The organism is Longitalea arenae (genome assembly GCF_016924755.1).
GTDB lineage: Bacteria > Bacteroidota > Bacteroidia > Chitinophagales > Chitinophagaceae > Niastella > Niastella arenae.
Window position 1 is genome coordinate 980,413 of record NZ_JAFFJX010000002.1, and the last position, 57,671, is coordinate 1,038,083.

The window sequence follows — 57,671 nt, forward strand, 5'->3', positions numbered from 1 at the left end:
ATCAAAGATTGATTAAAGATGCTTCCGATAATGGAGGTATCGGAACATCCACACCGCAATCAAAGCTGGCTGTAAATGGAGAAATATTTGCAAAAAAAGTAAAAGCTACCCAAACAGGCTGGGCCGATGATGTTATTTGAGCCGGCCTATTCTAAACAAAACACGCCCTGCGCAAAAACAGGGCGTGTTGACAGAAGCATAAATATAATTTCAGCCTGTACCTCACACTCGAATACAGTCCATTTATGCTTCTCTGTGCGTGCCGACTTATTGATTTATCCTATATAACAATAATGTTGTTTCTTCATGACCTAACGCAGCGCATATGCATTCAGCCTAAAACATGTTATTCAAACACATTTAACCACCATCGATTTTTGTAAAGGTTGTATTCTACAATCAGAAGCTTTAGCCTTATGCTGGTTGGAGAGCTTGGCTACCGGTCTATCGCCTATCAGGAACCGAAGATAAAATTCCGAAACGAATATAACAAAAAAATAATAGCAAAAAAAATCCCGACTTATAGTCGGGACAATCTCTTTGGATGGTTTCCAAAAGGATCATTGATTCTGGTCTTTCATAAAATTGGATCTCGCTTCAAACCGGGTTACTAGGTACGGAATACGGATTATGGACAACGTGCATCAAAGGGTACAAATGAGCCCCACGGCCTTGGGTTTTTCTACGGATGATCGGATTTCGGATCGTTTCAAAGGGTCGGGTTTTTGTTTCAAAGGGTCTGGTGATCATTTTCAGGATACGGTTGTACTTAGGGTTCACAGGATACGGCTTTTCATCAAGGTACGGGTTCGGGATTTAGGGATTGCTACAAATCAGTTCTCAAAAGGTACAGGTTCGGGATTTAGGGATTGCTGCAAATCAGTCCTCAAAGGGTACGGTTCAATTCAAATCTTTTAAGTCTACCAGTGCCGGTCAGGCTCGTTTTCAAGGGTCAGGGTTTAGGGATCGCTACAGATCAGTCCTCAACAGGCTCGGGTTCGGGATTCAGGGATTGCTACAAATCAGTTCTCAAAAGGTACAGGTTCGGGATTTAGGGATTGCTGCAAATCAGTCCTCAAAGGGTACGGTTCAATTCGAATTATGTCAGGTCTACTGGTGTCAGTTCAGGATCGGTTTCAGTTCATAGGGTTCGGTCGGTTTTGCTCAGGATTTCATTGGATTTTGCTGCTTGATCGCTGTTCGGGTTTAGGGATTGCTACAAATCAGCCCTCAAAGGGTACGGATCGTTCAGGTTATATTCAGGGTTTAGTGGCTACTGTTCAGGTCAGGATTCAGTTTCATAGGCCAGGTTTCGGTTTTTGTTCAAGATCATCGGATCTTGCTGCTAAGTCAGGTTCAGGATACGGTTCAGATCATTCGGGGTTTTGTTTCTTTAGGGTTCGGATCAGGCTTCGGTTTCATTTGCATTGGATTGTTATAACGATGTAAAAATACAGTCCCCGGCACCCCCTTTGCAAATTTTGAACATACTGCTTCGGCAGTTTGATGATTAATGCCCGGAACGCATAAAGGCATTTACTTAGCCCTATGGGTTAGGTCGGCGTTTATTGTAAGGGAAATAAGCGCGCTTTGCTAACCGGCATAAGGGTTCGAAGGGCATAAAAAAGCATGGCACGGCTCCTTTTGAGAAACCGTGCCATGCTTATGCTTACTATCTGTTCAGGTAATAGCTTAAAACTTGAACGCTATGCTGGCGGCGAAATTCCTGAGCTTTTGGGGATTAACAGTGGTATAACCCACCCAGTATCTCTTATTGGTAAGATTGTCCATTTTCACCGAGATCCTGAACTTCGGTTGGTCATAGAACACAGATGCATTCAACACTGTATACTCGGGGAGGATGAAAGTGCCCAGGTCTTTGCTATTGATAATCTTATTCTCACTGGCGTAATTACCGCCAAAACCGGCTCCTAATCCTTTTAACCGGGGGCTTTGCAGGCGATAGCTGATCCACCAGTTGGCCAACCAGGGTGAACCGGCTGTACCCGGGCGCATTCCTTCCAGATTTTTATCGTCTGCCTTTTCAAGTTCTGATTCGTTGTACGACATTCCCGCCACCAGGCTCAATCCTTCTATCGGACTTGCAACCACTTCGGCATCGATACCTTTGCTGATCTGTGTACCATCCTGGATGGAGATATTGGCGTTATTGGGGTCGGGACGGATCACGTCTGTCACCCTGATCTGATAAACACTTACCGATGCACTTACTTTACCATCCAGCACATCCAGTTTTACGCCGCCTTCCAACTGGTTCGCCTGCTCGGGTTTGAAGTCATTTGTTTTAATATCAGGGTCTCTGTTAGGATCCCTGGCGCCGTATTTATTGGTGAACGAATTCTGATAATTCGCAAAAAGCGAGACCTGGTCTTTCACGGGCTGGTATACGATACCGAATTTGGGCGACAGGAATGTTTGGCTAAACGGTACGCGGTTAACAGCTGTTCCCGTTACATTATCAGCCGGACCGCGATTATTGAAATGATCCAGGCGTAATGCTGCCAGCACCATCAGGTTGTCGGTGATGTTGAACATATCGCTAACATAGGCACTATACGAATTGGCAATAAAATTCATGGGGTAGGTAAAGTCATCGCCTTCTTCCTGGTATAACTTATCCATATTGGTGCGGTTAAAGCTGCGGTATTTGCTTTGATAGGCTGCTTCCGCTAGATTCTCCTGGTTCAGGGCAGAAATGGTATCGTATGTATTGCCGCCAAAGAACTGGTCAGTAAAATGGTGGGTAAAATCCAGACCGCCCACAAAGCGGTTCCGGAAACGGCCGATCGCAAATTCACCAATAAAATTCTGCTGCAGTTCTATCACCTGGTCCTTACTGTTATCGGTATATTGATCATTCCGGGAAATATAACCATTACCCGCTTCACCGGTGCCGGTTACAGCGCCGGTCGACAAGAGGTAAAAATAAGGCGACGGGCCATCAGAATAACCATTGGTAACAGAGAGAGAAGTTTGTGATTTCCAACTTTCTGAAATGGCATAGTTCATCTGGCCGAAGAAATTCATGTTCCTCGACGTCTGGTACAGGTCTTCGCTTGCGTAAGAACGTTTGTAATCGATATTCAACTGATCGGCTTTGTTAACGCCCAACGCTGAAACGGGTTGCTTGTAAGGGAAAAAGAATACGTTTAAACCGGTGTTCTGTCCGCTGTAAAACTCTGCATCCAGTAAAAAGTTCAATTTGTCATTGACTTTATAGGCTAGGCTGGGAGCTAGCACAAATCCCCTGTTAAAGCCATTATCCATGAAGCTGCCTTCTGTTCTGTAGGCCGCATTTACCCGTAATAATACATTTTTAGCGGAATCAAGGGGCGTATTGATATCAACGCTCAGGCGGTTGTACTGAAAACTGCCGGTGGAATAATTCACCTCACCACCAAAATGATCATATGGCTTTTTGGTGACCCGGTTCATGATACCGCCATAAGAGGTAACTACATTGCCGAATAAAGTGGCTGATGGTCCTTTGATCACTTCCAGTTTCTCCAGGTTGGCAGCGTCGGTAAGCCCTGAAACATTACCGGCAATACCATTTCGTACGGTGCTTTGTACAATAAAACCACGCATATTATAAAAACCGCCGCCGTCACCGCTGCGGCCGGTAGCATCCCACATTTTCTGAACGCCGGGGGCATTTCGCAAGGCATCGTCCACCGAAAATACCAGTTGCTCGTTCAGCAGGTTTTTCGAAATGCTGGTATATACCTGTGGATTTTCTATGTTCTTCAAAGGCATTTTTGAAACATAGTCACTGCTGGTTATCCCAAAGCGGTTACGGCCACTGGTTACCACCACTTCACGCAATTCCCTGGAAGAGATCTTTAATTGAATGGAAACCGCGGTTACTCCATTGCCATCTACCTGTACTGCCTGTACGATCGTCTCATAACCTACCTGTGAGATCTCCAGCTCATAATTACCTGCTTTTACATGATGCAGGGAAAATGTACCGTTCTCTTCGGTAACGGCTGCTTTTTTGGTGCCCTTGAGCACTACTGTAACAGCAGCTGCCGGTTTGCCATCGGCTGTTGTAACACGTCCTTTAATAATGCCAAAGCCGTCTTCAGGATCATTGGCCAAAGCCGGGAAGGCGGCAAATAATAATAAAGCCAGAACAAAAGATAACCTATTCATTGGGAACTTATTTTTCAGATTGGAACGCAAAACTGTTTTATTGTATCTATTCTCCGCTCAGTAAACTCATTAACTGCTGTGATTGTAACTCCGTTTCAGCGAGGTCAAGCATATGATGCAGCTGTTGCAATTCCCGTATACTAAGTAGCATACGAACACCGTCGCAGGGAACAGGAATGGCCAGGGTCTTTCTGTTGATGCCGCTTGCATCCACCGGTGTTTCGTTGAACATGCGCTTTATAAAGCGGAAAAAATCGTAGAAGTCGGCACGGTTCCAGGTTAACAACAAATTGCCGAATGCCACCTGAATGGAATCGCATCCCCGGCATAGGATCACATAACCGCTTTCATCGTCATGAAACAAGGTCTGGTATGAACACATAAGGTATTAATGATTTTAAATATCAGTGTAATTCCCAGGTATCGGTGTTGGGAAAGCAAAAGTAGCCCGGCAGTACCGGCGCGGGTTTCAAATAAGGGAAATCCATTTACGCGATCAGGAAAAAGGGAGGATGACAGGTAGGGATTGCAGGAGGAGCGCAGCATGAAAGGGTGAAAGTGATCACATTTGAGGATCTCTAATATCTCTTTCGATGTAAGACATATGTAAACCGAAGAGTTATTGTTCATCCCTGCATGCGCCGATCACCTTCAACCCTTTTACCTTGCTTTTTTATTGAACCATAAACGAAAAACTTGCTAAACGGTAGCTGCAGCCTCAAGTACTTTATACTGTCCCGGCTTTGGTCCGAATGAACGGACCAGCCGGGTTCAGGAATTGATCTGAATTACAGCCAGAGTAAGGTCGGCGATCTCGTCTTTGCTGAAGTGTTTTTTCAATTCATCATGTATGGCATCGCTGTTCTCTTCTGCGGGCATATGGGTGAGTAATTCTGCAAAAGCCAGCGCTGCCTGTTCTTTAGGTGAGTAGTAATCAGTTTCACGCCAGGCTGAGACCGAGATCAGGCGCAGGGGTGATTCGCCGGCATGGATCGCTTCTTTATAATGCATATCCAGGCAATAGGCACAGCTGTTGATCTGGGACACCCGCAGGTAGATCAACTCAACCATTTTATGATCCAGTCCGCAATTGTCTACATAATTTTGTCCCTGCTTTAGTGCATTGTAAACGCCGGAAGCCTCTTTAAAGGTAATTCTTTCCATGATAGATATAGTTTGGTGGCGTACATGACAAAGAAGGGAAGCTCCGTGTGACAGCTTTTAAATTTTTTAGATCGCTTTATTTCTTTGTTCTGCCAGTGCCGCCAGCTTATCCGGATTTCGCATCTGATAAACCCGGTGGATCAGTCCATCCCGGAACTCAAAGATCTGGCAGTTCACCAATTGTTCATTTTCAAAGTAGAAAATAGCAGGATGGTGGTTCACTTGTCCATACTCAAAATGCCGGTCGTGGTAGAATTTGTTGAAGATACCGGCCAGGAACAACGAAGCGCTTTCCACCCCGATCAGCGGGTTGAGGGCAGCTGCGGCTTTACCACCACCGTCAGAAACCAATACGATATCCCTGCTCAGCAGCTGTTCCAGCTTTTTGATATCGCGGCTGCGGATAACGTCCATGTATCTATCCAGGTATTCGGTAGGCGTTTTCACGTTTTCGTTAACGGTCACATTCTGAAGCTCTTTCCGGGCTCGACTGAGTATTTTTCTTGAATTTTCAATGCTGATGTCCAGCACTTCGGCAATTTCTTCGTGTTCGTACGAGAATGCTTCTTTCAGGATGAAAACGGCCCTTTGTTTGGCATCCAGCTTTTCCAGCAACACCATGAGGGAGTAGGAGAGAATGTCTTGCTGATTCAACCCGGCATCAGCCGTTTCGGTGGCGACGGGTTCTGGTAACCAGTTACCCGGGTAAGCGGCTTGCATCTTCTGTAACCTGTTGCGGGCATTGATGGCGCGATTGATCACCGACCTTGTAAGGTAGGCTTTTTGATTTTGAATGTCGGCGCCAGTGCGGTTGATCATCTCAAGCATAACATCCTGCACTACATCTTTAGCTTCCTCGTAAGAGCCGAGGATATTATAAGCGTAGGAAGTAAGCAAAGGTCGAAGGGAATCCATATGCAAATGTAGGAAGGAATAAGGAATAGGTTTATTTGTCCCCGGTTGACTAAGTTTAAGGTTCTGCCAATTAAATTCTATCCTGCCCCGATCAAATAATTGGCGCCATTTGTCAGTTGAGGGCTGCTGTTCATCAATTTACAAGGCCAACCCCGCATATTGTACCTGCCATCAATGTATTTTCTACTATCTGCTCACAGGAATCCCCGGTTCCCTGACAGGAATTGCGAATTCCCATCCCGTTTTTAGGTTCCCTAATGAGTTTTGAGAATTCCCGTCGGGAAACCTTACAGGCCATCCGGTTTTCTGATTTCCTACCCGGTTTTATGATTTCCAGAGAGGTTTTACGATTTCCTGCTGAAGATCCACCTTTCCTGGCTGGAAAAAAGTTTTTCCGCCAGGAATTGCCGTTTGCTGGCTGGAGCGGCGATTTGCTACATTAAAAAAATGCTTCCTGCTCAACGGGTAAGTTTCAAATAATTCTTATTTTTAATCTGTCAGGTCAATTATCGGCAAAGCCCACCTGACCACCCACTACGGTTAAGCCTCTCTTCTAAAACGACATTCATTTACAGGGGATTCTAACAGGTAAGCCAATGCTTATCAGTTATGCGCATGTATGGTTTTTGACCAAAATGTAAAAACACCCCGTATATGAAAAGAAAACTCGCCCTGAATTTTAAAGAGACGAAGGATAGTGATCTTTATTTGATTGCAAATTATGTTGTAGAAAGCATGACTGACAACGAATATTTTCCCGACCCGGGAATGATGATCATCGAGTTGCGTGAGATAAGTACCCAGTTTAGCCAGGCTATGTCGGAAGCCGGTAACAAAGACCGGGTAAAGATCGCCATCAAGAACGATCTGAAAGTTTTGCTGATCAAAAAACTGAAAGAGGTGGGAGCATTCGTTAGAAATGAATCAAAAGGTGCAGAAACACCCATGTTTAGCAGCGGCTTTCCCATTTTCACCCCACGGGAAGAAATAATCCTGAAAGCGCCCACCCATTTCAAGGTCTTGCCAGGTGCCAATCCCGGAGAGATCTTAATGAAGGTTCGACGCGTACATGGCGCAAAATCTTACCAGTATCGATGGACGCCCGATCCCATAACCCCGGCCAGTGTTTGGCAAAGTGAAATTGATACCCGTTGTAAAAGAGTGATCAGGGGATTGCCACTAGGCATAAACTACTGGTTCGAAATGATAGCGATAGGTTCCAATAGCCAGATGGTATATACCCAAAGACTTAGCCGCTACATTTCCTGAAAACCAACTGCAAAAACACATTCACATTCTCTCTGTAATGCCACTAAAATCAGTTACTTTTGCGGGTATTTAAAGGACAATCGACTGAATGAAGAATATCCGCAATTTTTGCATCATAGCACATATCGACCATGGTAAAAGCACCCTGGCAGACAGACTGTTACAATCTACCAATACCATCAGTGAACGGGAAATGATGGACCAGGTCCTGGACGATATGGACCTGGAGCGGGAAAAAGGGATCACCATCAAGAGCCACGCCATTCAAATCAACTATAAACATACTGACGGACAGGAATATATCCTGAACCTGATCGATACTCCCGGCCACGTGGATTTCAGCTACGAAGTGAGCCGCGCGCTGGCTGCCTGTGAGGGCGCCCTCCTGCTGGTGGATGCTACCCAGGGTATTCAGGCACAAACTATCAGTAACCTGTACCTTGCCATCGACAACGACCTCGAGATCATTCCCGTGATCAATAAAATTGATATGGACGGCGCCATGATCGAGGAAGTAAAGGACCAGATCATTGAGCTGATCGGGTGCAAGCCGGAAGATATCCTGCTGGCCAGTGGCCGTACAGGCATTGGTGTAGACGGGATCCTGCAAGCGATCGTGGAACGCATTCCGGCTCCCAAAGGTAACCCGGAGGAGCCCCTGCAAGCCCTGATCTTCGACAGTGTATTTAACAGCTTCCGGGGCATTATCGTATACTTTAGGGTTCTGAACGGCACCATTCGCAAAGGTGATATCGTAAAATTTGTGTCTACCGACATGGATTATGAAGCCGCAGAAGTAGGGATCCTTAAACTGAAGATGACAGAGAAAAAAGAAGTAGGCGCTGGTGATGTAGGTTACCTGATCACAGGTATCAAGAATGCAAAAGAAGTAAAAGTGGGTGATACCATTACCCTTAAAAATAATCCTACCCAGGAAATGATCAAAGGTTTCCAGGAAGTGAAACCAATGGTGTTTGCGGGCATCTTCCCGGTGAATACAGATGAGTTTGAGGAGCTTCGTGACTGTATGGACAAACTGCAGCTGAACGACGCTTCGCTTACCTATGAGCTGGAAACATCGCAGGCCCTGGGTTTTGGTTTCCGATGCGGATTCCTGGGGATGCTGCATATGGAGATCATCCAGGAAAGGCTGGAAAGGGAGTTTAACCAGACGGTGATCACCACCGTTCCCAACGTGAGTTTTATCGCCTATACAACCAAGGGCGAAAAGATCATTGTGAACAACCCGACCGAGTTCCCTGACCCGGTAAAAACAGACCGGATAGAAGAACCATACATCAAGGCGCAGATCATTACGAAACCCGAGTATATCGGTAATATCATGACGCTTTGTTTGGGCAAACGCGGTATCCTGCTGAACCAAAGCTACCTGACCACCACCCGTGTGGAGCTGCAGTTCGAGATGCCCCTGACTGAGATCGTGTTCGACTTCTACGATAAATTGAAAAGCCAGACCCGTGGCTATGCATCTTTCGATTACCATCCGATCGGCTACCGCGAAAGCGATATTGTAAAAATGGATATTCTGTTGAACGGCGACAAGGTAGATGCTCTCAGCGCGCTTATTCACCGGAGCAGATCCCAGGATTTTGGCCGCAAACTTTGCGAAAAGCTGAAAGAACTGCTGCCCCGCCAACAATTCCAGATAGCCATTCAGGCTGCGGTTGGCGCCAAAGTACTGGCCCGCGAAAATATCAGCGCCATGCGGAAAGACGTTACCGCCAAATGTTACGGAGGTGATATCAGCCGTAAACGCAAACTGTTGGAGAAACAGAAAGAAGGTAAAAAGCGTATGCGCCAGATAGGTAATGTGGAAGTACCGCAGGAAGCATTTCTCGCCGTATTGAAACTCGACGATTAACTTTATTTACGAAGTGCAAGGGGGATTCCAATAATTGAATGATTATTGGAACTATGCTAACAAAAAATACCAGTAAGGATCAGCGGATGTTGAATTCTTATATATTTGCCATTGCTTCTTTATTCAGGTGCAGGTAGTTTTAGCGCAACAAAGCCCTGTAATGGAACCTCAGACCTGTATCAGTGACAAAACGAAAAACCCCAATTTACATTGGGGTCAATTCTTTATCGCTGGTTATATCTATCCTTTTTTCTTCGGTGGTGCACTTTTTTTGGGAGGTGTTGTTGTTGCCGGTGGTATTCCTAATTCTCTTTCCATAGTTTTCCGGGAAGCTTCCTCAAGCCGCTGCTCATTGGCATTGCCCGCATCATCCAGGATGGTTGATTCTGTCGGGAACTGACCGTCTTTCAATTTCATGTCAAATTCCAGGCGTGGTACATGCACCCACTGGCCATTCTGCCATTTGAACGCTTCAAAATCGCCATCCGGTATATACGTAGATTTCCGTTCCGGTTCATTCGTTTCAGAGATAAGATGATCGAATACAATGAGATCTTTTTCAGGATCGTAATTGAAGAAGGTTTTAGCTTCTTTTTTATATTCAATATTAAAGCGGGCCTGTACCGGCTTCTTTACGGAATCTTCTTTAAAGGAAACCATAGCGCCGCCGAATACCGGTTCTCCGCGTTCGTTGAAATGTAATACTTCCAGCCATTTGCGGTTACTGCTTACACTGAAATCATCAAATCCCAGCAGGGTATAATACTTCTTACCATTATGTTCTTTGGCAATGATGCGGTAATAAATAGCGCCTATCCAGTTGTTGCGGCCGCGCACCGAATCAAGCGGTTTGGGCGTGAACATCGAATAGTCGAACAAAGGGAACAGCTTTAGTGAGCCGTCGGGCATATTCATTTGTATGGCGCCTTTTTGCAGATACACATATTCATCTTTTTTCAATTGCCAGGTGAATATGCGGAAGGTACTATCGGGCGCATACAATTTTGAAATATTCAGAGAATCGAAAGGATAGTAAAATGCGTTTTTTACCTTCAGCGCCCGCACAAGCGTGCGGGTGAATAAACTGTCTGACCTGAAACGGTCAGCGGCACTTTCACTGAATACCATATTGGCTGAAAGCTTCTTTAATGTATCTTCCTTGCGTTCCAGGGCCTTACTATCTGCCGGGGATAGCCGTTGTGCCGATGCGGGCAGCACAAAGAAGAAACCGATGATCAAAAACCAACTGGTAAAACAGTATTTGAAATAGTGGTGATTCATAGTTAAAATATTGTGAACGCTTAACGAGGCAAAGTTAGTAAGATGCCCTGCCGATTTGGGTATTGGAACGTGAAAGGGTTGATAAAATTTCATGCATTTTGCAAAGCTTTTGCAAAATCGGCTAAAGAATTAAATGCCAGGTCAATAGCAGGGTGGGGAAGCTCCTGTTCAGGGTTGGTTGTTTTAACAAAAACGGTATGAATGCCGGCATTGCGGCCAAACTCCATATCACTCATATTGTTGCCTACGATCAACGATCGTTGCAGGTCAATTTCAGGGTAATCTTTCTTCGCCTCATAGATCATCCCGGGATTGGGCTTGCGGTTGGGATGGCTGGCGTCATTCGCAACACAATAATAGATGCGGTCGATGCGCCCTCCGGCTTTTAGAATGTCGGCTGTCATGCAGCTATGAATATTCAGCAAATCAGCTTCCGTCATCAGTCCACGCCCCACACCGCGCTGGTTAGTGGTGATGATTACCAATCCGAACTTGTCGGTCAGCGTTTTTAAGGCATCCAGCACCCCGTCATAAAAAACAAATTCGTCGTAATTATATACGTAATCCTGGTATTTTTCGTGATTGAGAACACCGTCCCGGTCAAGAAATAAAGTCCAGCTCTTATCAATCTGTGTAAGGTCTAACATCTGATAATAATTTCAGTTTCTCAATTCCCGGTTTGCTCTTTCAAAATCTTCGGGTATGCCAATATCAATAAAATAGGCATCCTGCACGATGCCGTACATGGGCCGGCTTGTATACAGTTGCTCCAGGTAATCTTTTTCAAAGGAGAACTTTTCCGGTAAACCTTCGCTGAGAAATGCAGCTACCTGTAATGCATATATGCCGCCGTTGATGAGGCCGCTTTCGTAGAACTGCTTTTCCTTAAAACTTTTGATAGCGCCATTGCCGGCAATTTCTACCACGCCATACCGGTCAAAATGCTGCATCGGTTTTAAGGCCAGCGTACAATGTGCCTGTTGCTGCGAATGAAATGCAGCCAGTGCCGGTACCTGAATAGAGAACATCGTATCACCGTTCAGGATCAGTACCTGTTCTTCAGTAGCCTGCTTACAGGCAAGCTGAACGGCGCCACCGGTTCCCAGCGGTTCCTTTTCAATAACATATTGTTTAGGAAGGTTCGCATAGGACTGATCCAGAAACTCCTGGATCATGGCATGTTTATACCCCAGTGAGAAGATGAACTTTTCAATACCCTGTTCCCTGAAATAGTTCATAACGTGGGCCAGAAACGGTTTTCCTGCCACCGGCGCCATACATTTCGGCAGATCGGGTACGGCACTGCGTAACCTGGTTCCCAATCCACCGGCCAGAATAATGCACTCTTTAATAGCCATGCTTTAGAATAATAAAAAAACTTATTGATCACGATCTATAGTGCAGGTCTCAAGTTTCAGGTTACAGGGCCTCAATAGATGTTCCCTGTAACCTGCAACCTGTAACTCCTGATTATTTATTAAAGTATTGTTCTTCCACAAGCTGGCAAACAATATGCCCCAGCATGATATGACTTTCCTGAATGCGGGGTGTATCTTTCGAGGGAACATTCACCAGGTGATCGCTTAACAATTTCATTTTACCACCACTGTCGCCGGTGAAGCCTACGGTTATAATGCCTTTTTCACGGGCTGTTTCAAATGCTTTTACAATATTGGCGGAATTGCCGGAAGTGGATAATCCGATCAGCACATCTCCTTTTACCCCGATGCCTTTAATTAATCGTGCATACACCACATCATAACTGTAATCGTTGGCCACAGCGGTCAAATAGGAGGTATTGCAATGCAATGCTTCGGCAGGCAATGCGTCGCGGTCGGTATAAAAACGGCCGGAAAATTCAGCGGCCAGGTGCTGGGCATCAGCAGCGCTGCCGCCATTTCCGCAGAAATACACGCGGTTGCCATTCCGTAATGCCGCGGTTATGATAGTAGCCAATTGATCAATAGTACCTAATAACACCGGGTCTTTCAAAATGCTTTCTTTGGTACTGATCGACGCTTTGATAATGTCTGTAATCTTATTTGTCATAGATATTTATTAAATATGGGATATGGTGATAATTCGATGTTGTGATAATCAGTTTGAAGCTTTATCACATTAGCTAATTAACTATATCGTCCACGTAGTGAGTCCATGATCAACAAACTGGTAGTTCTTCACAAAGCCGCCAAATTTCGATAAACATTCAATCACCGCATACTTGGCATTGCCGGGACAATAGAAGGTCATAAATCCGCCACCGCCGGCGCCTGAGATCTTTCCGCCTGTGGCGCCTGCTTTCCTGGCTCCTTCATAGATCTCATCCATCAGTGTATTGGAGATACCTTCGGCCATCTGTTTCTTTTGCTGGAAACCATAATCCAGGATCTCTCCAATTTCATGCAACCGGCCTTTCAGCAACGCTTCTTTCATCAACTGCGCCTGGCGTTTTAACTGGTGCATGGCATCGATCGGCTTTTCCTTTTTCGATACCACATTCTGGCTTTGCTTTTCAATGATCCTGGCCGACTCGCGGCTGGTAGCTGTATAATATAATACCAGGTTATTCTCCAGCTCAAACAGGTATTGTTGTTTTATGCGCAGTGGGTTTACCACTACATTTTCGCCATAGAATTCCATATAATTCACGCCACCAAACGTTGCCGCATACTGGTCTTGTTTACCACCCGCCATTTTCAGGTCGTTCCGTTCAATATCATAGGCCAGATGGGCAATATCATATTCGCCCAGGGGTAACCGCAACATTTCCGCAAAGGCGCCTACAATGGCCACTACCAGGGTAGAAGAAGTACCTAAACCGGAGCCGGCAGGTGCGTCAACAAAAGTTGACAACCGGAAGCCCGCTTCAGGCATGCCGTATTGTTTCTGGATACGGTTATAAACACCTTTCAGCAGGTCGAGTTGCCCGTCGATGGGCAATTCGGCAGCCCAGGGAAATTGCTGCGTCTCGTGCCTGTCAAGGGCCTGTAATTGAATGGTCTTTTCGGCAAGTGGTTCTATGTTCGCATAGGCATACAGCGACACCGTAGCATTCAGGATAGCTCCGCCGTAGAGGTCACTATACGGACTTACATCGGTACCACCACCGGCCAAACCGATACGTAAGGGTGCTTTGCTTCTGTAGATCATTTATTTAGTATAATAGGTTTTGTAGTGTCAGTAAACAGTCCGGGAAGCATTTAGCTGATTGTCAAAATCGTATTGACCAGGTTATGCCAGGAATATTTTTCTTTTTCGATGCGAAGATGTGGTATAAAATGCTGTTCTCCAAGTTCAAAATAGCGGGTAATGGCTGCGGCCAGTGAAGCCGGCTCCGGTTCGCATACCAATCCTACCTTTTCATGCGGCACCAGGGTAGGCAAACTGCCAACATTGGTTACCACCATTGGCTTTTCAAAATGATAGGCCAGGGGCGTAACACCGCTTTGGGTAGCGCTGCGATAAGGCTGTATGACCATATCTGCGGCGCAGAGATAATATTTCACTTCACTGTCGGGAATAAAATCCGTTCTTTGTATCAGGTTTTCTTCAATTCCCAATCGTTGTATTTGTTCCTGAAATGGTTTTACATCTTCGTAAAATTCCCCCGCCACCAAAAGTTTTGGAACTGGGCTATCCGGCTTCGCCTGCTGTTTCAATACGCTCATGGCGTCATATAAAATATCAAGCCCTTTATATTTTCGAATAAAGCCGAAGAAAAGGATGATCTTTTCATCAACCGGCAAGCCAAGCTTTTTGCGGGCATCCTCTTTTGATACCGGCTCACCAAAATTGTCGTACAGGGGATGTAAAACCTGTTGCGCCGGTTTGTTCTTTTCAAATTGACGCAGGTCGTTCATTACCTTTTCACTCATGGTAATGAACGCATCACAACTATTGAGAAAATAACGGGTGAAGGCTACATCCCCCGGTCTTTTTTCGTGCGGAATTATATTATCCGTGATCGCAATGATACGGGTATGGCGGTTTTTTCGCGCCCTGCGCAAAATGGTGCCCAGGGCCGGTCCCATAAAGGGCAACCAGTACCGCACTACAATTATATCGGGTTGAATACGCTTCAATGCATTACCTACCTGTAACCAGTTTAACGGATGCACCGAATTAATAACGGAATAGATCTCCAGATCTGCAGGCGCCGGTTCCGTTGAATACTGTGTGGTGCCGGGAAACAAAAAAGAAGGGTATTGCAGGGAAAAAGAATAAATGCTACAGGTATGGCCTTCATCAATAAACTGTTTGCACAGCCGCTGGTTGAAGGTGGCTAAGCCACCCCGCAACGGATGCCCGGGTCCTATGATGACGATTTTTTTCGAAGCCATTAATCAATTCCTGTTTTCTGCTCAATTAAATAGTGATTACGGCCAGGTGAGTTCCGGGAGATCAGTTCGCCGAGGAATCCGGCAATGAACATCAGGGTACCCATGACCATCAGCGTTAAGGAAATATAAAATACAGGCCGGTTGGTAATTGCGTATTCCGGCTCAATGATCTTGGAAACGATCAGGTACAGTACCATCAGCAAGCCCAGTACCAGTACTCCGGAACCCCAAAGCCCAAAAAAGTGCATGGGCCGTTTACCGTATTTGCCAACGAAAGTAATGGACGCCAGATCTAGAAAGCCGTTCACAAAACGCTCCCAGCCAAATTTAGTAGTACCGTATTTGCGCTTGCGGTGCTCCACCACTTTTTCACCGATCTTTTTAAAACCCGCCCATTTTGCCAGCACGGGGATATAGCGATGCATTTCCCCGTACACTTCAATGCTTTTAACTACTTTCAGCCGGTAAGCTTTGAGCCCGCAATTGAAATCGTGTAATTGGATCTTCGAGATCCGCCGGGTAGCCCAGTTAAAGAATTTACTGGGGATATTTTTCGTGAGGGTGTTATCGAAACGCTTCTTTTTCCAGCCGCTTACCAGGTCATATCCGTCTTCAATGATCATTCTGCGCAATTCAGGTATTTCATCCGGACTGTCCTGCATATCGGCATCCATTGTGATCACCACTTTGCCCAATGCGGCTTTGAACCCCTCGTTCAATGCAGCAGACTTGCCATAATTGCGCTGGAACCTGATCCCTTTGATATTGTTATTCTTTGCACGTAATTGTTCTATTACCTGCCAGGAGTTATCGGTGCTGCCGTCATCGATCATAATGATCTCATAAGTGAGACCATTGGCAGTGACCACCCGCTCGATCCAGGCACACAATTCGGGCAGGGATTCATCTTCATTCAACAAAGGCACTACAATGGATACATCCATAGTTATTGGTTAAAAGTATTTTCGAACGCAGGCCGTTTTCTTTTTATGATCGCCGATACGATCAGGGCAACAATGAACCACCCGATACAGCCAAAAACAAAACCCAGGAGTAATCTTCCAATGGTGTAGTTATTCTTGTTCAGCGTCTCTTCTACCGCTTCGTCGATCTTTTCCTCCGGCGCACCCAACTTACGCATCAGTTTTTCCGCCTGCTCGGCTGTTACCTGCGCCAACGCCTCCCGGAAGGACACATCAATATAATTAAACAAAATATACTGAAAAAGGGTTGCGATCAATGAGCCGATCACCAGGATGGTGAAGGTGGCTTTCAAAGCTTCTGAAAACTCAAGGTATCCTCCCTGCAGTTTTCTGATCTGCAGGCCGCCAATCACACTGATTGCGATCGGTAAAACGGTTCCTACCCAGGCAATAGGGCTCACAAACAATTTTGCGCCGCCAAGATAGAGTATTACAGTAAATACAATTGATACGCCTCCATTAATAAGTCCGTAAAGAACGCCCAGGTTCCTGGGAGAGGATGATGCAAGAGTCATGCAATAAGATATTAATTTAGAATTAAGGTTTCTTTGTTGATGATCCCTTTTACCGCACCGTTGAGGGTTTTACCGGTAAAGGCCGAGTTCTTGGATTTCGACCGGAAAGAAGCCGTTGTAAATGTTACCGGCACACCAGGCTCAAACAGGGTAAAACAGGCCTGCGCCTCCTTATTGATCACGGGGCATTCCAAACCAAATATTTTCCGGGGATTAATGCTTACCAGCTCCACCCAGCGGCTTTCGGTAAGTGCAGGCAGAATGGTCTTTATTGCACTATAAGAAGTTTCGAGTCCCGTCATGCCGTATTTGGCGTATTCAAATTCCAGCACCTTGCTGTCGTATTCATGCGGCAGGTGGTGTGATGCTATACAATCGATGGTTCCGTCGAGCACGGCCTGTCTGAGTATTTCTACATCGCTTTTTGTGCGCAGGGGAGGATATACTTTCAGGTTGGTATCATACTCCATCAGATCTTCATCGGTGAAGAAAAGGTGGTAGGGAGTCACTGAGCAGGTGACCGCCAGTCCGGCGTCTTTTGCGCGGCGGATATATTCCAGCGATTTCGGTGCGCTTACACCAGTGAAATGCAGTTTCGAGTCGGAATACCGCACCAGTTTAATATCGCGGGCTACCTGCAGTTCTTCGGCCATCATGGGTTTGCCGGGCAATCCCAGCCTGGTGCTCACAATTCCTTCATGCATGAGGCCATTGGCGCCAACACTTTTATCGTCGGGAATTTGAATAATGGTTCCTTCAAAGGCCTTTACATATTGCAGCGCTTTCAGCAACAGGCCGGCAGATTGGATCGGGTTCAAACCATCGCTAAAGGCAACGGCCCCGCTCGTACGCATATCGTACATTTCAGCCAGGTCCTTTCCTTCGGCGCCTTTTGAAATAGCCCCGATGGGATGCACATTCACCGGCAGCGACCGCGACTTCTGACTGATGTATTCTGCCTGGGTTTTGCTATCGACCACCGGTTTTGTATTGGGGATCACGAATACATCGGTATAACCACCGGCAGCGGCAGCGCGGGCGCCTGTTTCCAGGGTTTCCTTGAATTCGTAACCGGGATCGGCAAAATGAGCAAACACATCCACCCAGCCGGGCGAAAGGTGCAACTGGCTGCCTGTAATGATCTTGTCTGCTTCTGCTGAAATAGCAGGTTGAATATCCTTGATTATACCTGATTCTATAAGGACATCCTGCTTCGTTCCGTTAAATGGGGATGATGGGTCAGTTATTGTAACCTGTTGAATTAGAATCTTCATTCTCAAAAAGTTGAGCGAAGATAAGGTTTTCTGTTTTAAGTTGTTCGTTCTCAGTTCTTAGTTCTTGATTGTAAGGTGAATCCATAAAAGGGGGTTGTGTTGCCAGGCACCGGTTGCGGGCGTAACATTCTGAGATCCCGCCTAAAGGCAGCGTGATTGACATTACGAGCCCTGGAAACCGGTAACCGGTAACCGGTAACTGGTAACCGGTAACTGGTAACTGGTAACCGGTAACTGGTAACCGGTAACTGGTAACCGGTAACTGGTAACTCTTCTGTTAGTTGACCTTATTCATGGGCTTGTTATTCAAAAACGCTTCAATATTGGCGACCGTCACGGCCATCACCCGTTTGCGGGCTTCCCTGCTCACCCAGGCATTATGCGGGGTAATGATGCAGTTTTTGGCGTTCAGTAGCGGATTTAACGCATTTGGCGGTTCGGTCGACAATACATCCAGCCCGGCACCGGCAATGCGGCCATTATTCAATGCATTGGCAAGATCCTGTTCATTGATGAGCTGGCCGCGGGCCGTATTAATGATAAAGGCGGATGCTTTCATGCGACTGATCAGTTCTGCATTTACAAAACCGGTATTTTCAGGCGTCAGTGGACAATGCAGCGACACTACATCACTTTTTGCAAATAATTCCGGCAAAGGCAGCCAGGGCGCAAATGCTTTTTCTTTTTTTGCGGGATTGTAGTAACAAAGCTCCATACCCAATGCCTGGGATATACGGGCGGTCTGTTGGCCGATGTTTCCCCAGCCAACAATACCCATCGTTTTTCCGGCCAGTTCTGTAATAGGCGCTTTCTGATAACTGAAATCGGGGCAGTTTGTCCACTCACCGGCCGCTACGGAAGCGGCATGTTTTCCTACCTGGTTGGTCAATTCGAGCAACAAAGCAATGGTATGCTGCGCAACGGAAGCAATACCATATGCCGGCACATTGCATACGGCAATATTGCTTTTTGTTGCCGCCTGCACGTCGATGATATTATAACCGGTTGCCGTAACGCCGATCATCTTCAGCTGCGGCAATCGGGCCAGTGTAGCTGCGTTAAAAGGCACTTTATTAGTAAGCACGATATGGGCATCCTTACACTTGTCCACGATCTCATGCGGCTGCATTCTGTCGTACACGAACAGCTCGCCAAATTGTTCCACCGGTTGCCAGCTCAGATCGCCCGGGTTCAATGTATAGCCGTCGGTTATTACTATTTTGATCATTGCTAATTATTAGTAAATGGCAAAATAACAGGAAAATCGGTACTTCCAATTCTTTTCTATCTTCGTGACAAACGATCAATATGGCGGATTATATAATAAATGTTGCCGAAATAGAAGAATACCAGATGCTGAACGACCGGCAATCGCTGGATGGTATCTTCCGGCGGGCCCAAAGCGCAGTGGTGGGTGGGGAAGTAGTGGCGCTGGTACGGAATAACCCAAACGGTCAGTCGTACCGCTTTAATGAGATCTCCACCCTGGAAGACCTGAACGAATACAAAAAGAATGTATATAAATACGTAAAAGAAGATTAACAACTTTTAAGCGAAACATATGAAAGTGCTGGTTACGGGCAGTGCCGGCCATTTGGGCGAAGCCCTGGTACGCACACTGCGCAAGGATCATCAGGTAGTGGGCCTCGATATAAAGGCATCACCATTTACCACGTCTACGGGATCGATCACCGATCGCGATTTTGTAAAAGAAAACATGCAGGGGATCAATGTTGTTTTACATACCGCCACCTTGCACAAACCACATGTGGCTACGCATACGCCCCAGCAATTTGTTGACACCAATATAACCGGCACGCTTAATTTGTTACAGGAAGCTGTTGCGGCGGGCGTGGAAGCATTTGTATTTACCAGCACCACCAGCGTATTTGGCGATGCCCTGGTACCACCTGCAGGCGCAGCCGCCGCCTGGATAACAGAAACGGTTACCCCGGTTCCGAAAAACATTTACGGCGTTACCAAAGCAGCAGCAGAGGATCTTTGCCAACTCTATTACCGCAATTCCGGTCTGCCCTGCCTGGTACTGCGTACTTCCCGTTTTTTTCCGGAAGAAGATGATAACCGGAAAATGCGGGAGATCTATCCCGATTCGAATCTCAAAGCCAACGAATTCCTCTACCGCCGTGTGGAAATTGAAGACGTCGTAAGCGCTCACCTGGCAGCCATGGAAAGGGCAAGGTCTATTGGATTTGGCACCTACATTATAAGCGCCACCACGCCATTTCAGCAGGCTGATCTTTGGGATCTGCGTACAAAGGCCCATGAAGTGGTCAAACGGCTTTATCCTGAATACCTGGCCATATATGAGCAACGAGGCTGGAAAATGTTCCCTGCTATTGACAGGGTATATGTGAATGAACTGGCCCGCAGGGAATTGGGCTGGGAACCAAAGTACAACTTCAGGTATTTGCTTGAACAGCTGAAAAATACCAACGAGCTGCGCAGCCAGCTGGCCAGAGAAATTGGCGCCAAGGGTTATCATGCAGAAAAATTTACTGAAGGGCCTTATCCCGTCGACTGACGGCAACGCTGAACGGGTTTCAGATCGTGCATGTAGCCGGTCGCAGCGGTTTCACGACTTTAGATAGTTCGCCCGGCCGCTATAAATGAGGCTGTCAGGCTCAAAAATTCCACGAAGGTCTCCAGTGAAAATGTTATGTACATTTACTGAAAAGACCAGATATGGAAAATAACTATCCTTACGACACAAGGCTTGATATTAAATATGATCATCTTGAGCTCATTGATGTGCCAGCGATCGTCAAAGCCAATCAGCACAAGTGGTTTAACCAAACGCTTACCAAAGTAAACAGCAGCGTGGTGCGGGTAGCCATCATAGAAGGGGAGTACCACTGGCATAAACACGATAATGATGATGAGTTTTTCTTTGTGCTCGATGGTCAGCTGCTCATCGATCTTGAAGACAAGACGATCACTTTAAATCCCTGGGAAGGGTTTACCATTACCAAAGGAATTGTACACAGAACAAGAGCGCTTAAAAAAACGGTCATGCTGATGGTAGAGACCAGTGATATTGTGCCTACCGGTGATTAGATGTGAGATTTCGGGATTTTGAGATTTTGAGATTTCGGGATTTGCCGGCCAAGAGCCGACAAATCCCGAAATTTCTATTTTAAGTTGGTAATAGCACCTGGTTTTACTCCACCAGTTTCGTTACAGCGGGATGTTGTTCTAAAGTATCAATCGTTGCAGTGGTCTGAAACAATTCCACGATCACCTGTTTACGTGCGGTAGTCCATCTGCCAAGGCTAATATTATATACACCACCCATCATACTGAACAGGCCGGCATCGGAAGGATCGGGGCCAGGAGGGTGCAGTTCATTAAACGGATAAGCCATATTGGCGGTGTTGCCATTGGAACGGTAATGGAGGTAAGGCACTACCTTTGGCTTGTAAGTAACCGGATCTATACTTACCGAATACATAGAGTACCAGTCGTTATTACAGATCCTGTAACCTAATATGGGCTTTTTATTCGGGTCATAAATAGCGGCTGCTCCGCCCGAGGCTACAAACAACACATCTACCGGCACGGATGTTTCTGTAACAGTGGTGCCTTTGAATATGGCTACTCCACAGGTGTTTCCACTGTTGGCAAAGGGGCCCGAGGTGCCAAACGTACTTGCGCGAACAAGGCCTCCGTCGCCCCTGTTTGGGTTGGTGCCGGTGGTAGCAAAGGTTTTCTGGTACCAGTTGGCGGTTGCGGGAAAGGAATGGGTGCCTAAGGAACCATTGATCTTTTTACCCTGGAAACCAAAATAAAAGAACTTCCCTTTTTGTACGCTGCCCGAGTTAATATTCCATTTTATGGTACGCTGCCCGCCTGTGGCCCAGCCGGCATCGAGCGGAGTTGCAGAACTGGCGCCGCCTGAATTCACGCAAAATACAATGCTGTAAGGCGTGACTGTAAAATCTATATCTTTAGTAGCAAGCATTTGTACATATTCATAGCCCCCGTCTCCGCCCTTGGGATCGCTCTGGAAGCCGGTTATAAGGAGATCCTGTGCCATAGATCCCATATTCACTATATCATCTGCATTTCTTGTTCTGAACTGTACAGGTCCGTCGGAAGTACTAAAAGGGATGCCCACATAGGCGGCCAGCGCATAAGGCGCATTTTGCGCATAACTTACACCCGGATCGGTATAAAGAGCGAGGTCTCCAAAACCATCATTGATCGTTTTAAAACCACTGATCACAGCTCCCGGTGCCAGCGCGGGATTAAAACTCGCTTTATTAATAAGGCAAAGCGAACTTTCGTACTTCTCAGGATTAGCATGCAGCTGCGCTACGGTTATGGCGTTTATCCCAACCACACCTTTACCCTTAACCGTAACATTCGATTCTGTCAGGCCGGTTATGGTTAAAACGCCGTTTTTCCGGGTTAACAATCCGCCTGTAATATCTATCCATAACGAGTCGCCCGGACGATAGTTGGCCGCAGCGGCGCCGAGCTCTATGGAAATGCCCCGCAGCGTTTGGAGGCGGCGGCTATCCTGCACCACCAGCAAACCTTCCGGAAGATTTTTTTCTGTATGGTCCGATATAACTACCGCAGCCAGTTTGGAAGCACCATACATGATATCTTTTGAAAGAACTACATCCTGCCCTTTATAAAGCGGACGCAGATCCAGAATAGAACCGATGTCGTTAGGCTCACCTCCCGGATAATACTTGTATGTTTTAGTGCAACTGTTTATAGTCACAGCTATACCTATTATTACAAAAAGATTTACTAAATATTTCATCTTTAGATTTTTTATAGTTGATACACTTAAGGCCGTTGCCACCATACATTGGTTGATATTTCATCGGGGCCCTGTGCAGCTACAGCAGCTTTGTAGTTTGAGGGGTTGGCAGCCTGAACATACACAGGGTATACCAGGCGTGCAGGCATTACGCCTCCGTTTTCCAGTCCCGGCCCTTTAGGCAAAACCGGATGTCCGGTGCGCCGGTATTCAAACCACTGCTGCAGATCCGTCATGAACAGTGCATAATATTTCTGTAAGTGGATCTTTTCCATTTTATCTTCTTGTGGGAGGTTATCATCCCAGACTTCGCCTGCAGCGTCGAGATTGTTAAGATGGTCGGTAAAGTTGGTAGCACTGGTACTTTCCGGAAAGTTAGGCACCCAATAGTTGATAGCGGATGCAATGCCCTGGTAATAGTAGTTCTTTGTATCAGCTTGCACACCAATCCATCCCTTCAAGGCCGCTTCTGCCAGTATGAACTGTACTTCGGCATATTGCATGATGATACCGGTCAATGGATTTTGCTGAAGCGACCAAACGCCACCGGTACTCGTATTATCAAAGCTTTGAAAATAACAACCCTTTGTATCACCGGTTCCTGGCAGGTAGCCGCTTTGAACGCCAAACCATCCGCCGCCGCTGGCCTGTGCAATACCGAAACGGCCTATACTGCCTGATCCATAGGGAGTAGAAGATACATAACGCGGATCAGACCACGCGATCAAATGATCTAAAAAGAAACTGCAAATAGCCGGAGCCCGAAAATCCTGCGCTCTCACCCCGTTCAAATAAGGTGATGTGTATGGATCTGTAGTACTGGTGCCACCGCTCCAAAGGATCCTGGCGCAGTCTGCATTGCTTTCAAAGATCGGATACTGGCCAGGGTTTTCTACGATCTGTTTTATTTTTGCAATACATTGCTCTTGTACTTCTGCTTTGCCCGATACCCGCAACAAAAGGCGCAGGTATAAAGAATTGGCGAATTTTCTCCATTTAGCTACATCGCCTTTGTAGAGGGGATCGCTGGATACCACGATCGCAGCACCGGCCGAAAGCAGGTTATTGGCTTCTTCCAACTGGATAAACATATCGAGATAAATATCTTTCTGCCTGTCAAAAGCCGGTATTACATTTTGTTGATCGCCCTGCAGCGCCTGGGAATAAGGAATATCGCCATAAGTATCTGTCAGATTCGAGAACAGCCATACTTTGCATATCTTTCCAATAGCCTGGTAAGAAGAATTGGAGACCTTTTCGGTACGCGCCAGGCTGTCTACCTGTTTGAAGTTGGTCAGTTGCACATACCATGCGTTCCATAAATAATCTGACATACTGCTTCTGAAAGCATACCTGAACACGGTATTATCACCATCGCTTTGCGATACGGTTACCTGCATCAGTTCATTGTTAAAGCTTCTGTTCCTGCTCATGCCGGGCCAGATAGCGTTGATCATGGCAGGAGCCAGCAGCTTGTCGGGAGTAGTGTTGATAATGTTGATAGGATCTGTGTTCAGCTCTTCAAACCCCTTTTTGCATGAATAGAGTGCTGGCATAGCCATCAGAACCATACATGCTATAATTAATTGCTTTCTCATCCGTTTATTCTTTTTTGATTGATCAGATCTTTTACCCAATAATTAGAACCCTACTGTTAATGTGAAGCCCATGGTACGGGTCGATGGGAACTGTCCTGTTTCAAAACCTGTAACGATATCCGACCCGGCCAATGTTCCAAACTCAGGATCAAATATTGGCCAGGGTGACCAGATGAACAGGTCGCGCCCGTAAAGACCAACGCTTGCGGTATTCAAACCGATCTTTTTAAGCAGTTTTGGCTTAAAGGCATAGGACAAGGAAGCTTCCCGGAATTTTACAAAGTCGGTGCTAAAAGTGCTTCCTTCTGCATTGAAGCTACCGATGCTGTATTGATAATACTGATCGATATCGGTAGCTACCACATCATTCTTCTGGAAAGACCCATCAGGATTTTGTACCACGCCGTTACCGATGATACCATTGTACCTGCCCGGTAATGTACTTTTAAGCTTTCCCTGCTCTGCCAGTTTGTAATGGGTAAGTGAATAAGCCACGGCGCCTACCTGCGCATCGAACAGCACATTTAAGCTGAAGTTCTTGTATCGAAAATTATTGCCAAGACTGAACTTGTGTTTTGGTATGGTGTTGCCGAGGTAAATAATATTGTCTGTGATCTTCGGGAAGCCTGTTGTGGCGTCAAAGATCACTTGTCCGTCGGGACTGCGTTGGTAACCGAGGCCATACAGATCGCCCATGCTGCCACCTATCGAAGCAACTATCTGGCCGCTGGCAATATTGCCGGCGCGCAGCAATACCGCACTGTCCGGCATCGACACGATCTTATTCCGGTTGAAAGCAAAGGTTCCATAAAGGCTCCAGTTAAAACCTGTAGCACTTGCAATGGGTTTGGCATTAAGCTGAATTTCCAGCCCATTATTCCTTACTTTCCCGGCATTGATCGTTGCCGTGTTGTAACCGGAAGAGGCATCTACCGTTCTTGTGAAGATCTGGTTCCTGGTATTTCCAAAATACACGGCAAGGTCTACGCTGAGCCTGCCTTTAAAGAACTGCACTTCGGTACCAAACTCGAATGTGGAAGTGGTAAGTGGTTTTAAATTCACGTTAGGCAGCTTGGTGGGGCTTACAAGGGCACTGTCCGGATATATACCACCACTTGCCAGCGAGTATGTATACGCTGTTAAGTAAGGGGTGGTGCCGCCGCTACCCACCTGGGCGTATGAAGCACGGAACTTGGTATAGTTAATAAAACCTGGCAGTTTTGCCACTTCCGACAAAATGAAACTGGTGTTGATCGAAGGATAGGTAAACCCTACATTGTCGGTTCTTTTCGGAGTGGCCAATACGCTGTTCCAGTCCTGCCGGCCGGTAAGCTCAGCATACAGGTAATTTTTGTAACTGAAATTCACAATACCGTAAACACTATTGATCTGGTAACCGCTTTTATCGGGATAATAGGTCAATCCATACAAACTGTTGTCAAGGTTATAGATCTGCGGGTAGGGGGAGCCGCCTTTTAAAGAGTCAGGATATCTCAACCCGTCGGCCCTCACATCTGATTTGTCATATTCGTTTTTCAACTGGCTGCCACCAAGGGTTATACCTAATTTTATGTTCTTGTTGAGATTCTTATTATACCGGGCCATGAAATCGTAGCTTTTTTCGTGGCTATAGATGTTCTGTTTTCTAACGGAACCATAGATCAGGCGGGTGCCGGCATCGTAAGGCCGGTCCTGCTCACGTTTATCGTTCATCCAGTCAAGGTTACCGCGCAACATGAAGCTCAGCTCATCGGTAAGCTGGTAATTCAGTGTAACGTTCCCTGTTACGTTGTTCCTTCTTGTTTTGTTCAAAAATTCATTTACGATCGCAAATGGATTCTCGGGAAATGAAGAGAACGGATACCTGATCTGTTTATACATGCTGTCATATATGCTGCCTTCACCGCCTGCCCAGTAGTTTCTCAGCCAGTTATAATCGGCGCTTGGTTGCCAGAAAATATACCAGTACATCAAAGACTGGTTTCCATAACCTGCGGCCGGCAGGTTATCGCTGAGCCGGAAACCGTAGTTCACTTTGGTGGAAAGTTTTAATTTACTGGTAATGTCGCTATTGGTGGTTAATCCCACGTTCCTGCGCACGAAACCTGTATTGGGCACGATCCATTTGTTTTTTTCTGTACCAGCGTTGATACGTACGCCTGTGGCGCCTACTTTGGTATCTATGCTGATGCTGTGCCTCAGGTCAGTTCCCTGATCCCAGAAATCGTTGATATTATCGTAAGCCCGCCAGGGAGTGCGCTCTGTACCTACTGTCTGGCGCACGGGGTCGTATTGATAGAACATTTGTCCGTCAAACTTAGGCCCGTAAGCAGAGCTGGTACCGCTGGTGCTGGCGCCATCCTCCGTAGCGCCAAAAGAGTAATGCAGCGCCCCACCCAAACCCTGGCCATATTCATATTGCAGTTCAGGATACCTGTTTACCTCTTCGATGTTTCCGTTAACTGTGTAACGGACGTTTAACTTACCTTTCTTTTTCTGGGTGGCAGATTTGGTGGTGATGATGATTGCGCCGTTCGCCGCCCGCTGGCCATACAATGCAGCCGCAGCAGGCCCTTTCAGTACAGATACGCTTTCAATATCCTGCGGGTTGATATCATTCAACGAACTGCCATAGTCGGCCGGCAGGTTGTCGGAGTTGGTGGCATATACCGCATCGCCCCTGTTGGCAGAGCGTTTACCGCTGCCATTGCTGATCACCACGCCATCCACTACTATAAGGGCTTCATTGTCGCCGGTAAGGTTGTTTTCGCCCCGGAGAATGATCTTACTCGAAGCAGCTGGACCCGAACCGGAACGAACCAGGTTGAGCCCGGCTACTTTACCCGAGAGGGCATCTGTCCAGTTTAAACTGGTTGCCTGGGTAAGCTGCGTGCTGTCTACTTTTGTAAGCGCATACCCCAGCGACCTTTCAGATTTTTTTATACCTAATGCAGTTACTACCACGTTCTGCATTTGCTGATCGTCTTTCTGCAGCGCAATGCTCAATGACTGTTGCGCCTCGGCGGTGAATTTTTTTCTCATCGGCAGATAGCCAACAGCCGTTATTTCTACAGTGCCTTCAGATAAAGCCGGAAGGGTTTTGCTAAACCGGCCATTGTCATCGGCAATGGCCATCACATTCTTCTGTCCGTCCTGCTTAATGATCACGGTAGCGCCTGAAACCGGGTTTCCGCCTTCAGTGACAATACCTTTCAAGACCATCGTAGGCGCTTTTTTGGGAGCATCACTTTTTTTGATCACCCAGCTGTTACCGCTGGCCGATGCCATAAAACCACCTGGCGCCAATACCTTATTCAATAACTCACCTACACTGCCTGCTTCATAAGAGGCTGCAGGTACCTGTACAGCAGCCAGCTCATCATTCGCATAAGCCAGCTTCACTTTAAATACACGGCCAAAATCCTCGGAAATAGCAGCGAGGTTACCAGCCGCATGCCGGTAATGAACCGGGCCCGATTGTGCATACAGGTTCATGATACCTGTAATGAGCAGCACCAAAAGCGCAGTGAATGTTTTAGTTAGTTTTGCGTATTCCATATATTCATTTACATTATAAACAATACAATGCCGGTCCGCTTTTTCAGCAGATCAAAGAATAGGTTGGCGATAAGGATTTGTTAGTGAATATTAAAACCAGTCAATGTGTTCAGCACCGTTAAATTATCCTGCAATGAAATCGTCAGATCCCAGGTAAGCGTTACTTTTTTATTCTTATCAATAGTGCCGTACGTTAGCTTAACCTGATAATATGTTTCCAGGCGATTCAGCAATTCTTCAATCGTAATATTTTGCAACCGTATCTGTTGTTGCAGCCACCAGTCGGCAGCAGCGGGGTTAACGGTTTGCACCCTGCCTGTCAAGGCTTTTGCAGTGACCACCTGTTGGCCCGCGGCGAGCAACTGGTCACCACTGGTGTTCTTCAGCGATACCCTGCCTTCTTTAACGGTCAGTTGCAGATCAACCGAATCCAGCTTATGAATGGTGAAAGCAGTTCCTACAACAGTAACCAGCTGCCGGTTAACACCAATGGTAAAAGGGTGTTGCGCATCTTTGGCTACACTGAAAAAAGCAGTTCCTTTTAAAAGAACCGTCTTTCGCTGCTTTAAGAAATCAGCATACACCTTCACGGTTGTATGAGGCGTGAGCCATACTTCAGAGCCGTCTTGCAGCCTGATCATTTTTGAACTGTCGGCGCTGGCCAGTTCCTGCCACACATTCACAGCCGCTGGTGCATGATTGTGTGGCATCTTAATAAATATGCTTACCAGGATGGCTGCTGCTGCGCTTAATCCAATAAAAAAGAGCTTTTTTTTCCGGCGGCCTTTGTTGTCAATGCGATCGTTGATGCTGTTCAATAAAGATTGCTTCTTTTGTGCACCAATAGCACCGGGTGATTGCCATGCCTGCAGCCATTGCTCATCTGAGTGTTTACTATTACTACTATTATTTCGCTTTGACTTACGGGGCATGCCTGAACAGCTTTGGGTTAATAGACGTTGGTGAAATGGATCTGGTACTAGAATGATGTTAGAAAAAAAGGCGAGGTAACAATTTGGTAATAGAGAAGAATATAGCAGTCATTTGAATTGAAATTTAAGGGATGTTCCGCCTTTGCGGTCTTCAGGTTGCCAGCCCGAACCCGCACAGCCGGCATTCCTCTTTTACGTTAAAAGAATAGCTGCACCTGCCGTAACATTTTTACAATGCGCTGGCCGGCAGTATGTAATTGATTTTTTACGGTTTGTTCGCTCAATTGCAATTCGGAGGCGATCTCTTTAACCGAAAGCTGGTCTTCGTTCTTCATGGCATAGATCCTGCGCATTTGCCCCGGTAATTTACTGGTGGCATTTTTCCAGATGTGATATGCCTGTTTGTATTGGTATTGTTCATCGGGGAGGGGCCGGCCTTCGGTATGCTCGGGCATTTCGGCTGGTAAAGTGTACCTTTTTCTTTTGGAAGCCCGCAGGTGATCGCTGATGCAATGCTGAACAATGGTATATAGATAATTGCGGAATGAGGTATGGATGACGATCGACTGACGTTTTTTCCACAGGCGTATAAATACTTCCTGCAGCACGTCATCGGCTTCTTCCGAACCATTCAGCCGTAAACGGATATACGTATGAATGGGATCGGCAAAGCGGTTAAAAATCTCATCAAAAGCAATTCTGTCCCCCTGTTTCAGTTGCAGCAATAATTCGCCGTCGTCGGGAACAATTGGCTGAAAATTCATATGGCGCAAACTTAGCAACCAAATGTACTACCATAAAAGAAGTTGTTTTACTAAATGTTTAAGTTTTTTTAAGAAACTTAAAGCTCACCAGCTTGCGCAAACGTTTGCATTAAAGTTTTCAACAGTATGTAACCCGCAAAAACCTGCAAACCGAAAGATTTGGAGCCAGATCGAAACAAAAAGAGACTGCCATCGTAACAAGATGACAGTCTCTTTATAGATCCTGATCGGTTATTTTGCGTTTATTGCTTTATTAATTTATACTCAGCAACTGTTTCTTTCTTATTCACCTTTAAGATATATACGCCTTTCGGTAAAAATTGCAGGTCATTGTAATATTGCGCATTGTTACCCGCAGTAACAAAACCGGTCTTACGCCAAACGAGTGTGCCATCGCTGTTGTATAGCCTGAATTGAACCGGTTCCTCGCTATTGCTTTGCAGCGCAATTACCACATGATCGGTAAAGGGGTTCGGTGAAACGGTTATCTCGAAGGCCTTCACATTCGTACGGATGGTGATGATAGCGCTATAAGTAAACTGACCGTCTTTGTCTACCATTTTCAGGCGGTAATAATTAATACCGCTGGCAGGTTGGGCATCAGTATATGCGTACTGCTGAACCAGGGCATTGGAAACGGAAGCCATTACCTGGCCCAGTGAGGAAAAATGCCTTCCATCAGTACTGCGTTCAACAACATAATGCGAAAAGTTGAACCCTGCATCGGTTTGCCAGTTAAGATAGGTTTTGTCGTTATTGAATACGCCTTTCCAGGAATACAGGGTCACAGGCAACACACCACAATGAGAACCATTGACCGAAGGACCAAAGAACCCAACAGGGCCTGTAAGGATCGTTTTTTTGCCCACGGACCCGGATGCTGCGTTGTAAACGTTATTAAGGGTGCCGTTTTGTGAACCAGTGCGGGTAAGCCCATTTGCGCCGCCATTTACAAATATGCTGGCATTCGCAATTACATTGCTTACTACAAAACCGCCGCCGCCGCCACCACCAGGGCCATGCGCAAACCAGGTTTCCATATTACCGCCCTTACCACCATTTGCCTGGGCGCTGATGGTACCTGCAATGGTACCGCCCGCCTCGTTGGTTACTACTATGATAGTTCCACCGGCGCCACCGCCCCCGGCAGCATCGGTTACCCCGCTTTGCTGAATATCAGTGGCTGCAGCACCATTGGCCAATACCGAGCCGCTACCACTATACGATTTGGCCCGAATGATAACGATACCACCGCCACTTGCGCCGCTGGATAAATGCTCGTAGAGGTTTTGGCCATTATTTAATAAACTGTTATTGCTGGTGCCGGCACCGCCGCCGCCACCCAAGACCAATCGCTGCAGGGAAGCTTCCGCAAAAGCAGCACCGCCGAAACCTCCGGTATTGTACGTATTTGGATTTGCGCTACCGCCATCCCAGCCACTGCCGCCTTTTCCGCCAGCACCGCCATTACCGCCGCCGCCGCCACCGGGATTATATTGGTTTGAACCGGGATCACCATCGGTTCCGCCTCCACCGGCATTTCCGGGCGCCGCTCTTCCCATAGCCCCTCCTATATAACCTTCCAGGGTGCCGTTGGTCGTAGTGACCGTGGCGCCATTTGCCCGATAGTAAATGGGCGTTCCGGCAATACCTTCGCCTTTTGCGCCGCCTGTTTGATTAGCGGCAGTTGTAACAGCAGAATTCCAGCGAAGATCATTATTTGTAATTGTTCCGCTGCCATTGGTATTTCCCAGGTCAGCGCCGTCAAAATACTTACCGCCGCCACCGCGGAAACCCAATCCGCTTGCATCTATTGTACCATTCAGGGTGATTTGATTGGCAGCTTCCAGTACAATCACTCCGCCTGTACTTCCATTCCAGGCGGGAGCAGTGATAGACCTGCCGGCATCAATGGTCAAATTGTAATACCGGCGCACCCTGACCACCTGAAAACTTTGGGTACCGGTAGCAGCAGAAAAAGTGCGGGCGTAATAGCTATTCGCCAGTGGATATTGTACTGTAATTGTACCACTGTTGAAACCGGTTACAATATTATACTCGTACTGGCCGGCTACCAGGTTACTGCTGAGGTACCCGCTGGCATTACCCCCGGCTACGCCGTCGCCATATGAATCGTTATTCGATGTGTTGATATCGGCCCCCTGCATCTGTATGATGAATATCATATCGCCATTGCTCAATGCAGTTGCATTGCCCCTTGCATCCCGTGTGCCCACAGTAAGGGTGGTTGTACCGCTGGCTGCATTAGCAGTCCCGGGATAATAGGAGTTCACAATATTGGTTCCTGTTCCAATAGTAATGGTTCCGGTGGTGGGTGCGGTACCGCATTGACTGAAGGAATGATAGCATAAAAAAAAGAGCGAGGAGAGAAATAGGGACGATCGCGTAAAAAATAATTTCATCACTTTCTTTGTTTGGTTGAGATGGTAATTCGGATCAAATCTTAAAAATTCGCAAATATAACATCAACCGACCGCCTTATCTAATGGTTTTCCTGTATAATTTACATTTAATATGAGTATACCCAAACGCCCTGTAGAAAAAACACTACAGGTGTACAATAAAAAAACGGAGTACGCCCAGCGAAAGGGAACATACTCCGGCCTTTATGAATTATTTAAAACTGTATTTAAAAAGCAAACTCCTTCACCGACTCTACGGCTTTTGGAAAAGCCGCATCTTTTAAATGAGGTAACCCTGTTCCTTCAACCCGGAATGTGGTAACATCATTCAAACCGATGAAATTAAGTATGTACCGTAAAAATGGCTCTGCGAAATCATAGGGCTTCATGGGACCATCTGAATAAACCCCGCCTGTAGCCATCGCCAGGTACACCTTTTTGCCGGTGACTAAACCCACTGGTGCACCGTTCACATAATTGAAGGTTATTCCCGCCCTTACAATATGGTCGATCCAGGCTTTTAATGAAGAGGGAATGCTGAAATTATACAGAGGCACGCCGATCACAATGATATCGGCTTCCCTCACATCGTTGATAGCCTGGTCAGAAAAGCTGACAAGTTCTTTATGGTCCGGGCTACGTTTTTCTTCAGGTGTAAAAAAAGCGGTTATTTGCTCAGGATGTAAATGCGGCAAGGGGTTCTTTGTAAGATCATGTGTTTTTACATGACTCCCGGGGTAAACTGTTAACAATTTGTCAATGATGGCGTTTGACAGTTTATTGCTGTAAGAATGTTCACCTTTTGCACTTGAAACTATATTCAGTATCTTTTTCATTGTAATTGATTTTTGAATGATTCTGTGAGCTTGTAATGGTGTGTTTTTGTTTTCAGAACAAAGCTACTTACCTTTGCTATACATTAGTAAGTACTATACAGTTGTATAGCTCTATACAAATGGATAGTACTATAACCCAGTATAGCACTTCAAAAAATAAATAACATGGTAAAAAAGGAAGAGCGGGAACATCACAAATGCCTGGGCATCATACTACCGGTATCGGATGCCATACATATCCTGAGCGGAAAATGGAAACTGCCCATTATTATTTCATTACAATTTGGTAACAAAAGGTTCAGTGAAATAGCGAAGGACATTCCCAAAATAACCGATCGCATGCTTTCCAAAGAGCTGCGCGACCTGGAAATGAACAAATTGATAAAAAGAACGGTGTATGATGCCGTTCCGGTGGTGGTGGAATATTCACTTACTGAATATGGCGAATCGCTCGACGATCTTATTCAGGAGTTGTACAAATGGGGCACCAAACACCGTAAAAAGATCATGGCCAAGGATTAACCAATCAAAATCACTTTTTGCCGCATGGCCAAACATCAGGAACTGACCAGGATCACGAGATCGGGTTTCGACTTCTTACTCGCATTGAAAAAAAATAATCACCGCGAATGGTTCAATGCGCATAAAGAACAATATCAGCAGGAACAGGAACAGCTGGAGCTATTTGCCCAAGCTTTGCTGCGGGAGTTGAATAAACACGATGTGATTGAAACCCCATCGGGAAAGAAAAGCCTGCACCGCATATACCGTGACATCAGGTTCTCGAAGGATAAAACACCTTATAAAACAAACTGGAGCGGCCATTTTAAACGGGCCACCAAATACCGCCGGGGCGGCTATTATTTTCATTTGGAGCCGGGCAAAAGCTATCTTGCCGGTGGGTTCTGGGCGCCCAATGCCCAGGATCTTAAACGCATCAGGGATGAAATAGCGTTCGATGATAAACCGCTGCGAAAAATACTGAAAAGCAAAACCTTTATCACCACCTTCGGCACCCTGACCGGAGAACAGGTAAAAACAACTCCCAAAGGATATGAAGCCGGCCACCAGGCCATTGACCTGTTACGCTACAAACAATTCCTGCTCATCAGGCCTTTCACCGACCAGGAAGTACTGAGCGATCTCTTCCTCAATCAGGCCAGTCAAACGTTTAAAAACATGCGCCCCTTTTTTGATTACATGAGTGAGGTTTTAACGACCGATACGAACGGACTGGAAATATGATACACAGCCATTCTTAACGCCTGGCCTTTTATCTTTCCGGCTCACATGCAACGGTTTGAGTGCCCTGGATTGTCCGGGCTCTGTACATAGTTTTTCCCGGCCAAAATGAAGATTCTTTGCTGGATATACATTAATTTACTGATTGATGAAAGTGGAGAAACCCGATAGCATAGTAACCGGTTTTTTAGTGTTTGTGATCATATTACTGACAAACCAAAAGATTTATTCCCAAACCCGCATCCTTACCATAAAAGTGCTCGACAGCATTCAGCTGCCGGTAAGCAATGCAACCATCAGGATCAATCAGAAAGAAAGATTAGCCGATACCACCGGCATCATCTCGACAACTTTACCCAAAGGCAGGCACCGGATAGTAGTAAGTGCTGTAGGCCATTACAACACTACCAAATTTTTGCTGCTGAATAATGACACTACAGTTACGGTATACTTGCAGTCGCGCGAAAGTTTGTTACAAAATGTAATTGTCACCGGCAGCCGTAACATTCTGCGAAACCAAATGAGTGTGCACAGCCTCGAAATGGCGCAGATCCAGAAATTGCCGGTGATCCTGGGTGAAGTGGATCCCATGAAGACAATTACCCTTTTACCCGGAATTAAAAACGGGGGGGAAGCCAGCGCTGGCATCTATGTACGTGGCGGCGGTCCTGATCAGAACCTCGTTCTGCTCGATGGCATACCGGTATATAATCCCAATCACCTGCTCGGCTTTTTCAGCGTTTTTAATGGGGATGCTGTTAAGAATATTGAAGTAATAAAAGGCGGTATGCCTGCCGAATACGGTGGCCGCCTGAGCAGCGTGATTGCAGTAAATACCCGCGATGGCAATAAAGACTCCCTCAAATTTGGCGGGGGCATTGGCCTCATTTCTTCCCGGCTTTCGCTCGAGGGACCCATTATAAAAAAAAGATCGTCTTTTGTTATCAGCGCCCGCCGCACTTATATCGACCAGGTAGCCAGGTTAATTGCGCCTGACAGCATCGGTAATAACGGGTATTTCTTTTACGACGTTAACGCCAAAGCAGACTTTATCATCAATAATAAAAACGCCCTCTATCTTACATTCTATGTGGGTAAAGACAAGTTTAGCTTTTTCGATGATGATGAAGACGGCCCAAGACGGGAATTCAATGCCATTTGGGGAAATACCATTGCCGGCCTTACCTGGAAACAACAACTGCACAGAAAATGGAAACATGAGTTATCGCTCGTGCGAAACGATTTTAATTTAAACAGCCAGATCGCATTTTCCACCAATGGTTTTATATTTTCTTCAGGGCTTACAGATCACACGGTAAAAGACGATTGGACCTATATACCGGCCAGCTGGATCCGATGGAAAGGCGGCTTTCAATATACCTGGCATAAATTCAGGCCGGGCGCCGGAAGCGCCAGCGCCGGCTTCCAGGAATTCGAAGCACAAATTAACGACCAGTATGCACGTGAGGCAGCAGGTTATTTGAGTGCTGATATTGATATTACTACCCGGCTCAACCTGGTAGCCGGCATGCGCTACAGCTATTTTAACCAGGTGGGGCCAACGGAGCACGTTATATATGGACCCGATGGTGCGCCCACCGGCGAAACAGCCTATTTTAAAAGAGGCGAAAGCATCGCCCGTTATCATTATCCTGAGCCCCGCATCAATCTATTATACAAACTGCCGAATGCAGCGAGCCTTAAGCTGTCATATACGCGCACCATTCAATACCTGCACCTGGCCACTACCAGTGCAGCCACATTCCCCAGCGATCTCTGGGTGCCTGCCAGCCGGCTCATTAAACCTGGTAAAGCAGAGCAGGTAGCTGCCGGTTTTTTTAAAGGTTTTGGCAATGGCCGGTATGAAGCCAGCGTGGAAACCTATTACAAAACCATGAACAATCAACTGGAATTTAAACCAGGCGCCCGCTTGTTGTTGAATCAGAATATAGAAGGTGAGATGATCTTTGGCAGTGGCAAGGCATATGGACTGGAATTGTTTGTGCAAAAGAAAACCGGAAAACTCACTGGCTGGATCGGTTATACCCTGAGCCGCGCCGAACGTACATTCGCCGATATGAATGAAGGCAAGGCATTTCCTTACCGCTATGACCGCACACACGATATAAGCGTAGTGGCCAATTACAATATCAGCAAAAAATGGGAAGCATCCGCTGTTTTTGTTTATGGAACCGGCAATGCATTGACCATGCCCACGGGCCGATTTGTATACAATCTGGGTTATAATGTACAGGACCAGGAACCCATTTTCACAAATATCAGTCAATACGACAAGATCAACGACTACCGGATGCCGGCCTATCACCGGATGGATATTGCTTTTACATTTACGCCCAGGCCAAGGAGCACAAAACGGTTTAAAAGCAACTGGGTATTCAGTTTATACAATGTCTACAACCGGCGTAATCCTTATTTCATTTACATCGATGCCGATGAGGATGAACGCATGATCCAGGGAAAACAGGTATTCCTGTTCCCCATATTGCCGGGTATTACCTGGAATTTTAAATTTTAAGGGAATGAAAAAAGCAAGCATATATCTTTTGATGATGTCAATGGCGGTATTCGCTTCCTGTGAAAGGAATTTTGACATAAAACTGAAGAACAATCAGGAGCAACTCATCGTTGAAGCTTATATAAACAATGAACTGCCATCTTATAATTACGTAATACTCGGCCGCAGTCAAAGTTATTTCGAACCGGGCTTTGAAAATACTCCCGTGACCGGCGCCACGGTGTCCATTACAGAAGGCACCCAGCTTGCCAATAATACCTACAACTGGGATCCGGCCTCAAAAAGACAATTGAAAGAAGGCCGCCTTCCACAATTCGGGAATCAGCTATTGCCCGGTGTTTATTTCGATAATACGCTGCTGTTTAATCCGGGCAATGCCTTAAAAGGTAAACCCGGTAAAAGTTACCTGCTGGAAATTGACGCGGAAGGAAAACAATACTCCGCCATCACGACCTTACTGCCAATCGTTCCGCTTGACAGTGTAACTACCGGCTTTCACTATATTGATGAAGATGTCGATACCACCCAGGAAAAAGCGCGGCTGACCGTTCATTATAAAGACCCGGACACCGTTGGTAATACCCAGCTGTACTACTGGAGCACCATAGATTCAAGGGACAATTTTGGTTGGGGCGCTATGGGTACTAACCGCTTTACACCAGGCACCGACGACCTGGTGAACGGCCAATATATTCACCTGACCCTTTCCAATGGTTTTGCTATAGGCGACTCTGTAAATTATTATATGGCCAGCGTTGAAAGGAAAGTGTATAACTTCTGGGACAGCTTCAATAAAGCAAGGTCGAACTCCGGACCTTTCTCAACACCGGTACGCCTTCTGAATACGATCAGTGGTGAGAATGTCATCGGCTGCTTCAGTGGTTTCAGCCTCAGCACAAAAAGCCTGGTCGTTCATTGATCACATAGTAGCAAACCTTTTCTGCACATAATCCCAGTTCACTGCATTCCACCAGGCACTGATATACTCAGGGCGTTTGTTCTGATATTTTAGATAATAGGCATGCTCCCATACATCCAGCCCCAGCACAGGAATACCTTTTACTTCAGCCACGCTCATTAACGGGTTATCCTGGTTGGGCGTTGAAGTTACTACCAGCTTTTTATCATTGGTGTAAACGAGCCAGGCCCAGCCGCTGCCAAACCTCTTTTCGGCTTCCTCGGAGAACTTGTTCTTGAATGCCTCCATAGAACCAAAATCGCGTGTGATCAGATCAGCTAATTTGCCGCTTGCCTTATTACCTTCTGAAGGCGCTTTTAACATTTTCCAGAACAGTTCATGGTTATAATGACCGCCGGCATTGTTCCGCATTTTGGCCGAATATTTCGAAATGTTCTGCAGCAATTGCTCAATACGCATTGATGAAGTATTTACCTGTTCCGCTTTAACCGCTTCTGCCAGGTTTTTAGCATAGGTACCTGCATGTTTTGTATAATGGATCTCCATGGTTTGGGCATCAATGGCAGGCTCAATAGCTTTATAATCGTAGCCAAGCGGTTGTTGCGTCCAGCCAATATCGTTATTGTCACCAGCCATGGAGAACAAACTTTCTTCGGCGGCCATTGACACCAGGGCAGGCACAGTTAATACAGTGGCCAGTCCGGCCTTGCCGGTATTCCTGATAAAATTGCGGCGGCTTATGGTGTTTTCTTTCTTCATAACAGTTTTTTTAAAGCGGGTAATACATGTAATCGGTTAATACTTAATGAAGAAGTATGCAATGCAATTTTTGGGCCTCATAATTAACCAACTATTAATGTCATCCTCTTGCATGAATTGAATAAATTAGTAATGTTGCTTTCTCATTTAGTCAGCGGGACTAAAGCTGAACTTGTAAGTGGCAGGTAATGTTCACGGATTGGATTTAAACGAGCGTCTAACACTGGCTAAAAGTATATCGAATGAAAAACAGATCGGCAATGGTAGCCGGGAAGCGATTTGAAGCAACTGTATTTCCCGGAAAAGAGACGAGATATCATTATAAGGTTAAAGAAGAACTAAAGATCAGGCCAAACAAAAACAAAGTGGCGCCGCCTTCAGAAGAATGGGTCAATTATTTGAACCGTATTGGCAAGGAATACCCGTTCTGTGTTTGCTTCAAATACAAAACACCCGATCCGCTGTAATACACGAGGCACATCATCCGACAGTAATATATAGGCAATCCCGATGCAACGCAATACACCCCGGTCTTCAATGGCAGCGCAGCCTGGCAATTGTATCATGGCGAAGGAAACTCAAAAGCAGCCCGGTTCAAATTTGATGAATGGCATCATATCAAGATCGATGTACATGGCCGTCAGGCTGATATTTATCTAGATGATATGCAAAAACCCTTGACAACAGTAACCGAGCTAAAACGCGACCCGAAAGCTGGAACCATTGCGGTATATAACGGTGGCATCCTACCCGCTTTGCCAATTTGCAATACACGATAAAAACGCCCGTTACGCAGGCCGCCGTGCCAGTGCCGGCCAACGGGACCGACGGCCTTATCACCCAATGGCAGGTGAGCAACCAGGTAAACCAGCAACTGTTTACCAATAGCATGCAGCTCACGCCGGATATCAAATCAAAACTAAGCTGGCAGACTCAAAACAGCGAACCTTCCGGTACCATAAACCTGGCAAAATTTACGCAGCCAAAAGACACCAACAAAGTAATGGTGGCCAAAGTGGTGATTGAATCAGCCACAGACCAAGTAAAAACGATCTCATTCGGGTTCAGCGATCATGTACTCGTGTATTTGAATGACCGGGCCCTGTATGGCGGCAGTGATGTATTTATGTCGCGCGATTACCGCTTCCTGCGCACGATCGGCTTTTTCGATATGTTGTGCCTGCCCCTGAAAAAAGGGAAGAACGAGCTTTGGTTTGTGGTAGGGGAGATCTTTGGCGGCTGGGGCCTGAAAGCAAAACTGGAGAATATGGAAAAGATTTCGCTGCGATGAAATAAGTTTGGCATTAACGCGTACTAACAGCATACCAACACAATGAATCAGCTAACTGTCATCTTCTTCTTTTTCATACTTATTATCTGTAAGGCGTATTCGCAATCATTCGATGTAAAAAAACCGGACAGTCTGCTCAACATCCTTACTGTAAATAATATGGCGATGGGAAGTCTGGCCATTTAAAAAGGGGTTCAGCGTAGAATACATAAAACAGGGGGCGCCTGAAAACCTCCCTACCGCTTTTTATACCGCAGCATTGCTTCCAGGTAATAATAGTCGGCATAGATCAGGGGCACATCTATGTCGGCATTTCTGGGAAAATTACCAACCCCATGTTTCAGGATAAAGCCACCATTTTCACCCGGCGCTGACCGGTAATCAGCAGAACAGAGAGAACGAAGCATGGTTTCAGCCGTGGTAAAATAGGTTTTGGCGGTTTTGCCGTTTACATAAGCAGACAGCTCCAGCAAAGCAGCACAAATGATGGCGCCTGCAGACACGTCGCGGGCCGTTGCCGGAATACCGGGTGCATTAAAATCCCAGTAAGGTATTTTGTCTGCGGGCAGATTGGGATGATTCAACAAAAATTGCGCGATCCGGTTTGCCTGCTGCAGGTAAACCGGGTCTTTTGTTTCCCGGTACATCAGCGTATATCCATATAAACCCCATGCCTGTCCGCGAGACCAGGCAGATTCATCGGCCGCACCTTGTACCGTTTGTTTTTTCAGTATACTTCCATCTTTGGGGTCATAGATCACTAAATGATAAGAACTGTAATCGGCCCGGAAATGATTTTTAAGGGTAGTATTGGCATGGGCCACTGCAATCTTATAAAAGGAAGAATCGCCGCTAAGCCGGGTGGCTGCAAATAATAACTCCAGGTTCATCATATTGTCGATGATCACCATAAACCGGCCGGCATCACTGTCCCAGGAGCGAATACAAGCAACCTGCTCGCTAAACCGGCTAACGAGTGATTTAGCGCTGTTGATAATGATCGAATCGTATTCCGGTGCAGGCGCCAGCCGTTTGGCATTGCCAAAAGAACAATACATCATAAAGCCCAGGTCGTGGGTGGTTCTGTTGAACTGCTCCTTCTTAAGGTACTTCAATTTCCGCAACGCTTCTGCATATAAAACAGTATCCTTTGTTGCTTCATATAAATAAAGCAATGCACCCGGATAAAATCCACCGACCCAGGGCTCGGAACCACTGGTCACCAGTTTATTGCTGGCGGCATAATAGGTCACCGGGAAGCGATCTGCAGGCAGTTTTTTTGCCAGTAGCTTATACTGCGCCGCTGATGCTGCCAGACTTCTGTCGATTTCTGTGAGCAGGCTTTTATGCACTTTCCGGGTAAACTGTCGTTGCGCCCACAGGTCAGTACCTGTGAATAGAAACGGCATCAAAAAGAGCGCTTTGACAAAACACGGGAATATAGTATGCAGGATCTTCATTCGTTGATGCGCCCGGGCGTTTTTAATTTTTTCGCGTAAGCCTTCGGCGTTCACGTTCAGTTTTTTATCAAATAGTTTAGCTGATCGGGGCCAAGCTCAACAGCCGGATCAAATGCATTCCCATTCATGTATTGTTCCAGGCTATAACGCAATTGACGTGCAGCCGGCCGTTTGTCGAGGTTGTTTTTCAGATCAATACTGCTAATGACCAGTTTACCCTTGCCTGCTTTTGCTTCAATAAGATTGGCCATCCTGCGATTCTTGTAAAAATTATCAATGACGGTTACAATAGGCGAGAGGCGGGGCATTGAATCCAGCACCATCGTTTTGGATGCAGTGATCAGCTCCCACCATTGCCAGTTGCTGAAAGAATCGGTTGGAAATTGCTGTAATGCCGGATGTTTAGGATCACACAGTACACCCATGGTGCCAGGTTGATTGGGAAAATGTACCGGGCTCCAGAATACGGGTGCAAATCTTCCCTCAACACCTCTAATTTGGGCGGTATCCGGGTTGAGTAACACGTGTTTTCCCTGCTCCAATAACTCGAACGCTTCTTTTACCGAAGTGGTAAACGCTACGTTATTATTGCTTGCATGCACATGGGCAGGATACACCCAGCATGTCCATTTGTTTTTATAACCGGTGCCTTCCAGGCTTAATTCAATGGTAAGTTGTGTGGCTTTGGAGATCGAACGCAGATCAAGGTTAATGGTACCTAATGCTATTCCATTATCAACAGGAAGATCTTTGGCATTGAGCCGGCCGCTGAACCATTTCTTTCCCTGTTGATCGGTAACCTTCCATACCGGGATAACTCCTTTTAATTCGCGACTGCCGAAATTAGCCACTTCGGCTGCGGCTGTCAGTGTTTCGTCGTTGGTATAGGTTGCTTTTTGAAAACGAAGCAGGGGTACCACTTCCCCGCAATACATGCGATGTTCAGCAGGGCTTACTAGTCCTTTGCTGTCCCAGAACGCATCCAGCATACCCACAAGGGCAGTGCCCTGGCCGGGGAAATCATGCAGATCGAGCAATTCAAAACCACTGAGTCCTTTTGTTTTTAGTGCCCGCTCTATTTCTTCTTTATAAAGGTTTGCGGAGAACCGGCCGCTGGCTATTGTGTACGCCGGCGCCAGGTTCAGCAGGCCTTTGCGCGCCAGGTCCTGCTGAATAGCCTTAAAATTCAGCGGCTCTAATACCCCGGTGTATTTTTTTATTTCGGCGAGATCGGGATAAACAGAATACTGTCCGATCTCATGCGTGATCAGCGGTACAGTGAGGCTATCCATTGCCTTTGAATAATCAGTCGTAAAATCAGGCGGGTAGGTATTAAAAATACCCTGGCCGCGCACCCAGCCCTTTTTCGTGTATTGAGTGATGAAATATTCATCCCCCGGTTCGGGCCAGGTGCCATGTCCTTTCTGAAAAGTGAAGGTAGTAGTGGTATAAAGATGACGGTTATCCGCCGTTTTCAACTGTTGCAGCAATTGGGCCAGCCAACCGAAATCGCCCTGTAATTCATTGCCCAGCGACCAGAATACAAAAGAAGGATGATTGCCATATTCCCGGATGATCTTTGCTGCTTCTTCTTCCAGAAAACGATTGGTATTTTTATCAGTACCAACGGTCATACTCCACAGCGGTAATTCTACCTGAAGATAAAATCCCATTGAATCTGCTACCTCAAAAGCCGCTTTTGGCGGGCACCAGGAGTGAAAACGCAAATGGTTCAATCCATAAGCTTTGGCCGTACGAAACACTTTTAACCAGCCTGTTCTCTCCATGGGCGGATGCCCGGTCAATGGAAAAATATTACACTCAAGGGTACCGCGCAGGAACAAGCGCCGGCCATTCACCTGTAATAAACCGCTGTTATTGGTTACTTCCCGCATGCCAAACGAACTGACTGCAATATCCTTCAGGGCTGGTTTCTCTGCGGTAAGTACTGCCTGTACCCTGTAAACATGAGGATGAAACTCGTCCCAAAGTTGAACGGTATTCCCAAACTCCAATCTGATTTCCTTTCTGCCAGCGCCGGCCCCAATGGTCACCGCTTCCTTCCTCGCAGCAACTATCCTGTTATTTTTATCACGTACCTGAACCTCTAAGGTAGCATCCACTGCTTGTTGAAAGTTGTTTTGCAGGGCAGATGAGATGGTCACCGACCGGCCTTTTACATCCGGATAAGTTTGAATACAATCTATATACAAAGGATCCCTTGCGTTCAGTTGCAATTTGCCGATCACGCCATTCCAGATGATCTGCGTACCATCGGTGTAGGCATGGGCAAAATCCCGGTGACTAATGTCATATTGTTTGCTGTTGTCGATACGGATCACCAGTAAGTGCCTGCCGGGTTTTTGCAGGGCGCTTAGGTTGAACCGTTGCGGCGCTGACAAACTTTCTTCACTGCCGATCTCTTTTCCATCCAGCCACACCCGTGTTTTCCAGATCACCCGCTCCAGGTACAGCTCAATATGTTTGTTGGCCCAGCCTTGCGGGATCTCGATTTGTTTACTATACCATGCAGGACCTATGTAGCTATGCTTTCTTGTAAGCTGCAACAGCACTGCTTTTTCCAGCTTAGCGGCGCTCAAGGTTGGTTTGTTGCCCAGGCGCGCATCGTCAAGCGTGCCCGGTAAGCGGATGGCTGTACCCGACAGCTGATCATACCATTGCTGCTCTAAACCTTTGTTCAGTGAATCCAGCCGCACCTGCCATTGGCCGGCCAATGAGATCGTTTGCTGCGCTTTCAATGGCAGGCAGCAACATATGATACCAAATATAACAAGGCACCGTTTGTAACTTATGTTCATAAGAAATTAAGTAAATCGTCAGATCAACCGTGCCGCGGTTTGAACCATGGCACGCTTTATTTTAATTGGTTAACTTATTAACTTTTCTGCTTTTTGCACCATTTCAAGGTGTGTTGAAGCGCCAAAGTGCATGGCATCATTATTCAAGGCTTTTTTTAAACAGGCTCTTGCTTCTGCTTCGTTTTGTAACCCTAGGTAACCCAGCCCCATCATATAATAGCAATGTGTTTGGTTTCGTACCTGCAGATCGTCTTCAAAGATCAACAGATCAGGCAGTGACACAGCAAAGTAATCGATCTTCACTGCATCCTGGAGATGGCTTTCTCCGTATGCCACCAGGCGGCTAAAGATCTGGTGCGCTTTCGTTTTTTCGCCAAGCGCGTTCCAGGCCAGTCCCTGGTAAAAGATCTTGTCGGGTTGCTGATCGTTATAGAACATGGCCGCCGTTGGTTCAGATAAGCCTTGCGTTGCCTTCTGCATAAAAGCCGTCGCATCCGCTTTATTGCCCAATCCTTCGTAGGCGCAAGCCAGCCAATAGAAAATATCATTCTCCTGTGCACCATGCAGTTTTCCTTCTCCCAAGCCGGCCGGATACTCCTGCGCCTGCTCCAGCAAGCTTATTGCTTTTTCAAATTGCGCTGCCTGTATCAACTCCCGCGCCATTCCTGTGAGGCTGAAAATATATTGTCCCGATACTTTGCCTTCTCCGCCTTCCCAGGGATGAAACTTTCTTTGCATGATCAGTTCATAACCTCTCTCATATTGTCCCAGGAAATTATATAATGCAGCCCTTTCGAGGTACAGATCATCGCGTTGTTCCACCAGAGCCATGTGTTCTTCTAAAAAAGCCAGCCGCTCTTTTGGCGATCTGTTCAAGCGTTTATACAATTGATCGAGCTCCATCAGGACCCTGGCATCTTTTGGATCTAATGCAAACGCGCTTTCATAACAGTGCAGGGCTTTTTTAACATCGTTTCGTTTGTTGAAATAAGCAATGCCCAGGTTACGGAATGCAGTAGGGAACGAAGCATCGCGCAGCACGGCCAGTTCCCAGCTGGCAATGGCATCCTCATATTGGCGTTTATCGTACCACAGGTTGCCCAGGTAATAGGGGGCGCGGGCATCGGCCTTATTGATCGTAGCAGCCATTTCTAAGATGGCGATATCTTCGAGCCGGTTGGGGAAACAACAACGCGGATCAGCCTGTGCACCTTTTACAAAATAAGCCAGCGCCTTTTCTGCTTTACCCAACTGCTGATGCGCCCATCCCAGGTAATACCACAGCATGGGTGACTGTGGCCCACCGGTATTTTTATCCACTGCCAGTTGTAACAGTTCAATCGCTTCATGACAGGCGCCTGCCGACATATAATCCAATGCATATTCTATATAGTTATGTGCATGACCTCTTGCGATGAGCACCAATTGATCGAAGGAGCGCTGTGCCGCTGCCGCATCGCCCAACAACCCGAACAGCTTCTGTTGCTCGAAGCGGACAGACAAATTAAAAAGATCTGTTTCCAAAGCCCTTGCGCATTCTTTGATCGCCGAATGGTTGCGACCCAGTTTTCGCAGGATAAATACCTTTAAAGCCATGGCCTTGCTGTTCCTGGCATTCCGGTCAAGCGATCGTTGAATCTGCTCCAGCGCAAGCTCATAATGCCCCTGGGCGCAATCTATTTGTGCTACTGAAAAAAAGCCGCTGTCCTGCCAGGCATTGTTCCAGGTTGCCTTGTAAAAGGCATCGTACGCCTCCTTCAGACGGCCCTGCATTTTCAAACAAAGTCCCAGGTTATAAAAAGGTTCGCCGTCATAGGGATTTGGGTTGCGCGAAATAAGCGTTTCAATCGCTTTACGGAAATAAGCTTCACTCCTGGCAAACTGTCCTCTGCGCAGCAACCATAATCCTAGCGCATTATTATTGCGCACATCCTTCGGATCCCGGCGTAATGCTTCTTCATAATAGGGCACCGGACTATAAGTAGCATGTCGGTATTGTTCCAGGTGCAGACCGGTTAAAAGTAACTGTTCATTATTCTCTACATCTTTTGGCTCCAGGGCTGCTTTGGCCGGTTCAGGAATTTCAGTTTTTTTATCGGCTTTGCTTTCGTAACGCACTATTTCTTTACCATCTTTGTTGGCGAGCACCAGCAAAGTATTTTCGGTTGTTATATCTTCAGTGACTGCGATTGATTTTATGTACAAATTTTCCGGGCTCACCAATGCAACTTCATTCAATAATACCTGCTTGTCTTTTGACAGATGTATTTTAAGTACCTGTGCCGAGGTGGCAAACACTTTCACCTGCAGTTCGCCATTTATTTTTTCTACATTGATCAATACATCCCTGGTAGCATTCTTAACCACACCCAACTCGCGATAGGGCATAAAGTATTGGGTGAATGATTTTTCCTCGTAAGGCATGAGCCAGCTGAAATCAGGCTGATTATCGGTAAATACACCGGTCATGAGCTCGATATATGGGCCATCCTCATCGGTGAGATTTCTGTCCCATGCCTGTCCAAAGTCGCTGTGTCCCCAGGTCCATTGTTTTTTACCGGGTGATACATGATGGTTGGCAACGTGTAATACGCCCGCCCGGGTATCATGCTCATATCCGCCCACAAAATCATAGTCGGAGTTCACCGCCATATAAGAAGTGGGCACCGGGATATTTTTATAACGTGAAATATCTGTACCCGGTGAATAATCTACTTTATAATAAGTACCGGTAGCGATGGGGAACGTAGATACATCTCTTTTACCATGATCAAAAACGGCATTTACATCGGGGGGAAATACTGACTGGTAATGATCGTTCACCCGCACCGCCGGATTCGCCCACCATAAGAAAGTCTGGGGCAGGGGCGTGCGATTGTACAATTTTACTTTTATTTCCAGATAGGCCTTGTCGGGATGCAGGGTAAAACCAGCCATGCCTTTTGTTCGAAACATACGCTCCACTTCATTTACCCAAACCGTTTTGCTTCCATCCTCATTTTCCTCTATCAAATAATCAACCGGTTCGTAAGTACTGGGCCGGTGGTGTTGCGGCCAATTGAATTCTATACCGCCCGAGATCCAGGGGCCGCACAAGCCAACCAGGGCCGGTTTAATCACCTGGTTGTAATAGATGAAATGCCTTTGTTTGATCTTGTCATACGCCATTTGCACCCGGCCGCCCAATTGCGGCAGGATCAGGATTTTGAGATATTGATTCTCCAGGAAAAGCCCCTGGTATTCTTTATCTTTTTTCTCGTCGTAGATCTTTTCTATAACCGGGTTGGGGTATACAACGCCACTGCTGCCCTGGTACACCCGTTTCTCGAAGAACATGGGATTCTTATCCGGTTCACCCACTTCATAGGTCGGAATTATTACTTTTTCTTCCCACACCTGTATCAATGATTTGCTCATGTACGTTAGAATTAGTTTTGATAGCCTAAGGAACAGATCTGCAACAAACTTAACTTTAGCGTTGCGACTGCAAAATGGAAAATACTTTGAAAAAGATGGACAATCTTATGGTCCCATAAGAACAGTAAGCTGCAAGAACTGGCATTTTGAACTTTCGCGTTCATTAATAGGCACCTACTAAAGTTACTACCGAACGGGCAGGAACGACAATATTGTTAACGGCATTGGTGGTCTTCTTCATATTATACGCAAAGTCGGTAGTATAAACGGCCACAGTATTACCGGTCAGGTTCAATGCACTATTTTCTCCTTTTAGTTCCAACTGCTTGTCTTTTGCCTCCGGATTAACAAGCACCAGTACCAATTTTTTACCCGCCTCATCTTTATAAGCAGAGACCATCAGAGCACCTGCCGCTGTAGCGGGATCGGTCACTCCCTGCACGTTTGCCATGATACGTTTCATACCCGGCCTGATAAAACGGGCGTAGTTCCCCAAAGACCATAGTTGCTTGGAGTCTAACACGATACCATCCTGTTTGCAATTGTTCACATTCATCTGGCCAGCCGGATCATTTATATACACGAGCGCATCGCTGTAATTATACGGGCTCATGGCCAGCCACCAGTGCCAGGAACTTACGTTCGCAATGGCAAGATCATGATGTAATACTTTGGCTACATACAAACCATATTCGATACCCGTATTCCTCGGGTAACCGTTGTATTTACCACAGATATCACCCAGGATACCAAATTCTGTTTGCCACAGGGGCAGAGTGGCGTCTACCTGGTTGATCTTTGCCACTACCTGTTTGCGGATATTGATCATGTTATCGTCTGGACAGGTGGTATAATAGCTGTGTGCCGAAATGGCTTTTTCAACAGCAGGCAGGTTGCCAATATAGTTGGCCGATGAGGCGCCAAAGAACTGGTTGATCTGATCGCCCCGGCCATCATTGTTGCGCCCGGTTAAAAAATCCCATTGCCCCGCTTCGCCCACTACCACTTTGGAAGCAGTGGCGGCCAGTTTGGGCGATAATGCTTTTACCAGGGCAGCAACTTCTGCATTCGTGGCCTGCGTACCTTCCTGGCCGGCGCCGGTAGCCTGGCCCCAGGTCCATTGGGGCTCATTGACCGGACTTAAATAATCGAATTGAAAATGTTTGGTCACCGCTGCCATAAAAGCGGCATAATCGTCCATCTTGCCATCCAGCAGGTTCATAACGACGCCCCCGCTGCTATTATACGCCTTTCCGTTCTTTGACATATGAACAGGCGGGGTAAGCGAAAATCCCAATGTATATTTTACGCCTCTTTGTTTAGCCGCCTGTAAAAACCATTGCTGACCGGCCTGTTTGCTCCAGTCAAAAGAGCCATCTGCGTTTAAAAAACATTCTTCTCTTCTCCATTCATCGGTAATATTGCTGGCAGCTCCCTGTTCGAAACTGCCGCTGCCGATATTGAACCGCCATAAGCTCAGGCCGATGCCTTTAGGCGAACCGTCCTGCAGCGTATCGGTGCTGAATAAAAGATCAGCTATCTGATTTTTCTTCTGCACATCATTCCATTTGCCAATGTATTTTGCCGTCCAGCAATCAGAAGCGCCAAAACTGTGGATGGTTTGTTTTACGTCATTCAGGTTAACCGTTATAATTGTTTTGGCTGCCTGCTGGCAGGTGTCTACGCCCAAATAAATACACCTGTTAGGTGGTGGGAAAGGCTCCTCATTGGAATTCCCTTTCTTGTTGCAGAAGAGCAAAGCAAAGGGAAGGCACGCGAATAAGAACCAGCTGGATCTACCAAAATGTTGTTCCACTTTCATAAAGGATAATGTTAAATTTCAGGGAAGGGCTTTGGCGTTTCAGGTATTGGCTAACCGTGCCACGGTTTGGAACCGTGACACGTTGCCTTTGCCGGATCATCGATTAAAAGTACCCCGGGTTTTGCTCCACCGCCCCTTCGGCGGCGACCACCTGGCTGTTCGGAATTGGCCAAACTAAATGAATGGCAGGATTAAAATGAAATCCTTTGTTCTGGGGCTCTGTTTTATTATTTACTTCCCAATAATCGGTGCTCAATGCTGTGTTGTATTTAACAAAACTTCCATTGGGCCCGAAGATGCTGTTAATGACCGGCGCACCACTTTGATCTTTCCAGCGGCGCAGATCATATAAACGATCGCCTTCGAGCGCCAGCTCCAGTCTTCTTTCTTTTCGTACCGCATTGATCAGGTTCCATCCGTTAAGGCTCATATCGGTAGGGAGGCTAACGCGGTCACGGATCCTCTTTATGGAAGAAAGCGCTTCTGCTGTACGGTGCTGCATGGCAGCCGCTTCTGCATGGATCAGCAGCACATCCGCAAACCGGATAATGATGTCGTTCAATGCGTATAGACCATTGGCCGGACGCTGTGCTCTCGGCACATACCGCTTTCTGCTGAACCTCCCTGATTTGGAGGAAGCTGTGCCGGATCCGGTATATGGCCTCGCATCGAACTTCGGCGTATTGGGGTCACCGATCACAGGCAATCCATGACGATTGATCGTCCAGTGCAAACGGGTGCTGTCGCCTTCTGCAATGAACGCTTTTTCCAGGTCACTGGTCACGGAAATATAACCCCAGCCTCCATCCGCTACAGAATTCATGGGTATTACATAACCATTGGCAGGAAGCGCAGGCTGTTGCGAAGATGCATTCTGGATCTCGAAGATCGATTCAATGCCATTTTTATAATTATAGTTCCACAAAGCGCCAAAGGTTGTTTCGAGATTATAATCACCCAGGTCTATCACCTGTTTGGCGCTTGCTTCTGCATTCGCCCAGTCTTCGGCATACAAATAAGTTTTGGCCAATAGCGCGAGTGCAGCGCCTTTGGAAGCGCGAAACCTGTCTGCAACCGGGTATTGCGATCGCCGCGGCAGCACCGCTGCAGATTCTTTCAGGTCGTTGATGATAAAATCATATACTTCTTTTGCAGAGGAACGGCCAACATGGGTAGTGGGGGGAAGTATGTCGGTCACAATCGGCACACCACCCCAATTACGTACCAGGTCGAAATAATTAAATGCGCGTAAGAATTTCAATTCAGCAATAAACTGGTTCTTGCTATTGTCATCGATAGGCGATTTGGCAATGCCCTGGATAGCGGCATTCCAAATGCCGATGGCCTTGTATAACATGATCCAGTGTCCTTCTGCCCGGTCATTACCCGCATCAATGGTATAATGCGCCACCGCATCCCAGGAAGCATGGGTAGATTGGTAAGTATTTCCGATCCAGGCGTTATCGCTGGCAGCTTCACCCGCAAGAAAGCGCCAGTTCTGGGTTTGCCACCAGGCATCCCAATCCACATACCGGTAGGCAACTTTTGTGGCATTGTTACACTGGTCGAACGTAGTGTAAAACTCCGACTCAACGATAGTAGAACCATAGGGAGACTGATCTAAAAAATCTTTTTTACAAGCTGCATTCGCGAGTGATGCAAGCAGAATAGCTGTATATAATAAGCGTTTATTGTTCATTTTTTCCGGTTTAAAATGTTAGCAGTAATTACAGACCTACACTAAGTCCCAGCAAATAAGTTCTTGCCTGCATGGGTTGAAAATTGTCGATACCATTCAAACCAATACCCTGAAAAGGAAGCTCCGGGTTCAGACCAGAATATTTTGTCAACGTAAACAGGTTTTGTGCAGAAGCATATACTCTCACATTGTTGAATACTTTTACCAGGTCCCTGGGCAGGGTATAGCCTAGTTGGAGCAGCCGGCAGCGGGTAAACGAAGCATCTTCGATCAGGAATGAATTCATTTTGCTGAAATTACCATTGGGATCAGTCGCTTTCAAAATGGGAAAGCTATTGGAGGTGCCCTCGCCATGCCAGAATTCATCGCCCAGGCCCGACATGAAATTATATTTGCCGGAACCATTCATCAATAAGCGGTAGCCGTTATTATACTTTTGGCCATAAGAGCCATAAAATTCAGCCCTGAGATCAAAATTGCTATAGTTCAGTGTAAGCGTTAAGCCGCCGGTTAATTTTGGCCAGGGCGATCCAAGATCAGTGAGGTCTTTACTATCAATGACGCCATCATTATCGATATCCCTGAATTTGAGATCGCCCGCTTTGGCCAGTGGCTGCATACGTATATTGTCTTTATTAACATAAGCGGCAGCTTCTGCATCCGTTTGAAATACGCCTTCCACTTCATAGCCATACCAGGCGCCCGGCTCATGACCTTTGGTCATTCTGGAACGGAAAGTGGTGATCACATCATTGTTCACACCATAGCGGATAGGATCCACAGAACCCAGGTTATCGGCAATTGATTTGAAGCGGCTGAGGGTAAGGTCAACCCCAAAACGAAGCTTATCGGTTAGATGATCTCTATACCCAATAGAAATATCCCAGCCCTTGGTCGTCATTTTTCCCACATTGGCTTCCTGGGTAGCCCAATACCCCTGCGCATAACCCAGCACAGGATCTACAGGAATACTTAACAATAAATTCCTGGGCGTTCTTATATACCCTTCAATCGTAACATTAACTTTGTTGTGAAATAAATTTCCATCGATACCTACTGTATAATCTTCCTGTTCCTCCCATTTTATCTCAGGATTGGCAATATAGTTGGTGGTATAACCAATAACGGCCGCACCAGTGGCATCCGGATAGGAGGTGGGCCCAACGGTTGAGAAATACAAGCCCAGTCCTGGTAAATTTCCACCGGCCTTACCCCAGCTGGCTCTCAACTTTAAGTAATTAACGGTCTTATTCAACTTCCCGAAGAACGATTCATCCGAGATCACCCAGGCGGCGGACAGGGTTGGAAAATATCCCCAGCGGTATAATGGATTCACCAGCGATGTTCCATCAGCGCGCATGGTTGCGGTTAAGTAATAGCGTTCGTTAAAATTATACCGGAAAGAGCCGAAATAGGAAACCATTTTACCAAAAGGCGTAGAGCCGGTTGAGGCACCGGGCTGATACCAGCCGCTCGCACCTACAACCGTTGGCGCCGCAGCAACATATCGATAAGTCTCTTCTTCCAACGGGATTCCTTTCTTTGTAACCGAAGTTCCTTTCACGGCAAAATTATCGGCGCTTTGACCGGCCAGCAGGTCGATTTGGTGTTTTTTGATGGCCAGTTTGTAATTGGCCGTATTGGTGATCTTCCAGCGCAGGTTCTGCTGGTTATCTTCATAAACCTGGTCTTCACGGTTATTACTGTTGGTGGCCAGGTAATATTTGGGTGTGTAATTCGTATTGCTGGTAGCAGTGCCAAATCCTTCCAACTGGGTTCTCAGGGTCAGGTTGTTCACAGGCTTTGCTTCTGCATACACGGAATATTGAGCGCCCCATGCGTCATTATTGTTGAAATTGGTTCTGTAATAAAAATCCGGGTTAACCACGCCGTTGACCGGCGACCGGTTGGGCATGCTGTAATAAGGATTGAATGCAGTCATATCCATAAACCCGTTGGGGATAGACCTGAGAACAGAATCCTCAGATTTAAAAGGCAGGGTAGTAGGATCCATCATATAGGCGCGACTAAGATTGCTGGCATCTGAGTTCAGCCATTTTTCGAAGCGGGGTGCAAAAGCCAGGCCTACTTTGAATATTTTATTTAGTGCAAAGTCGATATTCAGGCGGGCGGTGATCCTGCTCCAGTCGCCGCCTTTGGCAGTTGCGTAATAGGAGTTCTGTTTGTAATAGCCAAGGTTTCCATAAATAGATAAGCCATCTTTACCACCAGTTACACTCAAATTATAATTCTGCCGGTTACCTGCATCGAAAGTGCTGTTCCAATAATCGGTATGGGTTATGTTATCGGGATTGGGAAAATAGGGCGCTGCCCCACTATTGGCTGCAACGGTGTTCATGATGCGCACATATTCATTTGCATCAGCCAGTTTTACCTTGGGTACTTTATCCCACCCATAGGAGGCTTCAAAATTAACACTTGGCTTTCCCTTACCTCTTTTCGTAGTCACTAAGATAACACCCTGGCCGGCGCGGGAACCGTAGATGGCGGAAGCAGACGCGTCTTTCAATACATCGATGGCCTCGATGTCTGCAGGGTTCAGAAAGTTAAGGGCATTGTAACCCATCTCATTACCATCAACAATAACCAATGGGGTGGAGTTCTTCATAAGACTGCTCAAACCCCTGATCATGATCGTTGGCTGTGAGCCAGGCAATCCGTTGCCCGAAAAAACCTGTACGCCGGCCATTTTTCCCTGGATAGCGTTGGCTACGTTCCCGGTAACATAGGATTTGATCTCTTTTGAATTCAGTGAAGAAACAGCCGTGGTTACACTTTTGCGTGAAACGGATTGGTAACCGATCACCACCACTTCATTCATTTGTGCTTCCTGTGATTGTAGCGCCACTTCAATAAAGGATCTGCCGGCTACAGCTATTTCCCTCGTAGCATATCCAATATGGGAGAAGATCAACACAGCATTTTCGGCAACAGTAAGTGTGAATTCACCACTGCTGTTTGTAACAATTCCCGTGTTTTGCCCTTTGATACTCACGCCGGCTCCGGAAAGCGGCTCATTATTACTTCCTGTTACTTTACCTTTCACAGTGGAAGTTTGCGCAAAACAGGGAACGATAGCAAAGAGAAGGCAGGCATATAACAGCAATCGTTTTTTCATAAAGCGTTTGGTTTTGATTTGCGTGGGAGATTATTGAATAAGCAAATCTTGAATTTATATGCCCCTAAGCCAATAGAATTTCTTATGATAATGATGGACAATTTTATGATCAATCATGGAAGGCGTTTCGAGACAGTAAGGCCATCAACAGGCAGTGATAACTTGAATGATCTGCCAGCTGCAGTCAAATGAACAGTAATGCCTTTATGTGTAGGATCACTCGCATATACTATATCATCCTTTATCAGAACGAGACAGGGCTGATCTGTTTCTATTGTATCTTTCCCGCTTTCCAGCTTACCCGGTGAATAAAAAGCCGCCATCATTGTACCATCATTACAACGAAGCGCCTGGCACAAAGTATCATTACGAAGTACCTTCCAGCCAGGTTTATTGAATAAGTTCTTTGCATCACCGGGCTTTGCACAGCGGGCCAATACATAACCGGAAGTACTTGTGCTATCATGAACCATCACTGGCATAAAAACTTTTTCGGTGACTTTTTCTGTTGTTCCAGAAGCATTGATGGAAGTCCAGGATCCCGTCACTTTTTTCAAATGGAGCTCAATAGTTGCAGGAGAAAGCGGCATATAGGCAAAGCCGGCGTGATGAATCCAGTTTACACCTTTGATGGTATGTATGCCTTCATCGATCACCTGTGCCGGTTTGTTTATGGTTACATTGCCCCGCCAGCGGCATTGATCAAGTGCAGTATATATCTTACCTGAAATATTTTTTGCTGTCATTCCAGACAACAAACAGATTACTACATCCTGGTAACAGCCCCAAAATTTACGGGCAGCCAATGTTTGCGCACCGGAACTATCTTTCAATACATATTCCATCACCGAAAATCCTTCCGCTCCGCTGGCCACTGCGCCCACAAATTCCTTCCGGTTGATCATATGCGCATCTTCAAAGCCGGTTACACCGGGTAATAAAGCATAATTCCAAACAGGCATTAGATCAAAGTATTCACGCCCATCCTTTATCAGGTAAGCATCGCCGCTATTCAGCAGTTTTCCCTGCAGGTTTTCGCGGTTGATAGATTCAGTGGGCAGGGTACGGGCAGAAATGGTTTTCAGAAAAAAGCTGAAACCGGGGCGATGATAAGCAGCGAAATCGGAATAGGGATAATAACGGTATCCGTTCAGTGATCGCACGCCGTTTTGAGCCGCTGCCATTTGTTTAAATGCAGTATCCCTGGCTGGCTCCAGCTCTCTGATGAAGGGCATAAGCGAACGCAGATCGGCCGCCTGCAATTCTCCTTTACGTGAAGAAGAACGATCCATTGTACCGGGCACCGTATGAATACCTCTTGCCATCCACTGCCAGCCTTCCAGCACCGCATTGGTCAGGATTGTCACTTTCTCTTCGGGAAATGCGAGGGATGTTCCCTGCAGCTGCCAGGCCAGTCTTAAGCTTTCCCATAAATAAGCTTTACCATACTGGTACATCTGCAGGCGGCTGCCATGCTGATGAAAACTGTAATCGGGTTGAATACCTTCTCCTTTGGTGATCTGAATTTCTTTTAACACCAGTTGCCGGCAACGCAGCATCAAAGCAGGATCGTTTGTAAGTGCCCCATAATGTAAACCCAGGTCGGCACACCAGATCAGGTTACCGCCAACAGCATTATTCCGCACATTATGTTGCGCCAGTATTTCCAAAGATGCTTTCAGGCGTGCTGGTGCAAGCTCATTACGAAGCAAAACGAGAATGTCACGCATATAGCGGGGCACGCCGATCTCATTGTGCCACCAGTTGGCGCTTTGGTACCGCTTTAACAGCCAATGATCCAGGGCTGTATTTATCTTTTCCCAGAGCTGTTGGTTATGAAACTGTGCAGCGGTTGGCATAGCCCAGCGCTGCGCCATCTCTTTTACCCGTTGCAGGTGAAGTGAGACCTTCCATGCGGCCGGTTCGCGATCTTCATAATTAATATCCGGCCATTGCCCCTGTGCATTCAGCGGCGCAGACCAACCGTTTCCCGACGACATTTGAAGTGCAGCAGTGCGGAACAGGTAGGCCTTGTAACGCTCCAATATAGTATCTGTTTGTGCCTCGGCTACAAATAGCAGGAAAAGCTGAATTAGGAAGACGGTGGTTATTTTGAATTTCATACAACGGCGGGTCAACCATTCAAGCTCATTGAAAATATTTCATGATCTCAGCGCTTATCAATGCATGTCCGGCGCTGTTAGGATGATTGGATTGAGACATATAGGCCTTTAGATCTTTTTTTTCTGCCACCACCTGTTTAAACTGCTTATAGCTATCGGCCAGTCCGATATGATATGCTTTCGCGAGGTTTTTGAGCTGTGTGGCAAACAATTCCAGCTCATTGCCGTCTTGCAGCAGATTGACATTCTGATCAGCCGAAGGTGTTAACAGGATCACTTTTATATTTTTCTTCAGGGCCTGCCTGATCATTTTTTCCATGTGCTGTTGGGATGCTGCCAGCCCCTGTTTGCGGTCGTTCAATGCATAATCAATGAACAAGACATCGGGTTTATGCGTCAATACATCCCTTTGTAAACGCTTTTCACCCTGTGCTGAATTTTCACCGCCCATACAAGTAACAATCACATTGATCACGGCATAGGGATATTGTTGCTTTAATTGTTGCAAAACTAAATAGGGATAGGCGTCAAGGGTCTTTACCTCGGGGGTGGCAAAATAACCACAGGGTACTGAATGCCCATGGAACACGAGATTGATGGTCCTGTTATTCGGCCATTTCTTTTGCAGTTCCGCTTTTATTCCTTGCAGATAATCATCGGTCTGCGCAGTCACCGCCTGTAATGCTATCAGGAACAAGTAGAAACACAAGGAATATTTTCTTTGCATAAGAGTGTTCATTGGCTGCTTTTATTTCATTGATAGGATCCGGTACATGTTACAACCGACCTGGGCGGAATGACCAGCTTATTTACGGGAACAACTGACTTTTTGAGGTTACGCGCAGCATCTGTTGTGTAAGCGTTCATGACATTGTTGCTTAAGCGTAACCCACGCTTTATTCCTGTTAATTGCACAGCATGCTGATCACTGGATGGGTTAACGAAAACCAGCACCAGCTTGCGGCTGCTTTCATCTTTATAAGCAGAAACCATCAAAGTAGCTGCCGCCTTCAGGGGATCATTCAGTCCTTCTATGCCCAGGTTCACCCGCTTCATGCCCGGACGAATAAAGCGGGCATAATTGCCAAAACACCAAAGTTGTTTGGAATCGAGCACAATACCATCTTCTTTACTTTTGCTTACATTCATACCCCCGGAAGGATCATTGACATAAACCAGTCCGTCACTGTAATCGTAAGGATTTACCGCCAGCCACCACTGCCAGGAACTTACATTGGCAATGGCAAGATCATGATGTAATACTTTCGCCACATAAAAGCCGTAATCGATGCCGGTATTCTTTGGCCCGCCATTGTATAGCTTGCAGATATTGCCCAGAATACCAAATTCGGTTTGCCAGCTTTCCAGTTTGGCATCTACCTCCTCGATCTTTGCTGCCACCAGCCGGCGCACCTTCACCAACTGGGAATCGGGACAGGTCGTAAAATAACTGTGTGCTGAAATAATATGGGCTGTATTGGGCAGGTTGCCAATATAATTGGCAGAAGCAGGAGAGAAGAACTGATAGATCTGATCACCCCGGTTATCTTTATTATTACCGTACAAAAAGTCAAGCTGGCCGGCTTCACCGATCACCACCTGGGTCTTTGCCCGCCGGGCAGAAAGGCTGTCGGCCAGCAACTTTACCAGGTCCGCAATTTCTTCATTGGTAGCTTGCGTACCTTCCTGGCTGATGCGGTCTTTTCCCCAATTCCATTGTGGTTCATTGACCGGGCTCAGGTA

The 57,671-nt window shown here is 46.5% G+C and carries 43 protein-coding genes (1 of these 43 running past the window's edge); 12 read left to right on the forward strand and 31 right to left on the reverse strand.

What is annotated here, in order from left to right:
* Nucleotides 1-1,692: 1,692 nt before the first annotated feature.
* From JT717_RS08595 to JT717_RS08610, 4 genes are all read right to left on the reverse strand, one after another.
* Nucleotides 1,693-4,176: a TonB-dependent receptor gene (locus JT717_RS08595; protein ID WP_205509789.1), complete on the reverse strand. Its 2,484-nt coding sequence runs from the start codon at nucleotides 4,174-4,176 to the stop codon at nucleotides 1,693-1,695.
* A gap of 46 nt (nucleotides 4,177-4,222) precedes the next feature.
* Nucleotides 4,223-4,558 (reverse strand): DUF6686 family protein, encoded by a 336-nt coding sequence (locus tag JT717_RS08600; protein WP_205509790.1) that lies wholly within the window; start codon nucleotides 4,556-4,558, stop codon nucleotides 4,223-4,225.
* A 389-nt stretch (nucleotides 4,559-4,947) separates the two neighbouring features.
* Nucleotides 4,948-5,340, reverse strand: a complete 393-nt coding sequence (locus JT717_RS08605) for a carboxymuconolactone decarboxylase family protein (protein ID WP_205509791.1) — start codon at nucleotides 5,338-5,340, stop codon at nucleotides 4,948-4,950.
* 66 nt (nucleotides 5,341-5,406) lie between these two features.
* Entirely contained in the window at nucleotides 5,407-6,255 is an 849-nt protein-coding gene (locus JT717_RS08610; protein WP_205509792.1) for a sigma-70 family RNA polymerase sigma factor, read from the reverse strand.
* A gap of 654 nt (nucleotides 6,256-6,909) precedes the next feature.
* On the opposite strand from JT717_RS08610, the gene JT717_RS08615 reads away from it, so the two are divergent.
* Together JT717_RS08615 and lepA are read left to right on the forward strand one after the other, a co-directional pair.
* Complete coding sequence (locus JT717_RS08615; RefSeq protein ID WP_205509793.1) at nucleotides 6,910-7,524, forward strand: hypothetical protein; 615 nt, start codon at nucleotides 6,910-6,912, stop codon at nucleotides 7,522-7,524.
* A gap of 88 nt (nucleotides 7,525-7,612) precedes the next feature.
* Nucleotides 7,613-9,406: a translation elongation factor 4 gene (gene lepA, locus JT717_RS08620; RefSeq protein WP_205509794.1), complete on the forward strand. Its 1,794-nt coding sequence runs from the start codon at nucleotides 7,613-7,615 to the stop codon at nucleotides 9,404-9,406.
* A gap of 240 nt (nucleotides 9,407-9,646) precedes the next feature.
* Here the strand turns inward: lepA and JT717_RS08625 are convergent, their stop codons facing one another.
* The 10 genes from JT717_RS08625 to JT717_RS08670 form a co-directional block, all read right to left on the reverse strand.
* On the reverse strand, nucleotides 9,647-10,687 hold the full coding sequence (locus JT717_RS08625; RefSeq protein WP_205509795.1) for a hypothetical protein: 1,041 nt from the start codon (nucleotides 10,685-10,687) through the stop codon (nucleotides 9,647-9,649).
* Nucleotides 10,688-10,776: 89 nt separating this feature from the next.
* Nucleotides 10,777-11,334: a D-glycero-alpha-D-manno-heptose-1,7-bisphosphate 7-phosphatase gene (locus JT717_RS08630; RefSeq protein ID WP_205509796.1), complete on the reverse strand. Its 558-nt coding sequence runs from the start codon at nucleotides 11,332-11,334 to the stop codon at nucleotides 10,777-10,779.
* 12 nt (nucleotides 11,335-11,346) lie between these two features.
* Nucleotides 11,347-12,045 carry a nucleotidyltransferase family protein gene (locus JT717_RS08635; protein WP_205509797.1) on the reverse strand — a complete coding sequence of 233 codons (699 nt, stop codon included), beginning with the start codon at nucleotides 12,043-12,045 and terminating at the stop codon, nucleotides 11,347-11,349.
* Nucleotides 12,046-12,157: 112 nt separating this feature from the next.
* Nucleotides 12,158-12,736 (reverse strand): D-sedoheptulose-7-phosphate isomerase, encoded by a 579-nt coding sequence (locus JT717_RS08640; protein ID WP_205509798.1) that lies wholly within the window; start codon nucleotides 12,734-12,736, stop codon nucleotides 12,158-12,160.
* Between the two features lie 81 nt (nucleotides 12,737-12,817).
* Complete coding sequence (locus JT717_RS08645) at nucleotides 12,818-13,837, reverse strand: GHMP family kinase ATP-binding protein (RefSeq protein ID WP_205509799.1); 1,020 nt, start codon at nucleotides 13,835-13,837, stop codon at nucleotides 12,818-12,820.
* 50 nt (nucleotides 13,838-13,887) lie between these two features.
* On the reverse strand, nucleotides 13,888-15,027 hold the full coding sequence (locus JT717_RS08650; RefSeq protein ID WP_205509800.1) for a glycosyltransferase: 1,140 nt from the start codon (nucleotides 15,025-15,027) through the stop codon (nucleotides 13,888-13,890).
* Nucleotides 15,027-15,971: a glycosyltransferase family 2 protein gene (locus JT717_RS08655; RefSeq protein WP_205509801.1), complete on the reverse strand. Its 945-nt coding sequence runs from the start codon at nucleotides 15,969-15,971 to the stop codon at nucleotides 15,027-15,029. The genes JT717_RS08650 and JT717_RS08655 overlap by 1 nt, the downstream gene beginning before the upstream one ends.
* Before the next feature lie 2 nt (nucleotides 15,972-15,973).
* The gene (locus tag JT717_RS08660) at nucleotides 15,974-16,525 is read right to left on the reverse strand and encodes a DUF4199 domain-containing protein (protein WP_205509802.1); all 552 of its coding nucleotides are present in this window, start codon (nucleotides 16,523-16,525) and stop codon (nucleotides 15,974-15,976) included.
* Nucleotides 16,526-16,536: 11 nt separating this feature from the next.
* Nucleotides 16,537-17,799 carry a dihydroorotase gene (locus JT717_RS08665; RefSeq protein ID WP_205509803.1) on the reverse strand — a complete coding sequence of 421 codons (1,263 nt, stop codon included), beginning with the start codon at nucleotides 17,797-17,799 and terminating at the stop codon, nucleotides 16,537-16,539.
* Between the two features lie 277 nt (nucleotides 17,800-18,076).
* Nucleotides 18,077-19,027: a D-2-hydroxyacid dehydrogenase gene (locus tag JT717_RS08670; protein ID WP_205509804.1), complete on the reverse strand. Its 951-nt coding sequence runs from the start codon at nucleotides 19,025-19,027 to the stop codon at nucleotides 18,077-18,079.
* Between the two features lie 80 nt (nucleotides 19,028-19,107).
* On the opposite strand from JT717_RS08670, the gene JT717_RS08675 reads away from it, so the two are divergent.
* From JT717_RS08675 to JT717_RS08685, 3 genes are all read left to right on the forward strand, one after another.
* Nucleotides 19,108-19,341, forward strand: coding sequence for a hypothetical protein (locus JT717_RS08675; RefSeq protein WP_205509805.1), 234 nt, complete (start codon nucleotides 19,108-19,110; stop codon nucleotides 19,339-19,341).
* A 19-nt stretch (nucleotides 19,342-19,360) separates the two neighbouring features.
* Nucleotides 19,361-20,341, forward strand: a complete 981-nt coding sequence (locus JT717_RS08680; RefSeq protein WP_205509806.1) for an NAD-dependent epimerase/dehydratase family protein — start codon at nucleotides 19,361-19,363, stop codon at nucleotides 20,339-20,341.
* 161 nt (nucleotides 20,342-20,502) lie between these two features.
* Nucleotides 20,503-20,874, forward strand: a complete 372-nt coding sequence (locus tag JT717_RS08685) for a cupin domain-containing protein (protein WP_205509807.1) — start codon at nucleotides 20,503-20,505, stop codon at nucleotides 20,872-20,874.
* 103 nt (nucleotides 20,875-20,977) lie between these two features.
* Here JT717_RS08685 and JT717_RS08690 read toward each other — a convergent pair whose 3' ends face one another.
* The 7 genes from JT717_RS08690 to JT717_RS08720 form a co-directional block, all read right to left on the reverse strand.
* Nucleotides 20,978-22,591: a DUF5689 domain-containing protein gene (locus JT717_RS08690; protein ID WP_205509808.1), complete on the reverse strand. Its 1,614-nt coding sequence runs from the start codon at nucleotides 22,589-22,591 to the stop codon at nucleotides 20,978-20,980.
* A gap of 26 nt (nucleotides 22,592-22,617) precedes the next feature.
* Nucleotides 22,618-24,189: a SusD/RagB family nutrient-binding outer membrane lipoprotein gene (locus tag JT717_RS08695; protein ID WP_205509809.1), complete on the reverse strand. Its 1,572-nt coding sequence runs from the start codon at nucleotides 24,187-24,189 to the stop codon at nucleotides 22,618-22,620.
* A gap of 42 nt (nucleotides 24,190-24,231) precedes the next feature.
* Complete coding sequence (locus JT717_RS08700) at nucleotides 24,232-27,747, reverse strand: SusC/RagA family TonB-linked outer membrane protein (RefSeq protein WP_240347890.1); 3,516 nt, start codon at nucleotides 27,745-27,747, stop codon at nucleotides 24,232-24,234.
* An 80-nt stretch (nucleotides 27,748-27,827) separates the two neighbouring features.
* Nucleotides 27,828-28,679: a FecR family protein gene (locus tag JT717_RS08705; protein WP_205509810.1), complete on the reverse strand. Its 852-nt coding sequence runs from the start codon at nucleotides 28,677-28,679 to the stop codon at nucleotides 27,828-27,830.
* A gap of 197 nt (nucleotides 28,680-28,876) precedes the next feature.
* Nucleotides 28,877-29,443 (reverse strand): RNA polymerase sigma factor, encoded by a 567-nt coding sequence (locus JT717_RS08710; protein ID WP_205509811.1) that lies wholly within the window; start codon nucleotides 29,441-29,443, stop codon nucleotides 28,877-28,879.
* A gap of 242 nt (nucleotides 29,444-29,685) precedes the next feature.
* The gene (locus JT717_RS28730; RefSeq protein WP_205509812.1) at nucleotides 29,686-31,866 is read right to left on the reverse strand and encodes a T9SS type A sorting domain-containing protein; all 2,181 of its coding nucleotides are present in this window, start codon (nucleotides 31,864-31,866) and stop codon (nucleotides 29,686-29,688) included.
* 227 nt (nucleotides 31,867-32,093) lie between these two features.
* Nucleotides 32,094-32,702 (reverse strand): FMN-dependent NADH-azoreductase, encoded by a 609-nt coding sequence (locus JT717_RS08720; protein ID WP_205509813.1) that lies wholly within the window; start codon nucleotides 32,700-32,702, stop codon nucleotides 32,094-32,096.
* A gap of 165 nt (nucleotides 32,703-32,867) precedes the next feature.
* Between JT717_RS08720 and JT717_RS08725 the strand changes: the two genes are divergently transcribed.
* The 4 genes from JT717_RS08725 to JT717_RS08740 all read left to right on the forward strand — a co-directional run bounded on the left by JT717_RS08725 (nucleotide 32,868) and on the right by JT717_RS08740 (nucleotide 37,399).
* Nucleotides 32,868-33,224 carry a winged helix-turn-helix transcriptional regulator gene (locus JT717_RS08725; RefSeq protein ID WP_205509814.1) on the forward strand — a complete coding sequence of 119 codons (357 nt, stop codon included), beginning with the start codon at nucleotides 32,868-32,870 and terminating at the stop codon, nucleotides 33,222-33,224.
* A 24-nt stretch (nucleotides 33,225-33,248) separates the two neighbouring features.
* Nucleotides 33,249-33,947, forward strand: a complete 699-nt coding sequence (locus tag JT717_RS08730; protein WP_205509815.1) for a DUF2461 domain-containing protein — start codon at nucleotides 33,249-33,251, stop codon at nucleotides 33,945-33,947.
* A gap of 145 nt (nucleotides 33,948-34,092) precedes the next feature.
* Nucleotides 34,093-36,480 carry a TonB-dependent receptor plug domain-containing protein gene (locus JT717_RS08735; RefSeq protein ID WP_205509816.1) on the forward strand — a complete coding sequence of 796 codons (2,388 nt, stop codon included), beginning with the start codon at nucleotides 34,093-34,095 and terminating at the stop codon, nucleotides 36,478-36,480.
* 4 nt (nucleotides 36,481-36,484) lie between these two features.
* Nucleotides 36,485-37,399 carry a DUF4249 domain-containing protein gene (locus tag JT717_RS08740; RefSeq protein WP_205509817.1) on the forward strand — a complete coding sequence of 305 codons (915 nt, stop codon included), beginning with the start codon at nucleotides 36,485-36,487 and terminating at the stop codon, nucleotides 37,397-37,399.
* Here JT717_RS08740 and JT717_RS08745 read toward each other — a convergent pair whose 3' ends face one another.
* Entirely contained in the window at nucleotides 37,400-38,158 is a 759-nt protein-coding gene (locus tag JT717_RS08745) for a superoxide dismutase (protein ID WP_439650909.1), read from the reverse strand.
* Between the two features lie 242 nt (nucleotides 38,159-38,400).
* Here JT717_RS08745 and JT717_RS08750 point away from each other — a divergent pair, with 242 nt between their 5' ends.
* The 3 genes from JT717_RS08750 to JT717_RS08760 all read left to right on the forward strand — a co-directional run bounded on the left by JT717_RS08750 (nucleotide 38,401) and on the right by JT717_RS08760 (nucleotide 39,635).
* Nucleotides 38,401-38,625, forward strand: coding sequence for a hypothetical protein (locus JT717_RS08750; protein WP_205509818.1), 225 nt, complete (start codon nucleotides 38,401-38,403; stop codon nucleotides 38,623-38,625).
* A gap of 296 nt (nucleotides 38,626-38,921) precedes the next feature.
* Nucleotides 38,922-39,449 (forward strand): hypothetical protein, encoded by a 528-nt coding sequence (locus JT717_RS08755; RefSeq protein WP_205509819.1) that lies wholly within the window; start codon nucleotides 38,922-38,924, stop codon nucleotides 39,447-39,449.
* Nucleotides 39,450-39,491: 42 nt separating this feature from the next.
* Entirely contained in the window at nucleotides 39,492-39,635 is a 144-nt protein-coding gene (locus JT717_RS08760; RefSeq protein ID WP_205509820.1) for a hypothetical protein, read from the forward strand.
* Nucleotides 39,636-39,685: 50 nt separating this feature from the next.
* Here the strand turns inward: JT717_RS08760 and JT717_RS08765 are convergent, their stop codons facing one another.
* The 9 genes from JT717_RS08765 to JT717_RS08805 all read right to left on the reverse strand — a co-directional run.
* Complete coding sequence (locus tag JT717_RS08765) at nucleotides 39,686-40,858, reverse strand: glycoside hydrolase family 88 protein (protein WP_240347891.1); 1,173 nt, start codon at nucleotides 40,856-40,858, stop codon at nucleotides 39,686-39,688.
* A 107-nt stretch (nucleotides 40,859-40,965) separates the two neighbouring features.
* Nucleotides 40,966-43,728 (reverse strand): DUF8487 domain-containing protein, encoded by a 2,763-nt coding sequence (locus JT717_RS08770; RefSeq protein ID WP_205509821.1) that lies wholly within the window; start codon nucleotides 43,726-43,728, stop codon nucleotides 40,966-40,968.
* 69 nt (nucleotides 43,729-43,797) lie between these two features.
* Complete coding sequence (locus JT717_RS08775) at nucleotides 43,798-47,145, reverse strand: DUF5107 domain-containing protein (RefSeq protein WP_205509822.1); 3,348 nt, start codon at nucleotides 47,143-47,145, stop codon at nucleotides 43,798-43,800.
* A gap of 163 nt (nucleotides 47,146-47,308) precedes the next feature.
* A complete protein-coding gene (locus JT717_RS08780) occupies nucleotides 47,309-48,967 on the reverse strand; it encodes a glycoside hydrolase (protein WP_205509823.1) in 1,659 nt (552 codons plus the stop codon).
* 103 nt (nucleotides 48,968-49,070) lie between these two features.
* The gene (locus JT717_RS08785; protein WP_205509824.1) at nucleotides 49,071-50,666 is read right to left on the reverse strand and encodes a RagB/SusD family nutrient uptake outer membrane protein; all 1,596 of its coding nucleotides are present in this window, start codon (nucleotides 50,664-50,666) and stop codon (nucleotides 49,071-49,073) included.
* Between the two features lie 28 nt (nucleotides 50,667-50,694).
* A complete protein-coding gene (locus tag JT717_RS08790) occupies nucleotides 50,695-53,805 on the reverse strand; it encodes a SusC/RagA family TonB-linked outer membrane protein (protein WP_205509825.1) in 3,111 nt (1,036 codons plus the stop codon).
* Nucleotides 53,806-53,918: 113 nt separating this feature from the next.
* Nucleotides 53,919-55,928, reverse strand: coding sequence for a polysaccharide lyase family 8 super-sandwich domain-containing protein (locus tag JT717_RS08795; RefSeq protein ID WP_205509826.1), 2,010 nt, complete (start codon nucleotides 55,926-55,928; stop codon nucleotides 53,919-53,921).
* Nucleotides 55,929-55,953: 25 nt separating this feature from the next.
* Entirely contained in the window at nucleotides 55,954-56,667 is a 714-nt protein-coding gene (locus tag JT717_RS08800) for an SGNH/GDSL hydrolase family protein (protein ID WP_205509827.1), read from the reverse strand.
* 14 nt (nucleotides 56,668-56,681) lie between these two features.
* Nucleotides 56,682-57,671: the 3' portion of a glycoside hydrolase gene (locus JT717_RS08805; protein WP_205509828.1), read on the reverse strand. It continues 603 nt past the right edge of the window; the window shows 990 of its 1,593 coding nt (coding positions 604-1,593); its start codon lies beyond the right edge, outside the window — the gene reads right to left on this strand; it ends in the stop codon at nucleotides 56,682-56,684.

Bases quoted from the DNA above. Each gene is read 5' to 3' on its own strand.
- JT717_RS08795 (WP_205509826.1), bottom strand. From the start codon at position 55,928: ATGAAATTCAAAATAACCACCGTCTTCCTAATTCAGCTTTTCCTGCTA.
- JT717_RS08765 (WP_240347891.1), bottom strand. From the start codon at position 40,858: ATGCCGTTTCTATTCACAGGTACTGACCTGTGGGCGCAACGACAGTTT.
- JT717_RS28730 (WP_205509812.1), bottom strand. From the start codon at position 31,866: ATGAAATTATTTTTTACGCGATCGTCCCTATTTCTCTCCTCGCTCTTT.
- JT717_RS08640 (WP_205509798.1), bottom strand. From the start codon at position 12,736: ATGACAAATAAGATTACAGACATTATCAAAGCGTCGATCAGTACCAAA.
- JT717_RS08680 (WP_205509806.1), top strand. From the start codon at position 19,361: ATGAAAGTGCTGGTTACGGGCAGTGCCGGCCATTTGGGCGAAGCCCTG.
- JT717_RS08745 (WP_439650909.1), bottom strand. From the start codon at position 38,158: ATGAAGAAAGAAAACACCATAAGCCGCCGCAATTTTATCAGGAATACC.
- JT717_RS08625 (WP_205509795.1), bottom strand. From the start codon at position 10,687: ATGAATCACCACTATTTCAAATACTGTTTTACCAGTTGGTTTTTGATC.
- JT717_RS08595 (WP_205509789.1), bottom strand. From the start codon at position 4,176: ATGAATAGGTTATCTTTTGTTCTGGCTTTATTATTATTTGCCGCCTTC.
- JT717_RS08700 (WP_240347890.1), bottom strand. From the start codon at position 27,747: ATGGAATACGCAAAACTAACTAAAACATTCACTGCGCTTTTGGTGCTG.
- JT717_RS08780 (WP_205509823.1), bottom strand. From the start codon at position 48,967: ATGAAAGTGGAACAACATTTTGGTAGATCCAGCTGGTTCTTATTCGCG.
- JT717_RS08695 (WP_205509809.1), bottom strand. From the start codon at position 24,189: ATGAGAAAGCAATTAATTATAGCATGTATGGTTCTGATGGCTATGCCA.
- JT717_RS08775 (WP_205509822.1), bottom strand. From the start codon at position 47,145: ATGAGCAAATCATTGATACAGGTGTGGGAAGAAAAAGTAATAATTCCG.
- lepA (WP_205509794.1), top strand. From the start codon at position 7,613: ATGAAGAATATCCGCAATTTTTGCATCATAGCACATATCGACCATGGT.
- JT717_RS08675 (WP_205509805.1), top strand. From the start codon at position 19,108: ATGGCGGATTATATAATAAATGTTGCCGAAATAGAAGAATACCAGATG.
- JT717_RS08665 (WP_205509803.1), bottom strand. From the start codon at position 17,799: ATGAAGATTCTAATTCAACAGGTTACAATAACTGACCCATCATCCCCA.
- JT717_RS08710 (WP_205509811.1), bottom strand. From the start codon at position 29,443: ATGAATTTTCAGCCAATTGTTCCCGACGACGGCGAATTATTGCTGCAA.
- JT717_RS08735 (WP_205509816.1), top strand. From the start codon at position 34,093: ATGAAAGTGGAGAAACCCGATAGCATAGTAACCGGTTTTTTAGTGTTT.
- JT717_RS08750 (WP_205509818.1), top strand. From the start codon at position 38,401: ATGAAAAACAGATCGGCAATGGTAGCCGGGAAGCGATTTGAAGCAACT.
- JT717_RS08725 (WP_205509814.1), top strand. From the start codon at position 32,868: ATGGTAAAAAAGGAAGAGCGGGAACATCACAAATGCCTGGGCATCATA.
- JT717_RS08770 (WP_205509821.1), bottom strand. From the start codon at position 43,728: ATGAACATAAGTTACAAACGGTGCCTTGTTATATTTGGTATCATATGT.
- JT717_RS08605 (WP_205509791.1), bottom strand. From the start codon at position 5,340: ATGGAAAGAATTACCTTTAAAGAGGCTTCCGGCGTTTACAATGCACTA.
- JT717_RS08650 (WP_205509800.1), bottom strand. From the start codon at position 15,027: ATGGCTTCGAAAAAAATCGTCATCATAGGACCCGGGCATCCGTTGCGG.
- JT717_RS08600 (WP_205509790.1), bottom strand. From the start codon at position 4,558: ATGTGTTCATACCAGACCTTGTTTCATGACGATGAAAGCGGTTATGTG.
- JT717_RS08705 (WP_205509810.1), bottom strand. From the start codon at position 28,679: ATGCCCCGTAAGTCAAAGCGAAATAATAGTAGTAATAGTAAACACTCA.
- JT717_RS08670 (WP_205509804.1), bottom strand. From the start codon at position 19,027: ATGATCAAAATAGTAATAACCGACGGCTATACATTGAACCCGGGCGAT.
- JT717_RS08800 (WP_205509827.1), bottom strand. From the start codon at position 56,667: ATGAACACTCTTATGCAAAGAAAATATTCCTTGTGTTTCTACTTGTTC.
- JT717_RS08610 (WP_205509792.1), bottom strand. From the start codon at position 6,255: ATGGATTCCCTTCGACCTTTGCTTACTTCCTACGCTTATAATATCCTC.
- JT717_RS08660 (WP_205509802.1), bottom strand. From the start codon at position 16,525: ATGACTCTTGCATCATCCTCTCCCAGGAACCTGGGCGTTCTTTACGGA.
- JT717_RS08790 (WP_205509825.1), bottom strand. From the start codon at position 53,805: ATGAAAAAACGATTGCTGTTATATGCCTGCCTTCTCTTTGCTATCGTT.
- JT717_RS08635 (WP_205509797.1), bottom strand. From the start codon at position 12,045: ATGGCTATTAAAGAGTGCATTATTCTGGCCGGTGGATTGGGAACCAGG.
- JT717_RS08730 (WP_205509815.1), top strand. From the start codon at position 33,249: ATGGCCAAACATCAGGAACTGACCAGGATCACGAGATCGGGTTTCGAC.
- JT717_RS08615 (WP_205509793.1), top strand. From the start codon at position 6,910: ATGAAAAGAAAACTCGCCCTGAATTTTAAAGAGACGAAGGATAGTGAT.
- JT717_RS08645 (WP_205509799.1), bottom strand. From the start codon at position 13,837: ATGATCTACAGAAGCAAAGCACCCTTACGTATCGGTTTGGCCGGTGGT.
- JT717_RS08720 (WP_205509813.1), bottom strand. From the start codon at position 32,702: ATGAAAAAGATACTGAATATAGTTTCAAGTGCAAAAGGTGAACATTCT.
- JT717_RS08630 (WP_205509796.1), bottom strand. From the start codon at position 11,334: ATGTTAGACCTTACACAGATTGATAAGAGCTGGACTTTATTTCTTGAC.
- JT717_RS08655 (WP_205509801.1), bottom strand. From the start codon at position 15,971: ATGGATGTATCCATTGTAGTGCCTTTGTTGAATGAAGATGAATCCCTG.
- JT717_RS08740 (WP_205509817.1), top strand. From the start codon at position 36,485: ATGAAAAAAGCAAGCATATATCTTTTGATGATGTCAATGGCGGTATTC.
- JT717_RS08690 (WP_205509808.1), bottom strand. From the start codon at position 22,591: ATGAAATATTTAGTAAATCTTTTTGTAATAATAGGTATAGCTGTGACT.
- JT717_RS08760 (WP_205509820.1), top strand. From the start codon at position 39,492: ATGAATCAGCTAACTGTCATCTTCTTCTTTTTCATACTTATTATCTGT.
- JT717_RS08685 (WP_205509807.1), top strand. From the start codon at position 20,503: ATGGAAAATAACTATCCTTACGACACAAGGCTTGATATTAAATATGAT.
- JT717_RS08785 (WP_205509824.1), bottom strand. From the start codon at position 50,666: ATGAACAATAAACGCTTATTATATACAGCTATTCTGCTTGCATCACTC.